Source organism: Streptomyces sp. NPDC002580, assembly GCF_042889485.1.
GTDB lineage: Bacteria > Actinomycetota > Actinomycetes > Streptomycetales > Streptomycetaceae > Streptomyces.
The window spans coordinates 692,059-748,840 of record NZ_JBIAQZ010000001.1 but is presented as its reverse complement, the minus strand read 5'-3'; the positions used below and the strand labels follow the sequence as shown (position 1 = coordinate 748,840).

Here is a 56,782-nt window from a genome sequence, read left to right as displayed (position 1 = left end):
GCCCCCCGGTTGGGGGGGGCGGGCGGGGCGGGCCCCCGCCGGGGGGGGGGGGGGGGCCGCGGCGCACCCGGGGGGGGGGGGGGGGGGGGGGGGGGGCCCCGGCCCCCCCCGCCCCTCACCCCGTTCGCTCCTACGATGCGGGGCATGAAGGAAGAATCGGCGCAGGTCCGCTGGGAACTGCGCACCCAGCGGCCCCTGCTCGTCCTCGCGGTGGCGTTCGCCCTCGCATACGCCGTGCCGATCGTGGACAGCACCGCCGGCCGTTCGCTGACGACCGCCTGTACGGCCGTGGAGTGGGTGGTGTGGGGGGCCTTCGCCGTCGACTACCTCGTCCGGCTCGCGCTGGCCCGGCGGCGGAAGGACTTCGTCCGCACCCACTGGCTGGACCTGTGCGCCGTCGTCCTGCCGGTCCTCCAGCCGCTGCGGCTGCTGCGGCTCGTCTCCACGCTGCTGCTGGTGGGCCGGCGCGCGCGGATGGCCTCGCAGATCCGGCTGACGACGTACGTCGGGGGCGCGGTGGTCGGGCTGCTGATGTTCGGCTCGCTGGCCGTGCTGTCGGTGGAGCGGGACTCGCCGAACGGGAACATCAAGACGCTGGGTGACGCGGTGTGGTGGTCGTTCACGACGATGACCACCGTGGGGTACGGCGACCACGCCCCGACGACGGGGATGGGGCGCGTCCTCGCGGTCGGCCTGATGCTCTCCGGGATCGCCCTCCTCGGTGTGGTCACCGCGAACATCGCCGCCTGGTTCATCTCCCGGTTCGAGAAGGACGACGTGGAGGAGCGGCGTCAGACGGCGGCCATCGAGGCGCTCGCGCAGGAGGTGCGGGCGCTGCGGGCGGAGATCGCGGCTCTGACGGGCGGCCCGGGAACGCTGCCGCATCCGCTCTCGGCGGGGGCGGGCACGGTTACCGGCGCGAGCTCGGAGGCGGGGGCGAGCGCCGGGGCGGGGGCGGAGGAACACTCCCCGGCCTAGGCCCTGTCGTCACCTTCCCGTCGTCGCCCGGCGGGCTGCCCCGCGGCGTCGGGTGCGTGCTCCCGGTGTGCCGGGCGGAGTCCCCCGTACGGGACGTACCCGGGCTTTCGCCCGGTGCGGCGAGCGGGGGTGCCCCCTGCCCGCAGAGCTCGGGGGAGCGTGCAGGGCGTCGCGGGGCGGGCGGGAAGGTGACGACAGGACCTTGGCCGCCCGGGCCCGGCACGCCGATGGGCCCGCGCGCCGCTCGGGGCGGTGCGCGGGCCCATCGGCGGTACGAGGCGGCCGGTGCGTCTCAGAGCAGGCCGCCGCCCGCGCCGCCGGCCAGCCAGATGACCGCCAGGAGCGTGTCGATCGCTCCCAGTACCAGGGCTATGAGCGCCGGTGCCGGCCCCGATCCGGTCCAGCGGCGGCCCATCGCGAGCCACCCGCAGACCATCGCGGCAGGCCCGAGGACGATCCCCAGCGTGAAGAAGCCGGCCACCGCGCACACGACACCGACGATCCCCAGGGTCGCGCTGTCCGGCCCGGTCCGTGAGCCTGTGCGGCCACGTGACCGGGGGTACCTGCGCGTACCGTTTCCGAAGCCCGTCATCATCAACTCCCCAACTCCCGTGACCTATCGGTCGGTTCGGGTCGATGAATCGGGTACCCCCGTTCCGCGCCGGCAGACCCGGACATGCGCGGCCTCCCGCGGCGGCGCGCCGCGGATCCTGTCGCCGTCCCGCCCTGCGGGAGGGCTCGACCGACGGTGACCTGCGGCGCGCCCGGGTCGGGGAGCCTCCGGCCGGTCACTCCGGCGGGCGGGAGAACGCCCGGGGAGGACCGGCCGGCCCGGCCCGTCAGATGTGTCCGGCGCCCGCTCCCGCGGCCTCCGCGTTCTCGCCCCGCTTGGTGAGCAGCGCGACGAGGACGGCCACGACGGCCACGCCCGCGGCCACGAGGCACGCGAGGCTCATGCCGGAGATGAAGGTGTTGTGGGCGACGTCGGTGATCCGCGCGGCGATCTCCGGCGGAGTGTCCTTGGTGACCGGCGCGATGCCGACCCGGACCGCCTCGGACGCCTGGTCCAGCTGGGCCGGGGTGAGCGGCGGCAGCTCGGCGTCCGTCCAGTTGCCCGGGAGGTCGTTGTCGACCTTGGAGGCCATGACGGCGCCCAGGACGGCGGTGCCGAGGCTGCCGCCGATCTGCATGGCGGCCTGCTGGAGACCGCCGGCGACGCCGGAGAGCTCCATCGGGGCGTTGCCGACGATGACCTCGGTGGCGCCGACCATGACCGGCGCGAGGCCGAGGCCGAGGCCCGCGAACCAGATCGACATGACCAGGCTGCTCGTGTCCGTGGCCAGCGTGGACATGCCGTACATGGAGATCGCGGTGAGCGCCATGCCGCCCGCGAGCGGGATGCGCGGGCCCGTCTTCGTGATCAGGAAGCCGGCCAGCGGCGAGCCCACGATCATCATTCCGGTCAGCGGCAGCAGGTGCAGACCGGCCTCGACCGGCTTCATGCCGTGCACGGTCTGCAGGTAGAAGGTGACGAAGAACAGTCCGCCGAGGAAGGCGATGGCCATCAGGACCATCAGGACCACACCGGCCGACAGCGGCACCGAGCGGAACAGCGCGAGCGGGATCAGCGGCTCCTTGACGCGCTTCTCCCAGAGCGCGAAGAGCGCGAAGCCGAGGATCGAGGCGGCCAGGAAGGACCAGGTCTGGAGCGAGCCCCAGCCCCAGGCCGGAGCCTTGATGAGCGCCCAGACCAGGCAGAACATGGCGCCGGAGAGCAGCGCGATGCCGAGGAGGTCGAACGAGCGCGGGGCGTTCGCGGCGCGGTGGTCGGTGAGGATCAGCACGCCGAGGACCAGCGCGATGACGCCGACGGGCACGTTGATGAAGAACACCGACTGCCAGCTGACGTGCTGGACCAGCAGGCCGCCGAGGATCGGGCCGCCGGCGGTGGAGGCGCCGATGACCATGCCCCAGATGCCGATCGCCATGTTCAGCTTCTCGGCCGGGAAGGTGGCGCGGAGCAGGCCGAGCGCGGCCGGCATCAGCAGGGCTCCGAAGAGGCCCTGGAAGACGCGGAAGGTGACCACGAAGGCGATGCTGTGGGACAGCCCGATGGCGCCCGAGGCGGCGGCGAAGCCGACGACGCCGATGAGGAAGGTCTGCCGGTGGCCGAACCGGTCGCCGAGCTTGCCCGCGGTGATCAGGGTGACCGCGAGGGCGAGGAAGTAGCCGTTGGTGATCCACTGGACGTCGGCGAAGCTGGCGCCGAGGTCCTGCTGGATGGCGGGGTTGGCGATGGCCACGATGGTGCCGTCCAGGGCCACCATCATGACCCCGACGGCCACGGTGATGAGGGTGAACCACGGATGGCCACGCAGGCCCTTGGGCGGGGCCTGGTCCAAGGGGGAGACCGGAGTCTTGTCCTCCGGGCCCGTCTTGTCGATGGTGGTCTGACTAGTCATTTTTCGAGGCTAGTGACAGCCGCTGACAATTGACAAACTGATTCACAAGTCGGTAACTGTCACGTTACTCACAGATAGGCTGAACTGGGTGAACAGTTCGGAGAGGAGAGATCGCGACACCATGACGGACACGGTCGGCACGGTGGACACCGTCGGGACCGCGGAGCCGGCGGCGCCACGCCCCGGCCTGCGCGAGCGCAAGAAGCAGCGCACCCGGGACGCCCTGCTGCGGGCCGCCCTCGAACTGTTCACCACCCAGGGGTACGAGCGGACCACGGTCGACGAGATCACCGAGGCCGTCGACGTCTCCCAGCGCACCTTCTTCCGCTACTTCGCGGGCAAGGAGGACGCCGCCCTCTTCCTGCAGCGTCTCGCGGAGTCGCACTTCATCGCCGCGGTGCGTGAACGCCCCTCCCACGAGGCCCCGTTGGAGGCGCTGCGACGGGCGGTCCTGGAGAGCTGGGACACCATCGGCGAGGCGATCGAGGCCGTGGTCCCGATCGAACTGCACATGCGCACCTACCGGTTGATCGAGTCGACGCCCGCGCTGCTCGCCGTCCACCTGCGCCGCTCGGAGGAGGTCGAGGAGGAGATCGCCCGGCTGATCGCCGAGCGTGAGGGCCTGGACATGGACACCGACCCCCGCCCGCGCATCGCGGTCGCCGTGTTCGGCGGGGTGATGCGGGTGACGGGCCGCCTGTGGGGCGCCGGCGAGGACACCAGCGTGGCGGCGATCCGCGAGCTGACCGCCGCCTACCTCGACCATGTGGGGCCCGCGTTGGCGCAGAAGTGGGGACCCGGCCCCGAGTGACGACCCGATGACACATCGTCACCGTCACCCTTCGACGCTTCCGGCGCACGCCCCGTCGCGCGTGCCGTGTCACACCCGCGGCCGGAACCCGGCGCGCACCCCCGCACGTTGTACGGATGAGCTGCGCGCGAGACCTCGGCGCCCTGCCCGGGGACCCGCAACACCCCTACGCGGAGCGTCACATATAGGACACGCGTCGCAGACAACTGCGCACAGAGCGTCAGTATTTATCTCAAACTGAACCCGGTTTGCCCCAATCGCCCCACGAGAAACGTGATCCCAGTCACTCGTTTAACGGGAGGCTCCTCACTTCTCCTAGGGTGTCCTCTCAGTGACTTCCTTCGACACATCCCCCCAACTCGGCGTCTGGCGCGCGACTCTCGCGCTGGCCGTGGTGTTCGTGATGCTGGCCACCAGTGGCTGGACCGCGCTCCATGGCCACCGGGCCGCCACGCCTCTCCAGGCGTCCCGCTCCGCGTGGGAGCACGCGAGCGTCGCCGGTCAGCGCCTTCCCGACGCGGACTCCGCCCCGGACCGGCTGGCCAGGTTCTTCGGCACGCTCGACGCCGCGCAGCGCTCCCGGCTCGTCCATCGCTTCCCGCTCGCGGTCGGCAACATGAACGGGGCGCCGGTGACGCTGCGCTACGAGGCGAACCGTCTCGCGCTGGAGCACGAGCGCAAGGTCGAGCACAAGCGCATGCGCGACGGCGGGCTGTCGACGCTCGGCCGGCACGACGCGGACCGCCGGATGCACCGCTACGAGGCGCTGCTGCACGGGAACCGCAAGATCCTCGCCTTCGACCCCAACGGCTCCGGGCGGGTCGCCGAGGTCTTCGGCGACCTCGACAGGGCCGACCACGTCTCGGTCGTGGTGCCCGGCGTCGACACCGACCTGCTCTCCTTCCAGCGCACCTACAAGCGGTACTCCGCGCCCGTCGGCATGGCGACTTCGCTGTACCGGGCGGAGCGCGCGGCGGACCCGGGCAAGCGGACCGCCGTGATCGCGTGGGCCGACTACACCACCCCCAGCGGGCTGGGCATCGACGCGGCCACCGCCATGCGCGCCGAGGACGGCGGGGTGCGGCTGAACGCGCTGGTGCGGGCGCTGCCGGGAGACTCCCGGGTCGCCCTGTACTGCCACAGCTACGGCTCGGTCCTGTGCGGGGTGGCCGCCCACTCGCTGCCCTCCCGGGTCTCCGACATAGCGGTCGCCGGCAGCCCCGGCATGCGGACGGCGAAGGCGGCGAACCTGGGCACCACCGCCCGGGTCTGGGCGATGCGCGACGCGGACGACTGGATCCAGGACGTGCCCTATCTGGAGGTCGGCGGCCTCGGCCACGGGGCGGACCCGGTGTCGAAGGGGTTCGGGGCGCGCGTCCTGTCGGCCGACGGGGCGAAGGGACACACCGGCTACTTCGAGCCGGGCACGGAAAGTCTCCGCAACTTCGCGGAGATCGGCATTGGCGCGTACCGCGCGGTCCAGTGCGCGAACGACAACGACGCATGCCGGACGGGTTTGTCCGCCGACACGTCGGTCTGACGCGCGTAGAGGACGAAGAACCGCGGTCCGCCCGGAGAGGCGACGGAGGCTCGCGTGCCGCATACGATGGCCCGCATGGGTGACGTACTGGCCGGATTTCATGCCGCCTGGGAGTTCGAGTCCGACTCCGTGCTCATCCGCTTCGAACGGGGGATCCGTACGCCGAAGCTGTTCCAGGCACTCGGCGAACGCCGTATCCCCCTGGCGGCGATCGCGGCGGTGACGCTGACGCCCGGGAAGCGAGGCACGGTCGTTCTGCGCGCGGTGCCGAGACCCGGCGCCGATCCGCTCGTGGAAGCGGCCGCGGGACAGCTCAAGGAAGGGTGCGACCCCTACCGTCTGGTGCTGCCCTCCGAGCGCGAGACACTCGCCGAGTACTACGCGGACGAGCTGCGCGCCCGTCTCACCGCGGACGGGGAACCCGCCGAGCGCTATCTCGTGAGCCCGCCCGAGGGGCCTCTGCACTTCAAGGCGTACGACGGGAAGGCCTCCTTCGACGGCAAGGCGGTGTCCTTCCGGTGGTTCTGGACGGGCGCGTCCTCGGCGAAGTGGAAGGCCGGCGACCAGACCTTCCCGGTCTCCGCGCTGAGCGGGGTCGAGTGGCGTTCCCCGGAACTGTTCGAGGGGCATCTGCGACTGCTGCGGCGGGAGCCCACGCCGGTCCAGCCCACCCAGGCCGATCAGGATCCGGCGGCGGTCGTCTTCGGGCTCGGGTACGGGCCCGTCCACGAGTCGCTGCCGTTCGCGGCGGCCGTGCTCGCCGCCGCGCGCTCCGCGAGTCCGTCGCCGTCGGCCGTGCCCCCGGCACCGCGCCGGGATCCGGCCGACATCGCCGACCGGATCCGGCATCTCGGGGAGCTGCACGAGGCGGGGCTCGTCACCGACGAGGAGTTCTCCGTCAAGAAGGCGGAACTGCTCTCCCAGCTGTGATTCCGGGGCGCGTCATCGGATCCGCCCCGGGTCAGGACCTCTCCGACGCCAGGGCGCGCCCCGCGTCCCCGTAGAAGCCGATCTTCCGGTCGAGCACGGCGAGGGTGTCCTGGAGTTCCGCGATCCGGGCCTTGACGTCCCGGCGGGTCGCCTCCAGGAGTTCGTAGCGGTCCATGTACGTGTGGTCGCCGGCGCGCACCATCTCCGCGTAGCGGACCATGTCGGCGACCGGCATCCCGGTGAGCCGGAGCTTGCCGACGAGCCCCAGCCAGTCCAGGTCACGGTTGTTGTAGCGGCGCTGGCCGGTGTGCGAGCGGTCGATGTGCGGCATCAGCCCGATGCGCTCGTACCAGCGCAGGGTGTGCGCGCTGAGGCCGGTGAAGGCGACGACCTCGCTGATCGTGTAGTTGTCCCGGCCGTCCGGACGCCGGACCCCTTCGGGAGGGCCCGCGCAGGCGTCGGTCGCGGTGGCCTCGGCTGTGGTCTCCATCACCGTCATGGCTCCCACGCTAAAACGTTGGAGTGCACTCGAAGCAAGCCGGACCCGTCGAAAATGCGAGGACACGGCAGAGGGCGGTGGCTACCGTGCCGGTCATGGGTCTCGTACGCCGCGCCACGCCCGAGGACGCCCGGGAAGTACTGCGCCTGCGCCAGGTGATGATCGACTCGGTCTTCGCCGTGGACGGCTCCACCGGGTGGCACGCCGCCTCGCTGCCCACCGTACGGGGGAAACTGGCCGATCCCGAAGGGCCCTTCGCCGCCTTCGTGGTGGACCACCCGGACCGCCCGGGGGCTCTCGCGGCCCTCGTCGCCGGGACGATCGACTACCGGATCGGGCGGGCCGACAATCCGCACGGCGCGGTCGGGTGCGTGTTCAGCGTGGCCACCAACCCGGACACCCGGCGGCGCGGTTACGCCCGCGCGTGCATGGAGTCGCTCCTCGGCTGGTTCCGCGAGCGGGGTGTCGCGCACATCGACCTCAACGCGTCCGCCGAGGCCGAGCCGCTGTACGCGTCCCTCGGCTTCGTCCGCAAGCCGGACCCCTCGATGCGGCTGACCCTGTGAGCGGGCTTAGGGTCGTGAGCATGTCTTTGCAGAGCCTGGCGCTGATCTCGAACTGGCCCGTTCCCACCGCCGCCGCCGCGGTCGTCCGCGCGGACGGCTCGGTGACCGGCTCGTACGGGCCCGGCGGACACCGCTTCGCGCTCGCCTCCGTCACCAAGCCGCTCACCGCGTACGCCGCGCTCGTCGCGTACGAGGAGGGGGCGATCGAGTTCGACGAGCCGGCCGGGCCCACCGGTTCGACGGTCCGGCACCTGCTCGCGCACACCTCCGGCCTGGCCTTCGACGAGCACCGGGCGACGTTCACGCCCGGGGAGCGCCGGCTGTACTCCAACGCCGGGTTCGAGGTCCTCGGGGACCACATCGCCAAGGCGGCGGACATGCCCTTCGCCGAGTATCTGCGCCAGGCGGTGCTCGAACCGCTCGGCATGACCTCGACGACGCTGGACGGTTCGCCCGCGAAGGACGGCGTCTCGACGGTGGACGACCTCGTCCGGTTCGCCGCCGAGCTCCAGGCCCCGCGACTGCTGGACCCGCGCACCGTCGCGGAGGCGATGACCGTCCAGTACCCGGGGACCAAGGGCGTCCTGCCCGGGTACGGCCACCAGAACCCCAACGACTGGGGGCTCGGCTTCGAGATCCGCGACTCCAAGTCACCTCACTGGACGGGGACTTCGTCCTCGCCACGGACCTTCGGCCACTTCGGGCAGGCAGGTACGTTCCTGTGGGTCGACCCGGTCCTGGGCGCCGCCTGCGTCGCGCTGACCGACCGGCCCTTCGGCCCCTGGGCGATCGAGGCGTGGACCCCGTTCACCGACGCGGTGCTGGCGGAGCTGCGGGGCTGAGGGACGTCCCGCGGGCCGACGGCGCTCCCGGCCCGGTCAGCGGAAGGCCGCCGCGTTGCGCCGGGCCCAGGCCGCGAAGCCGGCCGGCGCGCGGCCGAGGACGCGTTCCACGTCGGAGGTGGCCCGGCGTTCCTCGTCGGTCGGATCGCCCAGGATGGCGAGGGTGCCCTCGACCACGGGCAGCGGCATGAAGGCCGCCATCCGGGCGTGCGCCTCCTCGCGGGTCTGCTCGGTGAAGCGCACCGGCTCGCCCAGGGCCGCTCCGATCGCGGCGACCCGTTCGCGCGGAGTGGTCGGCGCGGGGCCGGTCAGGGTGTAGGTGGCCCCGGCGTGCGCGCCCTCCCGCAGGACCGCCGCCGCGACGGCCGCGACGTCGTCGGGGTCGACACAGGGAAGGCCGACGTCGCCGAAGGGCGCGGCGGCCTCCCGCCGGGCGCGGATCGCGTCGGCCCAGGCGAAGGCGTTGGAGTCCAGCCCGCCCGACCGCAGGACCGTCCAGTCGAGGCCGGACTCCCGGACAGCCTCCTCGAAGCGGGCCGGGTGCCCGTAGGCCTCCGGGCGCGTCGCCACGCCCTGCGAGGACAGCAGCACCACCCGGCGGATCCCGGCGGTCTTCGCCGCGTCCAGGACTCCCCGCGGATCCTCCCCCGCGACCAGCAGGAACAGCGCCTCCGCGCCCTCGAACGCGGGCCCCAGACCGGCCGGGTCGGCCAGGTCGGCGGCGACCGCCCGGACTCCCCCGGGGACGTCGGAACCGGTGATCCGGCGGGCCACCGCCGTGACCGGCAGCCCGGCTCCCGCGAGCATCCGCACCAGCACGCGTCCGACGTTCCCGGTCGCACCCGTCACCACGTACATGTCGATCTCCTCGGCCCAGAAGTTAGTTAGTCGACTGACTGACTCGATGGGCGGGACGCTAGCAAGGCGGGCGGCGGGCTGTCTATAGTCAGTCGGGTGACTGACTCAAAGAAGTCCCCGGGGCCTCGGGCCGGAGCGTCCGGCAAGCGGCGCCGGCTGACGGCGGCCGCGGCCCGGGTGCTGCACGAGCAGGGCGTGGAACGCACGACGATCGCGGACATCGCCCGGGCCGCCGAGGTCCCGGCGGGCAACGTGTACTACTACTTCAAGACCAAGGACGAACTGGTCGAGGCGGCCCTCACCGAGCACGCCGACCGGCTCCGGGAACTCACCGACGAACTCGACCGGCTCCCCGACCCGCGGGCCCGACTCAAGGCGCTCGTCACGGGGTGGGTCTCCGGGCGGGACACCGCGGCGCGCTACGGCTGCCCCACCGGCACGCTCGCCGCGGAGCTCGGCAAGCGGGAGGAGGGCGGCCTCGACCTCACCATCGGCCGGGTCGTCCGGCAGCTGCTGGGCTGGGTCGAACAGCAGTACCGGGAGATCGGTGTCACCGGCCCCGAGGACCGGGCGCTCGCGCTCGTCGGCGCCTACCAGGGCATGTCCCTGCTCTCGCACGCCCTGCGCGACCCGGAGATCATGACCCGCGAGGGAGACCGGCTGATCCGCGAGCTGGACGCGCCGGAGTAGGCCCCGGCACGGGCGGGCCGCGCGGGGGACGAACCGGGCGGCACCCGGACAGCCCGGCACTCCGGCTCCATGGCGGCTCGGGACCCCGGGCTCCGTGGCGGACCGGGAAGTCCGGGCTCCGTGGCGGACCGGGAAGTCCGGACGGCGGCACCGGCACCCGTCAGCCGACCGCCATCTCCCACACCAGCAGCTCGGCGGGGGCGCCCGCGACGGCCTCCAGGTCCTTGGCGTCCGTGATGCGGACCGCGTCGCCCTCCCCCAGCTCCTCGCCGTCCAGCCGGATCTCGCCGCGCACGACGTGGACGTAGACGAAGGGCGCGTCGGGGACCGCCGTGCGCTCGCCCGCCGTCAGCCGGCGCACATGGAGCATGGCGCCCGCCTCCGGGACCGCGTACGGGGTGGAGTCGGCGATGCCGTGGACGACCTCGTACGCGGGGTCGCCGCCCGGTTCCAGCGGGGCCAGCCACATCTGGACGAAGGCCAGCGGCAGCTCGCCGTCGTTGCGCTCCACGTGGCGGACGCCGCCCGCGGAACTCAGCCGCTGGACGTCTCCGTGCCGCAGCACCGACTCGTGGCCGTTCGCGTCGCGATGGGTCAGCTCCCCTTCGACCACCCAGGTGACGATCTCGGTGTGGCTGTGCGGGTGCTCGTCGAAACCCGCTCCGGGAACGAGCCGCTCCTCGTTGCAGGCGATGACCGCGCCGAAGCGGAGGTTGTCGGGGTCGTAGTGCGGGCCGAAGGAGAAGGCGTGGAACGAGGAGATCCCGGCCGCCGGATCCCCTCCGCTGTAGCGCTCGTCGGCGCGGCGGACGTCCATCACATCCACCACGGTAGCCGGGGCGCGGCGACCGCTCCGTCCTTACTTGCGACCCGCCGCCGCACGGCTCCGTCCTGATAAGGCAGTCTTGTCCCGTGCCCGAACCCGAAGCCCGCAAGACCGAGCGCCCAGCGCACGACGTCGACTCGCACACCGCGACCCTGAGGCGGCTGGAGAAATCGGCCGGCAGTCTCGCCGCCCAGGCCATCACGCGGATGGACGAGACGCTGCCGTGGTACCGGGCCATGCCCCCGGAGAACCGGTCGTGGATCGGTCTTGTCGCCCAGGCCGGTATCGCCGCCTTCACCGAGTGGTTCCGGCACCCGGACGCGCCGCAGGCCATCTCCACCGATGTCTTCGGGACCGCGCCACGCGAGCTGACCAGGGCGATCACGCTGCGCCAGACGGTGGAGATGGTGCGGACCACAATCGAGGTCATGGAATCGGCCATCGACGAGGTGGCGGCTCCCGGCGACGAGTCCGTGCTGCGCGAGGCGCTGCTGGTCTACGCCCGTGAGATCGCCTTCGCCACCGCCCAGGTGTACGCGCAGGCGGCGGAGGCACGCGGCGCCTGGGACGCCCGGCTCGAATCGCTCGTCGTGAACGCGGTGCTCTCCGGCGAGGCGGACGAGGGCGCCGTCTCCCGGGCCGCCGCGCTCGGCTGGAACTCCCCCGACCATGTCTGTGTGGTGCTGGGCACGGCACCCGACGGTGACAGCGAGCTGACGGTCGAGGCGATCCGGCGGGCCGCGCGGCACGCCAAGCTGCAGGTGCTGACCGGGGTGCTCGGGGACCGGCTGGTCGTCATCGCGGGCGGCAGCGACAACCCGCTCGCCGTGGCGAAGTCGCTGATCGGCCCGTACGCCGCCGGATCCGTCGTCGCCGGTCCGATCGTGCCCGATCTGCTCGCCGCGACCCGGTCCGCGCAGGCCGCGGCGGCCGGACTGAAGGCGTGTTTCGCCTGGCAGGACGCCCCGCGCCCGGTCCTGGCCGACGACCTGCTGCCGGAGCGCGCGATCGCCTCGGACCCTGCCGCCCGCGAACAGTTGGTGGAGGAGATCTACAGACCGCTGGAGGAGGCGGGCTCCGCGCTTCTGGAGACGCTCAGCGTCTATCTGGAACAGGCGAGCAGCCTCGAAGGCGCCGCCCGGATGCTCTTCGTCCATCCCAACACCGTGCGCTACCGGCTCCGACGTGTGACTGACGTCACCGGCTGGTCGCCGTCGGATGTACGCTCCGCGTTCACGCTGCGGATCGCGCTGATCCTGGGGCGTCTCGCCGATGGAGATCCCCAGACCTAGCCTTTTGTCGGGGGCCTACAATTCCCCCTCGTGTTCTTCGTCCCTGTCCCCACGGGCGGTCGTGGCCGTCCACAAGAGAGAGTGTGAGAGTGCTCGTACTCGTCGCTCCCGGCCAGGGCGCTCAGACGCCCGGCTTCCTGACTCCTTGGCTCGACCTCCCCGGCGCCGCCGAACGCCTCGCCGCGTGGTCGGACGCCATCGGGCTCGACCTTGCCCACTACGGCACCCAGGCCGACGCGGACGCGATCCGGGACACGGCTGTCGCCCAGCCGCTCCTGGTCGCCGCCGGTCTCCTGTCCGCCGCGGCACTCGGTGACGTGAACCCCGGCGCGGTCGCCGGTCACAGCGTCGGCGAGATCACGGCCGCCGCGTTCGCCGGAGTGCTCGGCGACACCGCCGCGCTGACCCTCGTGCGCAAGCGGGGCCTCGCGATGGCCGACGCCGCCGCGATCACGCGGACCGGCATGTCGGCACTGCTCGGCGGAGACCCCGACACGACGGTCGCGCACCTGGAGAAGCTCGGGCTGACCCCGGCGAACGTGAACGGCGCGGGCCAGATCGTGGCCGCCGGCACCCTGGAGCAGTTGGCCGCCCTGGAGGCGGACAAGCCCGAGGGCGTCCGGCGTGTCGTGGCCCTGAAGGTGGCGGGCGCGTTCCACACCGCGCACATGGCCCCCGCGGTCGAGTCGCTGGAGAAGGCCGCCGCGGACCTGACTCCGGCGGACCCGCGGATCACGTACGTCTCGAACCGGGACGGACAGGCCGTCGCCTCCGGTGCCGAGGTCGTCTCGCGCCTGGTCGGCCAGGTCGCCAACCCGGTCCGCTGGGACCTGTGCATGGAGACGTTCAAGGAGCTCGGCGCGACCGCGCTGGTCGAGGTGTGCCCCGGCGGCACGCTGACCGGTCTCGCCAAGCGCGCGCTGCCCGGCGTCGCGACGCTGGCCCTGAAGACACCCGACGACCTCGACGCCGCTCGCGCGCTCATCGCCGAGCACAGCGCAGCGTAAGGAGCCCGAGAGCATGTCGAAGATCAAGGCACCCAAGGGCGCCCCGTTCGCGCGCATCCTGGGCGTGGGCGGCTACCGTCCCGTCCGGGTGGTGCCCAACGAGGTGATCCTGGAGACGATCGACTCGTCCGACGAGTGGATCCGCTCGCGCTCCGGCATCGAGACCCGGCACTGGGCCTCCGACGAGGAGACCGTCGCCGCGATGTCGATCGAGGCGTCCGGCAAGGCCATCGCCGACGCCGGGATCAGGGCCGAGCAGATCGGCGCCGTGGTGGTCTCCACCGTGTCGCACTTCAGCCAGACCCCGGCCATCGCCACCGAGATCGCCGACAAGCTCGGCACGAACAAGGCCGCGGCCTTCGACATCTCGGCCGGCTGCGCGGGCTTCGGCTACGGCCTGACGCTGGCCAAGGGCATGATCGTCGAGGGTTCGGCCGAGTACGTCCTCGTCATCGGCGTGGAGCGGCTGTCCGACCTCACCGACCTGGAGGACCGCGCGACGGCCTTCCTGTTCGGCGACGGCGCGGGCGCGGTCGTCGTGGGCCCCTCGGACGAGCCGCACATCGGCCCCACCGTCTGGGGCAGCGAGGGCGACAAGGCCGGCACGATCAAGCAGACCGTCCCCTGGGACCAGTTCCGGACCGGCGACGTCTCGCAGCTCCCGCTCGACTCCAAGGGCGATGTCAAGTTCCCTGCCATCACGCAGGAGGGCCAGGCGGTTTTCCGCTGGGCCGTGTTCGAGATGGCGAAGGTCGCCACGGAGGCCCTGGAAGCCGCCGGGCTCTCGCCGGACGACCTGGATGTCTTCATTCCCCACCAGGCCAACGAGCGGATCATCGACTCGATGGTGAAGACGCTGAAACTGCCGGCACACGTCACGGTCGCGCGTGACGTGCGCACCACCGGCAACACCTCGGCCGCCTCGATCCCGCTCGCGATGGAGCGGCTCCTGGCGACCGGTGCGGCGAAGAGCGGCGACACCGCGCTCGTCATCGGCTTCGGGGCGGGTCTCGTGTACGCCGCGACGGTCGTTACCCTCCCCTAGGCACTCCGTACCGGATCATCCGGTCCGTACGGAATCCGCCACCCCTCTGGAAACACACCGAAGGAGCGCCTGACATGGCCGCCACTCAGGAAGAGATCGTCGAAGGTCTCGCCGAGATCGTCAACGAGATCGCCGGGATCCCCACCGAGGACGTCCAGCTGGACAAGTCCTTCACCGACGACCTGGACGTCGACTCGCTGTCCATGGTCGAGGTCGTCGTCGCCGCCGAAGAGCGCTTCGACGTCAAGATCCCGGACGACGACGTCAAGAACCTCAAGACGGTCGGCGACGCGACGTCCTACATCCTCAAGCACCAGGCCTGATCCTCAGAGCACCTGGGCCTACCGTCCGGGTTCACCGGGGCCGCGCGCCCTGGTTCGCCCTGGCTGATGCCCCGCCACCCGGCGGTGGCGCCGCTGAATCCTCGTATCCGTTGGAGAAAGAATTCCCGTGAGCCCGACCAATCGCACCGTGGTCGTCACCGGTATCGGCGCAACCACACCGCTGGGTGGCGACGCAGCCTCTACCTGGGAGGGCCTGATCGCCGGACGTTCCGGCGTACGCCCCCTGGAGCAGGAATGGGCCGCCGACCAGGCGGTCCGTATCGCGGCACAGATCGCCGTGGAGCCGAGCGAGGTCATTCCCCGCCCGCAGGCCCGCCGCCTGGACCGCTCGGCGCAGTTCGCGCTGATCGCGGCCAAGGAGGCCTGGGCGGACGCCGGTTTCACCGACAGGGCGGGCGAGGACAAGAACGTCGACCCCGACCGGCTCGGCGCTGTCATCGCCTCCGGCATCGGCGGCGTGACGACCCTGCTCGACCAGTACGACGTGCTGAAGGAGAAGGGCGTACGCCGCGTCTCCCCGCACACCGTTCCGATGCTGATGCCGAACGGCCCGTCCGCCAACGTGGGACTCACCGTGGGCGCCCGTGCCGGTGTGCACACCCCGGTCTCCGCCTGCGCGTCCGGCGCCGAGGCCATCGGCTACGCCATCGAGATGATCCGCACGGGCCGCGCCGACGTCGTCGTCGCCGGTGGCACCGAGGCGGCCATCCACCCGCTTCCCATCGCCGCGTTCGGCAACATGATGGCGATGTCCAAGAACAACGACGACCCCGAGGGCGCCTCGCGTCCCTACGACGTCGCCCGTGACGGCTTCGTCCTCGGCGAGGGCGCCGGTGTCATCGTCCTGGAGTCCGCCGAGCACGCCGCCCAGCGCGGTGCCCGGGTGTACGCCGAGGCGGTCGGCCAGGGCATCTCCGCCGACGCGCACGACATCGTGCAGCCGGAGCCCGAGGGCCGCGGCATCTCGCACGCCCTGCAGAACCTGCTCGACAGCACCGACCTGGACCCCGCGGAGATCGTGCACGTGAACGCGCACGCCACCTCGACGCCGGCCGGTGACGTCGCCGAGCTGAAGGCGCTGCGCAAGGTGTTCGGCGACGAGGCCGACCACTTCGCGGTCTCGGCGACCAAGTCGATGACCGGTCACCTCCTCGGTGGCGCCGGTGGCGTCGAGTCGGTCGCGGCCGTCCTCGCGCTGTACCACCGGCTCGCTCCGCCGACCATCAACGTGGAGAACCTCGACCCCGAGGCCGAGGCCGCCGCCGACATCGTCCGCGGTGAGCCGCGCAAGCTGCGCGCCGAGGGCCGGATCGCCGCGCTGAACGACTCGTTCGGCTTCGGCGGACACAACGTGGTGCTGGCGTTCCGTACCGTCTGACGCCGCCTGCTCCGCTCTGAACGGCGTGTGGCCCGTACCCCTGGCAAAGGGGGTACGGGCCACACGCCGTTCGTCGTCGGTCGGGCGCCCTGCGCGGGCGGGTCAGACCACTTGGTGCAGCCAGCGGACCGGGGCGCCCTCGCCGGCGTAGCGGAAGGGCTCCAGCTCGTCGTCCCAGGGCTTGCCGAGGAGTTTGGCGAGGTCGGCCTCCAGGTCGCTCTCGCCGTGCTGGGAGCGCAGGAGGGCCGCGCGCAGCCGGTCCTCGGGGATGAGGATGTCGCCGTGGATCCCGGTGACCGCGTGGAAGATGCCGAGCTCGGGGGTGCAGCTGTAGCGCTCGCCCTCGGCGGTGGGGCAGGGCTCGGCGGTGACCTCGAAGCGCAGCAGGTGCCAGCCGCGCAGCGCGGAGGCCAGCTTGGAGGCGGTGCCGACCTCGCCCTTGAAGGAGAACTCGGATCTCCAGGTGCCCGGCGCGGCGGGCTGCCGGATCCAGTCGAGGTTGACGCGCGTGCCGAGCACCCCCGCGACCGCCCACTCGACATGCGGACACAACGCGCGGGGCGCGGAGTGCACGTAGAGAACTCCACGTGTCGTCACTGGGGCCTCCGGACAGAGCGAGACATCTTGTAACTTAGCGGAACGGCAGTGGCAGGGCGGCCACGGGGCGAGGCTACCGTGCGGCGGCGCAAGGAGTGTGACGTACCGTCGGTCCAAGCGCCCGGAACCTCCGAGGTTTCACCCGGCGGGACGCGTCCGGACCCGCCTGCCGGGGGTCCGGGGTCGCCCCCCGGGCAACGGCGGCCACCCAGGGAAACGCGGTGCGACCGGCCGTTCACTACGTGGTGCGACCGACCGCGCGGAGCGGGTGCCGACCAACCCTGTACAACGAACGAGGAGACCAGGGGATGCGGAATCGCAGCCACCGTTCTAGGGCCGTCCTCGCCTTCGCGGCGGCGGCCCTCCTCGGCGTCGCCGCCTGCGACGCCGCCGGTGGTGATTCCGCCACGTCGAGAGGGACCGCGGCGGCGCGGCCGTCCCCGAAGCCGACACCGGTCTGGGACCGCAGCCCGAGGTCCATGGCGGCGGTCGGCGACTCCATCACCCGCGGGTTCGACGCGTGCAGTGTGCTGTCCGACTGTCCCGAGGTGTCGTGGGCGACCGGCAGCGACCCGGGGGTGAACAGCCTCGCCGTACGTCTGCTCGGCACGGCCGGGGCGGCCGAGCGCAGCTGGAACTACGCGGTGACCGGGGCGCGGATGGCCGATCTGCCCGGGCAGATGGCGCGGGCGGTGACCCGGAAGCCGGAACTGGTCACGGTGATGGCCGGGGCCAACGACGCGTGCCGCTCGTCCACCTCGGCGATGACCTCGGTCGCCGACTTCCGCACCGGGTTCCAGGACGCGCTGCGCACGCTGCGCCGCTCGCTGCCCAAGGCCCAGGTGTACGTGTCGAGCGTGCCGGATCTGAAGCGGCTGTGGTCCGAGGGGCGTGGCAATCCGCTGGGCAAGCAGGTCTGGAAGCTGGGGATCTGCCCGTCGATGCTCGGTGACGCGGACGCGCTGGACACGGCGGCGACCCTGCGGCGCGGGAAGGTGCAGGGCCGGGTGGAGGCGTACAACGAGGTGCTCCGGGAGGTGTGCGCCAAGGACCGGCGCTGCCGCTTCGACGGGGGCGCGGTGTTCGACTACCGCTTCGGCACGGACCAGTTGAGCCACTGGGACTGGTTCCACCCGAGCGTCGACGGACAGGCGCGACTCGCGGAGATCGCCTACCGGACCGTCACCGCGCGCGAACCGGTGACCTAGGGTTTCCCTCATGAGTGAACTTTTCGGCACACTTTCCGACGGCACCCCGGTTCATCGCTGGACTCTGGAGCGGTCCGGGGTCAGAGTGCGCGTGCTCACGTACGGCGGGATCGTGCAGTCGGCCGAGGTGCCGGACCGCGACGGGCGGGCCGGGGGCGTGACGCTGGGCTTCCCCGACCTCGCGGGGTACACGGCGAATCCAGGCCCGTACCTGGGGGCGCTGGTGGGGCGGTACGCGAACCGGATCGGAGGCGCCCGCTTCACCCTGGACGGCGTGACCCACCGCCTCGGCCCGAACAACGGGCCCAACTCGCTGCACGGCGGCGACGGCGGCTTCGACAAGCGCGTGTGGGACGCGGAGCCGCTCGAACACGGGCTCCGGCTCTCCCGGGTCAGCCCGGACGGCGAGGAGCGCTTCCCGGGCCGCCTGGAGGTCTCGGCGACGTACACCCTCGACGAGCGGGGCGCGCTGCGGATCGCCTACGAGGCGGTCACGGACGCGCCGACCGTGGTGAACCTGACGAACCACACGTACTGGAACCTGGGCGGCTCGGGCAGCGCGCACGGGCACGAACTGCGGCTCGACGCCTCGCGGTTGACGCGGGTGGACGGGGACCTCATCCCGACCGGGGAGCTCGACCCCGTCGAGGGCACCCGCTTCGACTTCCGGGAGCCCCGCAAGACCGGCTCGGGGTACGACCACAACTACGTGCTCGACAAGGGGCTCACGAGCACGCCCGTGGAGGTCGCCGAGCTGTACGACCCGGCGTCCGGGCGGGTGCTGACCGTGGCGACCACCGAACCCGGCCTCCAGCTCTACACCGCCGACCACCTGGACGCCCCCTTCACCCCGGGCGACGGCATCGCGCTGGAGACGCAGCACTTCCCCGACTCCCCGAACCGGCCGGACTTCCCGAGCACCGTGCTGCGGCCGGGTGAGGTGTTCACCTCGGAGACGGTGTACGGGTTCTCCGTGCGCGACTGAGGGCTGTCCGGCCGTTCGCTGCGGGGTCCTGGTGCCGCCCGCCCGCAACGAGGGAACGGCAAGCTCCGGTCCGGGTGTCAGGTACCGGACCGGAGCTGGTCGAGGGGGCGTCGCTCACGCCTCCACGATCGTGCTCAGACGGTAGTCCAAAAGGCTACGGCCTGCCCGGATCTCGTACGAACCCTTCACAAACGCCCACATGTCCGCCGCGGTGTCCCAGACCTCGAACGCGCGGCGCGGAAGTTCCACGACGGCCTCGGCGCTCTCCCCGGGCCCGGCCTCCACCCCCGCGAATCCGGCGAGTGCCCGGACGGGCCGCTCGGCGTCGGGTCCCACCGGCGCGAGGTAGACCTGGACGACCTCGCGCCCGGCGCGCTCACCGCGGTTGCGGACGCGGACACGGACACGGACGGTGTCGTTGGTGGTGCCGTCCTCGCCCTCGACCTCGATCGACTCGTACGTCCAGTCGGTGTAGCCGAGACCGTGCCCGAAGGGGTACGAGGGGGTCCTGCCCGCCCTGTCCCAGGCGCGGTAGCCGATGAAGACGTCCTCGGCGTAAGGGAGTTCGCCGTCGGCCGGACGGACCCGGGTGACCGGGGCGTCGGCGAGGGGGCCCCAGGTGGTGGGGAGGCGGCCGCCCGGCTCGTGGACACCCGTGAGGACGTCGGCGAGGGCCGCGCCGCCCTCCTGGCCCGGGAACCAGCCGAGGAGCACCGCCGCGACCTCGTCGCGCCACGGGAGTTCCACCGGTGAGCCGGAGTTGACGACCACGACGGTGTTCGGGTTGGCGGCGGCGACGGCGTGCACCAGCGCGTCCTGCCGGCCCGGGAGCCTCAGGTCCGCCCGGTCGAAGCCCTCCGACTCGACGCGGTCGGTGGTGGCGACCACGACGACGACGGTGTCGGCGGCGCGGGCCGCCTCGACGGCCTCGGCGATCAGCTCGTCCGGGTCACGCACGGGCTCCCGGTGGGCGAGCGAGAAACCGACGACCGTCGTCGCGGCGCCCTCGGGGAACACGACGGCGTGGGTGAGGGAGACCTCGACCGGTTCGCCCGCGGTGAGTTCGGCCTCGCCGCGGGGCACCGGGGCGCCGAAGAAGGTCACGAAGGGGTCGTCCCGGTCGGCGCTCTGGACGTCGTCGAAGTACGTCGTGCCGTCGACGGTGAGGGTGAACGCGCCGAGGCCCTTGATGCCGAAGGTGTGCCGGCCGCTGTCACGCGGGGTGAAGGTGCCGGTGAGTTCGACGGTGTGGAGGATGTCGGGGGTGACGCCCTCGGGCAGGTCGTCGCCCATCCATTTGATGGTGCCGTTCGGGGCCGAGCCGCTGCCGATGATCTCGCCGGCCGCGTCGCGGCAGACCGCGCGCAGGACGAACCCCTTGTCGGCTACGGGGAGTTCCACGTCCGGGTCTGCGCCGACGGCGTACGTGAGGGAGCCCTCCGGCAGGGCCGCGGCGAGACCGTCGAGGGGCGAGACGATCCGGGCGGGGAAGACGGTGGCGGAGCCGCCCCCCTGGACGCGGGCGTCACGGGCGGCGGCTCCGACGAGGGCCACCCGGTGGCCGGCGGCGAGCGGCAGGGCGCCCTCGTTGCGGACGAGCACGAAGGAGCGGCGGGCGATCTCGCGGGCCAGCGCCCGGCCGTCCACGGTCCTGGGCGGCTCGGTCACGACCGGCTCGGCGCCCGCCAGGACGCCGACGCGGGCGGCGAGGCGGAGCACGTTGCGCACGGCCGCGTCGACCGCGGCCTCCGCCACCTCGCCGGCCCGTACGGCGGCGGCGAGCGGTGCGCCGTAGACGGTCCGGGGGCCGGGCATGGCGACGTCGAGTCCGCCCTCGATCGCGGCGCGGGTGGAGCGGGCGGCCGACCAGTCGGAGACGTTGAAGCCGTCGAACCCCCACGCGCCGCGCAGGACCTCGTTCACCAGGTGGTGGTGCTCGGTCATGGTCGTGCCGTTGACCGAGTTGTAGGCGGTCATGACACCCCAGGGACGGGCGTTCTCGACGATGGCCTCGAAGGGGGCCAAGTACAGCTCGCGCAGGGCCCGTTCGGAGACGAGGTTGTTCGCGGTGAAGCGGTCGGTCTCGGCGTCGTTCGCCACGAAGTGCTTGACGGTGGTGCCGACTCCGCCGGACTGCACGCCCCGGACGTAGCCGCCGCCGATCGCGCCGGTGAGGAGCGGGTCCTCGCTGTAGGCCTCGAAGTGACGGCCGCCGAGCGGTGAGCGGTGCAGGTTGACGGTGGGGGCCAGCAGGACGTGGACGCCCTTGCGGCGGGCCTCCTGGGCGAGCAGGACCCCGGCGCGGCGTGCCAGGTCCGGGTCCCAGGTGGCGGCGAGCGCGGTGGGCGAGGGGAGCGCGACGGAGGGGTCGTCGGAGGTCCAGCGGACGCCCCGGACGCCGATCGGGCCGTCGGACATGACCAGGGACTCCAGCCCGATCTCGGGGAGCGCGGGCAGGGTCCACATGTCCTGGCCGGACAGCAGCCGGGCCTTCGCGTCCAGGTCGAGCGCGGCGAGGGCCGCCTCGACGACCGCCTCACGGGCCGTCTCGGCCTCGGCCCGGGCCGCCGCGTTCTTCCGGCCGCTCGCTGTGTCCGCCATACCGGCACCTCCTCGTAGAAAGCCGTCGGGCTGCGCCCCTCCATCCTGCATCGGTTGCCCCCCGAACGGTCGGCGCCGTGAGCCGGGCGCGGGGAACCGCGCGGCGGGCGACGGTCGTTCCCGGCCGTCTGGGCGGGCGCCGGAGGCCGGGACCGGCCGGCGCCGGAGGCCGGGACCGGCAGGTGCCGGGAGGCGACGGGTGGCGTCCCCGGCCCGTCCAACAGCCGTCGTCCTTCGGCCACTTCCGTCACGCGCCGTGGCGTGGGCCCCCTTCGTCACGGGATACTGCCGCGGCCCGGCAGCCCTCACTCGACGGAAGGCCCGAACTCCCTTGACTTGGTTACCCGTTCGGATCTGCGTTCTCGGACTCGCCCTGCTGGCGGGGCTCTCCGCGACACCGGCCCAGGCGGCGACCGTCGCCGAGACGCCCACGGTCGAGGAGCGGCGGCTGGACGGGGCGGCGCCCCGGGAGATCCTGCGGCGCTCCGGATTCGACGCGGTCGCACCGGAGTTCCTGCGCGCGCTGGACAGGGCCCGGTCGTACGCGCAGGCCGAGCGGATCGTGACACGGCAGGGCGCGCGGCTCTGGCGGCGGGCGGTCGACCGGGCGCAGGGCCGGGGCCCGGCGGGCGGGGATCTGAGCCGGGACGACGACCGGCCGCTGTACTGGGCACGGCTCGGCATGACCCGCGAAGTACGCCTGTGGGAACCCGGGTTCGGGCTGACCGCGGCCGGACGCGCCCGCCTGATCGACGACTTGGAGCGGAACTCGCGCGGCCAGACCTCCGTGCGCTTTCCGCCGCGCGAGGCGATGCGGCGCGTTCTGGTCACCGGGTTCGACCCGTTCACGCTCGACCGCGACATCCGGACCTCCAACCCGTCCGGGGCGACCGCGCTCGCCCTCGACGGCACCACGATCCGGACGGCGGACGGTCCGGCCCGCGTGGAGACCGTCGTCTTCCCGGTCCGCTGGCGGGACTTCACCGGTGGCGCCGCCGGGACGTCCGGCACCGGGGAGGGCACGGTGGAACGGACCCTGCGGCCCCTCCTCCCGCGGGTGGACCTGTTCGCGACGGTCAGCCAGGGGCGCGTGGGCCGGTTCGACGTGGAGCGGACCAACGGGGCCTGGCGGGGCGGCTTCCCGGACAACGAGAACGTCTCCGTGACCGGGACCGTCCCGGTCAGCGACCCGGCCTCGCAGCCCCAGTGGACGTCGACGACCCTGCCGTACGCGGAGATCGCCGCCGCGCGGACGGGCCGTTTCCCGGTCTACGACCACACCTCGGTGACCGAGATCCCGGCGGGCTCGGCCGATCCCGTCGTACGTCCCGACGGACCGACCCCGGGTTCGCGGGCCCGGGCGGGCGGTGGCGGGGACTACCTGTCGAACGAGATCGCCTACCGGGCGACGCTGCTGCGCGACCGTCTCGGCCTGGGTGTCGGCCTGCCCGGCGGCCATGTCCACACACCGGTACTGCAGTTCGGTCCGGGCAACACGGACCCGGCCACCGGGACGGTGACGGACTCCGAGTTCGTGCGCAACCGTCTCGACATCATCGCCCAGGTACGGGAGATCCTGATCGTGGCGGCGGACACGGCCTCCCCGGCCGGCGGAGGGACGGGGCCGACGCGAGGGTGACGCCGGGCCCCGCGGGGAGGGGCCGATCACCCCGTTCGGAGCCTTCCCGCCGCGCGATCGTCCGTGCGGGACGGCCGGGAGCGTGACGGCAGCGGCAGCGGCAGCGGCAGCAACGGTCGGGCCTCGGTCAGGAGGTGGCCCGCCGGCGCTCACCGGCGACCGGCTCGGGATCCGTTCCGAGGTCCACGCCGGAGGTCGTTCCGGGGTCCTCGGCGTCGCCGCCCTCGCCGATCTCCTCGCCGAGCAGGTCGCGGGCCATCAGCGTGGCGCCCGCGACGGCTCCCGGCATCAGGAAGACCGCGACGAACGGGACGAGGAAGGCGAGGCCCAGCGGGGTGCCGAAGCCCCACACCAGCGTCTTGCGGGAGCGGAGCAGGGCGAGGCGCTCCCGGAGGTCGACACGGCGGCGCTGGAGGGCGACGGCGACGAGTTCCTCGGTGAGGAAGAAGCCGGTGACGAAGAAGCCGAGCACCGGGACGACGGTCTGGCCGACGAGCGGGACGAAGCCGAGCGCGAAGAGGAGGATTCCCCACACGAGGGCCCGCGCGAGGATCCGGAGGCTGTCCCGCCCGGAGATCCACAGCTCGCGCCAGAGCGGCAGTCCCGACTCGGGGGCCGTGCCGTCCGGGGAGACGTCGCGGTCGACCCGTTCGGAGAGGCTCTCGTAGAAGGGCTGGCCTATGAGCAGGGTGACGGCCGTGAAGGTGAGGACGGCCAGGAGAAGGGCGAGCGCGAAGAGCACGGCGGTGAGGAAGCCGCGGAAGAGGCCGGACCAGGGACGGGACCAGTCGTCCGCGAAGGGCGTCGCCCAGGTGACGAAGCCCTCCCCGTACACGCCGAGGGCGACCAGGGCCGCCGCGTAGAGCACGAGCGTGATGAGCCCGGGCAGCAAACCGAACCCGTAGCTCTTCCCGTGCCGGGCCACCCATCGCTGGCCCCGCAACAAGTAGCCGAAACCCACCCCAAGATCGCGCATGGGGGAACCATATCGGGGCCCCGCGGCGGTCCGCATCGGACCGGACGTCGGCGGTGACGTACGGGGGGGGCGGAGACGGTGGCGAGGAGGGTCAGGGTGAGGGGGCGGTGACACCGGGGGCGGTGACACCGGGGGCCGTGGCACCGGAGGGCGTGGCGGTGGCGGCCCGGTGGGAACCGGCCCGCGACCCGGCCTCGTGGGACCGTCCGCCCGGACGCGGCGGGCGGCCCCACGAGGCCGGAGATCGACCGGGCGTCAGAGCTTGACGATCATCTTTCCGATGTTGTCGCCGCGCAGGACGCCGAAGAACGCCTCCACGTTGTTCTCGATGCCCTCGACGACCGTCTCGGCGTACTTCAGCTCACCGGAGCGGACCCAGGCGCCGACCTCCTGGACGAACTCCGGCTGGAGGTCGTACTGGTCGCCGACCAGGAAGCCCTGGATGCGGCCGCGGGTCTGGATCAGCCGGGCCAGGTTCCTGGGGCCGGCAACGGGCTCGGTGCTGTTGTAGACGGAGATCATGCCGCAGACGGCGATGCGGCCGTCCCGGTTCAGCGAGCCGATGGCCGCCTCCAGGTGGTCACCGCCCACGTTGTCGAAGTAGACGTCGATACCGTCCGGCGCGGCCTCACGGAGCTGCTGGCTCACCGGGCCGTTCTTGTAGTTGAAGGCCGCGTCGAAGCCGTACTCCTCGACCAGCAGCTTCACCTTCTCGTCGGACCCGGCGGAGCCGATCACCCGCGAGGCGCCCTTGAGCTTGGCGATCTGGCCCACCTGGCTGCCGACGGCACCCGCGGCGCCGGAGACGAAGACGGAGTCGCCCTCCTTGAAGGAGGCGGTGCGCAGGAGCCCGGCGTAGGCGGTGAGGCCGGTCATCCCGAGGACGCCGAGGTACGTCGACAGCGGGGCGGCCTGCGGGTCCACCTTGACGGCCTGCTTGGCGTCCACGACGGCGTACTCGCGCCAGCCGAGGAAGTGCAGGACGTGGTCGCCGACGGCGATGCCCTCGGCGTTCGAGGCGACGACCTCGCCGACCGCGCCGCCCTGCATGGTCTTGCCCAGCTCGAAGGGCGCGACGTACGACTTGGCGGCGCTCATGCGGCCGCGCATGTACGGGTCGACGGACACGTACGCGTTCCGCACCAGGACCTCGCCCGGCCCCGGCTGCCGGATCTCCTCCTCCACGAGGGCGAAGTCCTCGGCCTTCGGCCAGCCGACCGGACGGGCGGCCAGGTGCCATGCGCGGTTGACGGCGGGGAGCTGGGGGGTCTCGGACATGAGGGTGCGCCTTTCACGGTGACGGGCGAGCGGCTCTGGTGTTGAGCATCGGAAGCAAGTACTTCACTACCTGAAACAACCATGCGCCTGAATATTTCATGATGTCAAGTAACGCGGTAGGCTCGGAGGCATGGCCACCCACAAGAGACCACGGATCGACCCTCTGACCATGGAGGTCGTCGAGCTGATCGGCACGGTCGTGGCCCGCTACCACGACGAGTACGAGGACGCCGCCGCCGAGCACGCCCTCACCGGCGCGCAGGCGCGCCTGCTGAGCCTGCTCTCGCTGGAGCCGCTTCCGATGCGGCGCCTGGCGCAGCAGCTGAAGTGCGAGCCGTCGAACGTCACGGGCATCGTGGACCGGCTGGAGGTGCGGGGGCTGGTCGAACGGCGCCCCGACCCGGCGGACCGCCGGGTGAAACTGGCCGCGGCGACCACGGAGGGCCGCAGGGTCGCCGGGGGGCTGCGCGACTCGCTGGACTTCGCCCGCGAACCCCTCGCGGAGCTCTCGGACGAGGAGCGGCTGACCCTGCGCGACCTGCTGCGCCGCATGCTGGGCACGGAGTCCGGCGGCACCTGAGGGCACCCGCCGGGGGCGGAGCCACGCCGGCACCGGGCGCCGCCGCCGACACCCGACGGCGCGCCGCGCCGGGCACGCGGGGCGTGGTGTCCGGCAGGCGGGCCGGCACTCCCGGGCGGCGGCCGACCCGGTCCGCGGCTCCTCGCCGCGCGGGACCGGCGCGGCGTGTCGCGGACCGGCATCGCGGACGGGAACGTATCGGGAACGGGAACCGGAACGTCTCAGGGCGCGGGAGCGGAGCGCCGCCTCACGGGCGTAGGGGCCATGGTGCGTCGGCCCGTCGCGTTCACGGCAGGGCAGATCCGGGGTCGGTTCCGGCGCCGTGCCGAGGCGGCGTGCGTCAGCTGCACCACCACAGGATGCGACTGCACGTCTCCGAGGGCGAGGGGCCAGGCGCGGAGGCCGAGCTCGTCGGTGCCGTCGTGGCGGTCGGAGAGGTCCTGGGGGACGAGGAGGTGGCCGGCGCCGAGGCGTTCCGCCCCGGGAGCGTCTTCGAGGTCGCCGGCCGATCGTCGTCGGCGCCCTTCCCGCTCGTCGCCGAGGCGGAAGCGGAGGCCGAGCCGGAGGCGGAGGCGGAGACCGACGCCGACGGGTCGGACGTACCCGTGGCCGAGGCGCTTGCCGCGCCGGAGGGACTGCTCCTCGGATGCGAGGCCTTCCCCGTCTCCGAGGCGGAACCGTCCGCCGACTCGTCCGCGACCGAGGTGGGCCGGGGGCTCAACCCCGGTGCGTCGATGCCGAGTTCGGCGAGACTCAGACCGGCGGCCGCGAGCACGAAGCCCACGGCGACGAACAGGGTGCGGCGGCGCCGGCGACGGTGCGCGGCGGCCTTGCGGTCGCGACGGCTGGAACCGCCGGGGGTTTCGGCGCCCTGCGGTCCGCCCGGACTCCCGGCACCCCGGCCCCGCCCACGACCGCGGGCGGCCCGCCCGGCGCGCCCCTCGGCGCCGTCCTCGCCGTCGTCCGGCTCCGAGCGCGCTTCGGCGTCCTCCGGGCCCACGTCGAGTTCGTCGACCGGAGTGCCGCACCCAGGACAGGCGAGGGCGCCGTTGAGGTGCCGTCGGCACGCTTGGCAGTAGTCCATGACGCGGGAAGACTAGGGTCACCGCCGGTAACGTTCCTAGGGGTAGTTGTGAAAGTTGTGTGCGGAATCCAGGATTCCGCTACGTCGGACCCCGACACCCCGGACCATTCCGCACCATCTCGCGCCCATCGCGCCGAAACCGTTATGCGTCCGACCCATTGACACCCCCGGGGAAGCGTCCTTACTGTCACGCCAGCATTTCGAACGTATGACGAAATTTCGAACAGAGCCGAAAGCACAGGGGGCATCTGCCGTGCGCATCACGGGAATCACCACACACGTGGTCGGGACACCCTGGAGGAACCTGACCTACGTCCAGGTGCACACCGACGAGGGCATCACCGGGGTCGGCGAGACCCGCATGCTGGGCCACACCGACGCGCTGGTCGGCTATCTGCGCGAGGCCGAGGCCAACCACATTCTCGGCTCCGACCCGTTCGCCGTCGAGGACCTGGTCCGCCGGATGAAGTACGGCGACTACGGGCGGGCCGGCGAGATCGTGATGTCCGGTATCGCCGTCGTCGAGATGGCCTGCTGGGACATCAAGGGCAAGGCCCTCGGGGTGCCGGTCTGGCAGCTGCTCGGCGGCAAGGTCACCGACAAGGTCAAGGCGTACGCCAACGGCTGGTACACCACCGAACGGACCCCGGAGGCCTACCACAAGGCCGCCCAGGAGGTCGTCGCGCGGGGCTACAAGGCCCTCAAGATCGACCCCTTCGGCACCGGGCACTTCGAGCTGGACCACGAGGCCACGCTCTACTCGGTGTCGCTCATCGAGGCGGTGCGCGACGCGATCGGGCCCGAGACCGAGCTGATGCTGGAGATGCACGGCCGCTTCTCGCCGTCCACCGCCGTCCGCCTCGCCCGCGAGCTCGCGCCCTTCAAGCCCGCGTGGCTGGAGGAGCCGGTGCCGCCGGAGAACCTCAAGGCGCTGGAGAAGGTGGCGGCCAAGGTCGACATCCCGGTCGCCACGGGTGAGCGGATCCACGACCGCGTCGAGTTCCGCGAACTCTTCGAGAGCCAGGCCGTCGACATCATCCAGCCCGACGTCGGTCACATCGGCGGCATCTGGGAGACCCGGAAGCTCGCCGCGACCGCCGAGGCCCACTACGTCCTGGTCGCGCCGCACAACGTCGGCGGCCCGGTCCTGACCGCCGCCTCCCTCCAGGTCGGCTTCACCTCGCCGAACTTCAAGATCCTGGAGCACTTCAACGACTTCGCGGACGCGGAGATCAAGAAGATCGTGAAGGGCGCCCCGCAGGTCGTGGACGGCTACTTCGAGCTGTCCCACGAGCCCGGTCTCGGCGTCGAGCTGGACGTCGAGGCGGCGGCCGAGTTCCCGCAGCAGCAGGCCCGGTTCGACCTGTGGGCCGACGGCTGGGAGCAGCGCAAGCCCAAGGGGGCCAAGTGAGCAGCGCGGTCGTCGTCGAGGGACCGGGCGAACACCGGCTGGTCCCGCACGAGCCGCGGCGGCCCGCGGCGGGCGAGGCCCTCGTGCGGGTGCACGCGGTCGGCATCTGCGGCAGCGACCGCGAGGTGTACCAGGGCAACCGGCCCGAGGGGTACGTCCGCTACCCGCTGACCCCGGGGCACGAGTGGTCCGGGACCGTCGAGGAGGTCGGCGCCGGTGTCCCCCAGGCGCTGGTCGGCCGCAAGGTCGTCGGAGAGGGCTTCCGCAACTGCCAGGTCTGCGACCGTTGCCACGCGGGCGAGACGACGTTGTGCACGGCCGGGTACGAGGAGACCGGTTTCACCGAGCCCGGCGCGATGGCGAGCACGCTGACGCTCCCGGCACGGCTGCTCCACGTCCTGCCCGACGACGCCGATCTGACCGCCGCCGCCCTGCTGGAGCCGGCCGCCTGCATCGCGGCCGCCGCCCTCAAGGCGAACGCGCGGCCCGGTGAGCGCGTGGCCGTGGTGGGCACCGGAACGCTCGGGATGTTCGCCGTGCAGTTCCTGAGGGCGGGTTCCCCGGCCGAGCTGCTCGTGGTGGGCACCCGCCCGGACCGGGCGGCGCTGTCGAAGGAGTTCGGCGCCACCGGCTTCCGGACCAGGGACCAGGAACTGCCCGACGACTTCGACGTCGTCATCGAGACCGCCGGGTCCGCGTCCGCCGCGCGCACCGCCGCCTCCCTGCTGCGGCGCGGCGGGCGCCTGGTCCTCACGGGGATCCCGGCGCCGGGCGCCGAGGGTCTCGACCCGACCGATCTCGTCGTACGGCAGCTGGAGGTGCACACCGTGTTCGGGGCGCCCCCGGAGGCCTGGGCGCACACGGTGCGGGTGTTCGGCGCCGGTCTGCTGAACCCGTCGCCGCTGGTGACGCACGAGCTGCCGCTCGCCGCGTTCCCGGAGGCCATCGAGCTGGTGGGGTCCGGTGACCCCAAGGTCGGAAAGGTCCTGCTGAAGCCGTGACCGCGCGAGCCGTACGCCGGTCCGGGGTCTCCTGACGGCCCCCCGACCGGCGTACACCCGGCCCTCGCACACCCAAGGCCGCGAACCCCGCCCGAAATATCGAACATGAAGGACAGCTCGTGACCGACGCCTCCCCTAAGGCAGCCCGACGACCCGGTGAGCAGGCACTCGCCACGCTCGGCCTGGGCGCGCCCGCCCTCTCCCCCGCCGACGCCTCGCCGCACACCTTCCCCGGAGGCGGCCGCTGGCGCACCGAGGTCCCCTCCGTGGAGGGGCCCGAGGCGCTCGCCGTGGTCCTCAAGGAGTCCTCGCGGCTCGACGTGCCGATCCACCGCATCAGTCAGGGCAGCGGTGTCTGGATGCTGACCGACGCCGAGATCACCGAGATGGTCGAGGCCACCGCTGAACGCGACATCGAGCTCTGCCTGTTCACCGGCCCGCGCGGCACCTGGGACATCGGCGCCTCGGTCCGTACGGACTCGCGCGGCGGCGGGCTGCGCGCCCGCGGCCACGACGCGGTGGCCGGCTGCGTCGAGGACGCCGTCCGGGCGACCGCACTGGGCGTCAAGTGCCTGCTCGTCGCCGACGAGGGCGTGCTGTGGACGCTGCACCGGGCCCGGACGGCCGGGATCATCCCGGCCGACACCACCCTCAAGGTCTCGGCGCTGATCGGTCCGGTCAACCCGGCCTCGTACGCCGTGTACGAGAACCTCGGCGCCGACTCGGTGAACGTGCCGAGCGACATGACGCTCGGTCACCTCACCGAGATCCGGCGGGTCTCCGCCGCCCCCATGGACATGTACATCGAGGCCCCCGACGATCTCGGCGGGTACGTGCGGATGTACGAGGTCGCCGAGCTGATCCGGCGCGGCGCACCGCTCTATCTCAAGTTCGGGCTGTCCAAGACCCCCGGGATCTACCCGTACGGACACCACCTGCGGGACCTGACGCTGAGCACGGCCCGGGAGCGGGTGCGGCGCGGCCGGCTCGCCCTTGACCTGCTCGCACGGCACGGAGCGGACGGTGACATGGCGCCGCTGGGCACCCGTCTGCCCGGCGCTCTGAACCGGTTCGACACTCCCTCATAACGTTCGGACAAACCCCCTTCACAGAAGCCGACACAGTCGCGCACAATCCAACACACCTTCTCGGCCTTCCTCTCCACCCTCACGGAGCGTTCGAGTTCCGCGAGACCGAGCCCGGTCCAAGACATCAAGGATGATGATCATGCGTAACCGCAGAGCCGCCCTCACCGCCATAGCCGGAGCAGCCTCCCTCGCCCTCACCCTGTCCGCCTGCGGCCAGAACAGCGACGGCGGCAGCAAGGACAAGTCGGGGGACACCAAGGGCGCCACGATCGGCATCTCGATGCCGACGAAGTCCTCCGAGCGCTGGATCGGCGACGGCAACAACGTGGTCAAGGACCTTGAGGCCAAGGGCTACAAGACCAAGCTGGCCTTCGGTGAGGACGACCCCGACCAGCAGGTCTCGCAGATCGAGAACATGATCACGCAGGGTGTGAAGGCCCTGATCATCGCGGCCATCGACAACAAGTCGATGAACAACGTGCTCCAGCAGGCCGCCGACGCCAAGATCCCGGTGATCTCCTACGACCGCCTGATCCTCGGCACGAAGAACGTCGACTACTACGCGTCCTTCGACAACTCGAAGGTCGGCGAGCTCCAGGGCAACTACATCCTGCAGAAGCTCGGCCTCGCGGACGGCTCCAAGAAGGGCCCGTTCAACATCGAGCTCTTCGCCGGCTCGAACGACGACAACAACACGAAGTACTTCTTCGGCGGCGCGATGAAGGTCCTGCAGCCGTACATCGACAAGAAGCAGCTCGTCGTCAAGTCCGGCCAGACCGCGCTGAACCAGGTCACCACCCTGCGCTGGGACGGCGGCACCGCCCAGAAGCGCATGGACGACATCCTCACCTCGTCGTACAAGAGCGCCAAGGTCGACGCGGTGCTCTCGCCCTACGACGGCATCTCCATCGGCATCCTCTCCGCGCTGAAGTCGGACGACTACGGCTCCAAGAACAAGCCGCTGCCGATCGTCACCGGCCAGGACGCCGAACTCGCCTCGGTGAAGTCGATCATCGCGGACGAGCAGACGATGACCGTCTACAAGGACACCCGCGAGCTCGCGAAGGTCGCCGGGAGCATGGTCGACGCGGCGCTCAAGGGCAAGAAGCCCGAGCTCAACGACGAGAAGACGTACGACAACGGCACCAAGGTCGTCCCCGCCTACCTGCTCCAGCCGGTCGGCGTCGACAAGACCAACTACGAGAAGGAGCTCGTCACCACGGGCTACTACAAGGAAAGCGACCTCAAGTAACCGCCACCCCCTAGTGATTGGAAGGCACGACCATGGCGGGACCCGTCCTGGAAATGCGCTCGATCGTCAAGACCTTTCCCGGCGTCAAGGCGCTCTCGGACGTCACTCTGACCGTCCGGCAGGGCGAGGTCCACGCCATCTGCGGAGAGAACGGGGCCGGCAAGTCGACCCTGATGAAGGTGCTCTCCGGCGTTCACCCGAACGGCAGTTACGAAGGGGACATCCTCTTCGAGGGGGAGGTCTGCTCCTTCAAGGGCATCAGGGCCAGTGAGAACCACGGCATCGTGATCATCCACCAGGAACTGGCCCTGGTGCCCTACCTCTCCATCGCGGAGAACATCTTCCTCGGCAACGAGCACTCCACGCGCGGAATCATCAGCTGGACCGAGACGCTGCGGCACGCCTCCGAGCTGCTGCGGCGGGTCGGGCTCGACGAGAACCCGCAGACCCGCGTCGCCGACATCGGCGTGGGAAAGCAGCAGCTCGTCGAGATCGCGAAGGCGCTGTCGAAGAAGGTGAAACTGCTCATCCTGGATGAGCCGACGGCCGCCCTGAACGACGAGGACAGCGGCAAACTCCTTGACCTCATCCTGGAGTTGAAGGCTCAGGGCATCACCTCGATCATCATCTCGCACAAGCTGAACGAGATCGAGCGGGTCGCGGACTCGGTGACGATCCTGCGCGACGGGCGGACGATCGAGACTCTCGACGTGAAGGCCCCGGAGACCACCGAGGACCGGATCATCAGCGGCATGGTCGGCCGCGACCTCGAGCACCGCTTCCCGGAGCGGACACCGCACGAGCCCGAGGCGGGCGCGGCGCCCGCCCTGGAGATCCGCGACTGGACCGTGTTCCACCCGATCGACCAGCAGCGCAAGGTGGTCGACGACGTGTCGATCTCCGTGCGGCGCGGCGAGATCGTCGGGATCGCCGGACTCATGGGCGCCGGCCGCACCGAACTGGCGATGAGCGTCTTCGGGCGTTCCTACGGCCGGTACGCGGACGGCACGGTGCTCAGGGACGGCGAGGAGGTCCGTACGAAGACCGTGTCCGAAGCGGTGAAGCGCGGGATCGCGTACGTCACCGAGGACCGCAAGCACTACGGGCTCAACCTCATCGACACCATCAACCGCAACATCACGCTCAGCTCCCTGAACAAGGTGGCGAAGCGCGGTGTGGTCGACGAGCACGAGGAGCGGCAGGTCTCCGAGGGCTTCCGCACCTCCATGAACATCAAGGCTCCGACCGTCTTCGAGCCGGTGGGAAAGCTGTCCGGCGGCAACCAGCAGAAGGTCGTCCTCAGCAAGTGGATCTTCGCGGAGCCCGAGGTGCTGATCCTCGACGAGCCGACCCGCGGGATCGACGTAGGGGCCAAGTTCGAGATCTACACGGTCATCGACAGGCTGGCGGCCGAGGGCAAGGCGGTCGTCTTCATCTCCTCCGAGCTGCCGGAGCTGCTCGGAATGTGCGACCGCATCTACACGATGGCCGCGGGGCGGCTGACGGGTGAGTTCTCGCGGGCGGAAGCCTCGCAGGAAACGCTGATGCGCCAGATGACGAAGGACAAAGAGGTAACCCGATGAGCACGGATGTGACCGCCAAGACGCCGGCCCCGGCGCCGGCCGGCAAGAGCGGCTCGGACCCGGACGAGAGCCTGCTTCGGCTGCTGCTGGACGGCATGCGCCGCAACATGCGGCAGTACGGCATGCTGTTCGCCCTCGGTCTGATCGTGGTGCTGTTCGCCGTGTGGACCGGCGGGGACCTGCTGCTGCCGCGCAACGTCTCCAACCTGGTGCTGCAGAACAGCTACATCCTGATCCTCGCGATCGGCATGATGCTCGTCATCATCGCGGGCCACATCGACCTGTCGGTCGGCTCGCTCACGGCGTTCGTGGGCGCGGTGGGAGCCGTGCTGATGGTCAACCACGACATCCCCTGGCCCATAGCCCTGGTGTTGTGTCTGGCCATCGGCGCCGCGTCGGGCGCCGCGCAGGGCTTCCTCATCGCGTATCTCGGCATGCCGTCGTTCATCGTGACCCTGTCGGGCATGATGATCTTCCGCGGTATGACCGAGATCTTCCTCGAGGGGCAGACGATCGGCCCGTTCCCCGAGGGCCTGCAGAAGGTCGCCAACAGCTTCCTGCCCGAGGTCGGACCCACCACCAACTACCACAACCTCACGCTGCTGCTCGGCCTCGGCCTGATCGCGTTCGTGGTGCTCCAGGAGCTCCGCGACCGCAAGCGGCAGCAGGAGTACTCGCTCGAGGTCCTGCCGAAGAACCTCTTCCTGCTCAAGCTCGTCGCGCTGGTCGCCGCCGTGCTCACCGTCACCATGCTGCTCGCCAGCTACAAGGGTGCCCCGGTGGTCCTGCTGGTCCTCGGCGTCCTGGTCGCCGGTTTCGGCTACCTGATGCGCAACGCGGTCATCGGCCGGCACATCTACGCGATCGGCGGCAACCTTCCGGCGGCCAAGCTGTCGGGTGTGAAGGACAAGAAGGTCACCTTCCTGGTCTTCCTCAACATGGGCATGCTCGCCGCTCTCGCGGGCCTGGTCTTCGCGGCCCGCTTCAACGCGGCCTCGCCGAAGGCGGGTCTGAACTTCGAACTCGAAGCCATCGCGGCCTCGTTCATCGGCGGCGCGTCGATGAGTGGCGGCGTGGGCACGATCCTCGGCGCGATCATCGGTGGTCTCGTCCTGGGCGTGCTGAACAACGGTATGAACCTCGTCGGCATCGGCAGCGACTACCAGCTGGTCATCAAGGGATTCGTCCTGCTGGCCGCGGTCGGGTTCGACGTGTGGAACAAGCGCAAGGTCGGTTCGTAAGTCAGCCGGGGCCCCGCCGAACGGCGGGGCCCCCTCCATCTGGGCAGGAGCCGCATGGAAACGAGCAGACGTACGGTCATCGCAGCGGCGGCGGCAGCGGGATTAACCGCCGCCACCATCGGCACGGCGCACGCCTCGGGAGGCAGGAAGCCCGAGAGAGAGCTCTTCGGCAGGCTCGCCGACGGGACGAAGATCCACCGGTGGTCGCTGGAGAACGGCGGGACACGGCTCAAGGTCCTGTCGTACGGCGGAATCGTCCAGTCCCTGGAGACACCCGACCGGCACGGCCGGTACCGGAACGTCTCCCTGGGCTTCGACAACATCGAGGACTACGTCGCGAAGACGCCGTACTTCGGCGCCCTCATCGGCAGGTACGGCAACCGCATCGCCAAGGGACAGTTCACGCTCGACGGCAAGAGCCACCAGCTCTCCGTCAACGACGGCGTCAACAGCCTCCACGGCGGCACCAAGGGCTTCGACAAGAACGTCTGGGACGTGGAGGGCTTCACCTCCGGCTCCGACGTCGGACTCGTCCTGCACTACACGAGCATCGACGGCGAGATGGGTTATCCGGGCACGCTCCGGGCGAAGGTCACCTACACCCTGACCCGGCACGGCGACTGGCGCATCGACTACGAGGCCACCACCGACAAGGCCACCGTCGTCAACCTCACCAGCCACGTCTACTGGAACCTCGCCGGTGAGGGCAGCGGCTCGATCTACGACCACGAGCTGGAGATCGCGGCCGCCCGCTACACCCCCGTCGACTCGGGCCTGATCCCGACGGGCGAACTGGCCAAGGTGGCCGGCACCCCCTTCGACTTCCGCCGGACCAAGACCGTCGGCAGGGACATCCGGGTGGCGAACCAGCAGCTCCTGTACGGCAAGGGCATCGACCACAACTGGGCCCTCGACAAGGGCATCACGGCGAAGCCCCAGCACGTCGCGACGCTCCGCGACCCCTCCTCGGGCCGCACCCTGAGCATCGCGACGACCGAGCCGGGGCTCCAGTTCTACTCCGGCAACTTCCTCGACGGCACCCTGGTCGGCACCGGCGGGCACATCTACCGCCAGGGCGACGCGCTGTGCCTGGAGACCCAGCACTTCCCGGACTCCCCGAACCAGCCGTCGTTCCCCTCGACGGTGCTGCGTCCGGGGCAGACCTACCGGACCACCACGGTGCACTCGTTCGGCCCGTGACCGGGTGACCCGGTGACCGGACGACCGGCATTTCACAGCCGGTTCACAAAGTCGGCACGGTTTCTCATCGATTGAACAGCGCCACATCCGTATCCGTATGAGAAGGCGGCCCGTGCTCCCCCGCACGGGCCACCCAAAGACGGAGGGCCCGTCCTCCCCAGCGGGCTCGCCCATACGGAGGTTCCATGGCCGGCAACGTCACCTCGCTCTTTCGCGGCACCGCGGCGCACAGTCCGTCGATGGCCGCACTGACGCGGGAGGGCGACGGAGCGGGGCCCGTGGACTTCTGCATCCCGTGCAATCCGTATTTCCCCACCCCCGCGATGTTCGACGAACTCGCGGGCAGGTTGCGCGAGATCATCACCTATTACCCGAGCAGCGCCGACACGATCACCAGTGAGCTGTGTTCGCTGCTCCAACTTCCGCCGCAGTGCGTCGCGATGGGCAACGGTTCGACCGAACTCATCACATGGATCGATCACTTGCTGGTCCGTGAGTCCCTCGCGATACCCGTCCCCACGTTCGGCCGCTGGACCGACCAGCCGATGGAGACCGGCAAGCGGGTCGACATGTTCCCGCTCCAGGAGTCCACCGGTTTCGCGCTCGACCTCGCCGCGTACGCCAAGTTCATCCGCTCGCGCGGCACCAAGGTCGCCGTCATCTGCAACCCGAACAACCCCGACGGCGGCTTCCTGCCGCGCCAGTCCCTCATCCAGTTCATGGACGCGATGGCCGACCTGGACCTGATCGTCATCGACGAGTCGTTCCTGGAGTTCGCCGACGCCGAGTCCGAGCCGAGCGTGGTCGAGGACGCCGTGATGCGGCCGAACGTCATCGTGCTGCGCAGCCTCGGCAAGAACTTCGGCCTGCACGGCATCCGCTTCGGCTACATGGTCGCCAACCCCTCCCTGGCGGGCAAGGTCCGCTCGATGCTGCCGAAGTGGAACCTCAACTCCTTCGCGGAGACCGTGGTGTTCATGCTCAAGAACCACGGCAAGGAGTACATGGAGAGCCTGCACATGGTCCGCCGCGACCGGCTCGACATGGCCCGCCAGCTCTCCGCGCTGCCCGGTCTGACGATCTACCCCTCGCAGGGCAACTTCCTCTTCGTGCGCCTGCCCGTCGGCGCCGAGGGGACGGTGGTCCGGGACCGGCTGCTCACCGAGCACCGCATCCTGGTCCGCGAGTGCGGCAACAAGGTCGGTTCGTCCAGCCGCTTCCTGAGACTCGTGGTGCGTCCCCAGTCGGATGTGATCCGCCTGGTGTCCGGCCTGGAGCAGGTGCTCTACGGGTCCAGGAAGCAGGCGCCCGTCCCCGAGCTGAGCAACGGGGCCGGCTACGGCTCGGGCACCGCGATGGTGGACCGGCTCGTCGGCGGGACCAACGGGGCGGGGATGCCCGGGCTGGGCGCCCAGGCCAACGCCTGGCCCGGACAGCCCGCCCCGGCCCAGCCCGTCCCGCAGCCCGTCCTGCCGCCCGCTCAGCCCGCCCCGGCCGCGAGCTACCAGCAGCCCGTGGCGGCCGCGAACTACTCCGCCCCGCAGCCCGCGCCGGCCCCGGGCTACGCCACCCCGCAGCCCACTTCCTGGCCCGCCGCGGCCCCGGGCGCGATGCCCGCCCAGATGCCTCCCCTGGCCATGTCCGCCCCCGCCCAGCCCGTCCCGGCCCAGTCCGGCCCCGCCCAGCCCGCCGGACTTCAGCCGGCCGCCCAGACGGGCATGCCCGGCATGGCCGGCGCCGCCTCCATGGGCGCCCAGGGCGGCCTGACGGCGGCCCAGGTCAGGGGCAGGACCCAGCCCGAACCGCCGCCCCCTCCCCCGGCGGACAGCGGCTGGGGAGCCGTGGGCGCGATGCTGTACAACCAGGCCGGATAACAGGCCACCCACCTCGCCGGGCGGACACCCGGCGACAGGCCACGGGCCGGTCGCCGGGAACCACCCGTGCCCGGCGGCCGGAGCGCGGCGAACGCACGCCCGCGCCCGGCGCCGGACGTCACGGTCACCGAAGGACTGCCGCGCCACCGCCGGCACCCCGCCGGGACCGGGCACCACCTTGACGGCGCCGTCCGCCGTCCGCCTTCGCGGCACTGTTCGCCGCCCGCCCCCGCGATCCGCCCGCGCGCCTTCGCCCCGCCTCGCCCTCGTCCTCGCCCCCGCGCGTCGGGACGACCCGGCCGCGGGCCCGGGCACGTGCGGGACGCGGGACGCGGGCGACGGTCCGGCAGTCGCACCCCGTCCGTGCCCCGGTCGCCGGTCACCGCGCCCGTCGCGGCACGTCCGTCGCGGCACGCGGCGACCCGGCCCGATGTCCGCCGCCGGCCACCGGCACGGGCCCACCGGACCGCAGGCGGAACACCGGCCCGGGGACGGGCGTGCGACCTGTCCAGCAACGACCTTGACGGATCGTCATTTTGCGGAACTGACAGCCGGGGGACAGCATCCCCTCCTACGGTGCCGTGTTCATGACAGATTCCCCCTCGAAAGACACGTCAGAGGCGCCTGTCGGGCGCCGCACCGTACTGATCGCCACGGGCGCCACGGCCGCGGCACTGGCCGTGGGCGCAGCGGCGCCCACAACCCCCACAGCCCCCGCCGGCGACGACGCGGCCCCCGCCGCGGCCGCCGTCTGCACCCTCACCAAGGAGATGACCGAAGGCCCCTACTACCTCGACGGGCAACTCGTCCGCGCCGACGTCACCGAAGGCAAGGCGGGAGCCCCGCTCAAGCTGGCGCTCACCGTCGTCGACGACGACACCTGCGCGACGATCCCGGGCGCCCTCGTGGAGATCTGGCACTGCGACGCGCTCGGCGAGTACTCCGGCTTCGTCGGCAACAACGGCCACAGCGAACCGGACGACGGTACGTTCCTGCGCGGCGGCGTCCTGACGAACGCCTCCGGCGTCGCGAACATCACCACGATCTACCCGGGCTGGTACCGGGGCCGCTGCGTGCACATCCACGTCAAGGTGCACACCGGCGTCACCCTGACCTCCGACGGCTCCTTCACCGGCGGCAGGGAACTCCACACCGGTCAGCTCTTCTTCAACGAGACGATCACCGTGGCGATGGCCAAGGTGTCCCCGTACTCCACCAACAAGGTCACCCGCACCACGCTCGCCCAGGACTCCATCTACGACGACGCCGGCGCCTCTTCCGGCCTCCTCACGCTGACGGCCCTCGGCAGCACCGCCTCGGCCGGATACACCGGCACCCTGACCCTCGGCGTCGAGACGAGCTGACCCGCCCTTTCCCCCCCACGGAGACCGGGGGCGACCCGCGACCACGCGGGCCGTCCCCGGCCGCGTCCGACCCCCGCACACGGCCGACGGCCACAACGGGGGCCTGCGCCCCGCCGTTTCACCCTCCGGCCGTGACGCCGCCCCGCCGTCCCGCCGCCGAGCCCCGCAGCGGTCTTCGGCGGCTCCAGGACCCCCGGTACCGCCCATACCGCGTAATCCGTCCGCGCCGAGCCCGTTATATGACCATCAAATGACCTGGTCCTGTGGACAATGGCCGCACCTTCCCCACGGTTCCCGGGCTCGGCCCGGACAGCGGGGAAGCTCCATCGCCGTCCCCGGAAGGACCCGCATGGTGTTGAGCAGACGAACCTTCAGCGCACTCGCCGGCACCGCCGCGCTCGGATTCTCCCTGAGCGGCAGCGGAAGCTACGAAGCAGGCGCGGCCGGAAGGGCGCCGCTCGCACCCACCGGGCCCGCGCCCGCACCGCCCGCCGCCGACGGCAGGGCCCACACGGTCGGCTTCGACCGCTACTCGATGCTGATCGACGGCCGGCGTCTGGTGGTCTGGTCCGGGGAGGTCCACCCGTTCCGGCTGCCGAGCCCGTCGCTGTGGCGGGACGTCCTGCAGAAGCTGCGCGCCCACGGCTACAACGCGGTCAGCATCTACGTCGCCTGGAACTACCACTCCCCGGCGCCCGGGCAGTACGACTTCACCGGCGTGCGCGACCTCGACCTGTTCCTGCGGACGGCCGCCGAGACCGGGCTGTACGTCATCCTGCGCCCCGGCCCGTACATCAACGCCGAGGTCGACGCGGGCGGCTTCCCCGGCTGGCTGACCGCCACCGACGGCGTGGCCCGCACCTCCGACCCGACCTATCTGTCGCACGTCGACGCGTGGCTGACCGCCGTCGACCGTATCGCCGCCCGGCACCTCTACACCGACGGCGGCGGCACGATCGTCCTCTACCAGCTGGAGAACGAGTACGAGGACCACGTGACCGAGCCGACCGGCCGCGACTACATGGCGCACCTCTACGCCAAGGTGCGCGCCGACGGCATCGACGTGCCGCTCTTCCACAACGACAAGCACAGGAACGGCCACTGGGCGCCCGGCAGCTTCGACACGGGCGGCGAGCGCGGGCGTTACCTCTACGGCTTCGACGGCTACCCGTCCCCCTCCAAGACCCCGCCCGACTGGGGCCTCTTCGGCATCGGCGGCGCGAAGGGCGGCGCCACCGCCAGCCCCGACACCCCGGGGTTCATCCCCGAGATCGGGGGCGGCTGGTTCGACCCGTGGGGCGGAGCGGAGTTCGACGGCCTCGGATACGCGGAGTCGCGCCGCACCCGGGACGCGGCCTACGAGCGGCGCTTCTACCTCACCAACCTGGCCAACGGCATCACGCTCCACAACGTCTACATGACCTTCGGCGGCACCTCCTGGGGCTGGCTGCCCGCGCCGATCGTCTACACGTCGTACGACTACGGGGCCGCCCTCGACGAGGCCCGGCAGCCCACCGAGAAGCTCGTCCCGATGCACCAGATCGGCCAACTGCTGCGCTCGGTGCCCGACTTGGCGAAGCTCGACCGGGCCGAGGCGAACCCCGGCGACGGTACGGGCGCCGGCCCCGGCATCACGGCGTACCACCTGGTCAATCCGGACACGAAGGCGCACTTCCACGTGCTGCGCAACGACTCGGAGGGCGAGGCCGTCGCGTCCGTCCCGCTCGCCGGGACGACCCTCGCCGTGCCGGTGCCCGCCCACGACGCCCGGCTGCTCGCCGCCGGGATCGCCCTCGGGCGGCGGACGCTCCGCTACTCCACCGCCCAGCCGATGCTCCTGCTGACCGCCGGGCGGCAGGACGTCGCGGTGTTCACGGGCCGGGCGGGCGAGCGGACGCGCACCTGCGTGGAGTCCGCGAGCGCGCCGTCGGTCACGGTGCTGGAGGGGGACGCGGCGCACACGTACCAGGACGGGGTCCTGCGGATCGACGCGCGGCTCGGGGGTCTCACCCGGGTCCTGGTGGAGGGCGGGGGCGTCGCCGCGCCCCTCCTGCTGCTGCTCGCGGACGACGAGAGTTCCCGTCTGCTGTGGCGGTACGACACCCCGTCCGGTCCGGTGCTGGTGCGCGGCCCGGCACTGCTGCGCACGGCCACCCTGCGCGGCACCGCCCTCCATCTCACCGGGGACACCGTGCGATCGGCCGACCTGGAGGCGTGGGGGCCTCGCGGAATCAGTGAACTCGTCTGGAACGAGAGCGTGTCGGCCTCCCGCGCCACCCCCTCGGGGAGCCTGCGGGCCGAGCTGCCGCTGGCCGGTGTGACCGAGGTGCGCCTGCCCGCCCTGACCGACTGGCGCCGCTCCGAGGGGAATCCGGAGTCGGAGATCGACCACGACGACTCGACGTGGCAGATCGCGGACAAGAGGTCCTCGTTCAGCGTGACCCCCGTACCCTCCGGGCAGCCCGTGCTGTTCGCCGACGACTACGGCTTCCACTACGGCGACGTCTGGTACCGGGGACACTTCGCGGACGAGGACGCGACCGACGTGGACCTGGTGTCGCTCTCCTATTCCGCGGGCACCCAGGGCCTGTTGATGGCCTGGCTGGACGGTGAGCCGCTGGGCACGCACCGGATGCCGGTGCCGGACCGGAAGACCGTGCGGAAGGGGAGCTGGGCGGCCACCGCCACGTTCCCCGTCCGGCCCCGGCCCGGGCGTCCCCACGTGCTGTCGGTCCTGGTCCGGCGCATGCAGCACGACCAGGACGGCAAGGCGGACGACACGCACAAGGTGGCCCGGGGGCTGACGGCCGTCGCCTTCCCCGGAACCGCTCCCCCGATCCGCTGGCGCGTCCAGGGCTCGGCGGCCCCCGACCCGGTGCGCGGACCGGTCAACACCGGGGGCCTGCACGGGGAACGGCACGGCTGGCACCTGCCGGGGTTCGCGGACGGCGGCTGGAAGGCGGTCGGGTTCCCGCGCGCGGAGCAGCGGCAGGGTGTCACCTGGTACCGCACCGGGTTCCGGCTCGCCGTCGACAGCGGCGTGGACGCCTCGATCGGCCTCACCCTCACCGACGAGCCGTCCCGCGCCTATCGCGTCCAGATCTTCCTGAACGGCTGGAACATGGGCCAGTACATCAACGACGTAGGGCCCCAGCACACCTTCGTCCTCCCGAATGGGGTGCTGCGCACACGGGGGCTCAACACACTGGCGCTCGCCGTGCTGTCCGACGGGACCACCCCCGCGGGTCCCGGCCGGGTGGAGCTGACGCTGCTCGGCAGCGCGGCCGGAGGAGTACCGGTCACCCCGGTGGACTCCCCCGGCCCGGGGACCGCCCAGGCCCCTGTCGCCAAGCCCTAGGCCAGCCTGATCATGTTCCAGGACAGCGGCTCCAGGACGGCGCTCAGGGTTCCGTCCCGGAGCACGGTCCCCTCGACCGGGTGCGGGGTGACCCGCTCCTGGTCGTGCAGGCTGTTGGTGGCGTCCGGGTCGGCGTCGGCGAGCGCGCTGTGCTCGACCACGCTCGTCACTCCGAGGCGGTTCAGGGCGACTTCGAGCGGCAGCGGCTCGGTCCGGCTCCGGTTGACGGCGAAGACGGTGACCGAGCCGTCCGCCCCGCGCACGGCGGTGGCGTGCAGCAGGTCCGCCTCGCCGTACTTGCGGGTCCGGTACGTGGGCGAGTCCACCCGGACGTCCAGGACCCGGCCGCGCCCGTGCGCCGAGGCCTGCGCGAAGGGGTAGAAGGTCGTCTGGCGCCAGGCCGGGCCGCCCGGTTCGGTCATGATCGGCGCGATGACGTTGACGAGCTGCGCGAGGCAGGCGACGGTCACCCGGTCCGCGTGCCGCAGCAGCGCGATCAGCAGCGAGCCGAGGACGACCGCGTCCGTGACGGAGTAGACGTCCTCCAGCAGGCGCGGGGCCTCCTGCCAGTCCTCGACCGGGTGCGGGTTGGGCCGGCTCTGGTACCAGACGTTCCACTCGTCGAAGGAGAGGTCGATCCGCTTCTTCGACTTCAGCCGGGCGCCCACGTGGTCGCAGGTGGCCACCACGTTCTCGATGAACGACTCGGTGTCGACGGCCGAGGCGAGGAAGGAGTCCCGGTCGCCGTCGGTCTCCTCGTAGTAGGCGTGCAGGGAGATGTGGTCGACGAGGTCGTACGTCTCCTCCAGGACCGTCGCCTCCCACGCGGCGAAGGTGGCCATTCCCTGGCCGGAGGAGCCGCAGGCGACGAGTTCGAGGTCCGGGTCGATCTGGCGCATCGCGCGGGCGGTCTCGGCGGCGAGCCGGCCGTACTCCCCGGCGGTCTTGTGGCCGGTCTGCCAGGGTCCGTCCATCTCGTTGCCCAGGCACCACAGCCGGATGCCGAACGGGTCCTTGTCGCCGTGGGCGATCCGCAGGTCGGAACGGGCCGTCCCGGAGGGGTGGTTGGCGTACTCCAGGAGTGCCAGGGCCTCGGCGACACCGCGGGTGCCGAGGTTGACGGCCATCATGGGCTCGGCCTGCGGGCCGATCTTCCTCAGGAAGTCGATGTACTCGCCGAGCCCGAAGCGGTTGGACTCGGTGGAGCGCCAGGCGAGGTCCAGCCGGCGGGGCCGGTCCTCGGCGGGGCCCACCGAGTCCTCCCAGTCGTAGCCGGAGACGAAGTTGCCGCCGGGGTAGCGGACGGTGGTGACACCCAGCTCCCGGACCAGCTCCAGCACGTCCGTGCGCAGGCCTTCGGCGTCCGCGGCCGGGTGACCGGGTTCGAAGACGCCGGTGTAGACGCAGCGGCCGAGGTGTTCGACGAAGGAGCCGAAGAGGCGGGGGCTGACCTCGCCGATGGTGAAGGCGGGGTCGAGGGCGAAGCGGGCGGTGCGCATGGGGTCCTTTCGGGGCGCCTGAGGGTGGGTGGTCGTCTCGTCCATCGCAGGCTCGGGCGGCCGTTCGCGTTCCGGATCAGCCTGTTCAGGCCCGCTTTGGGCGTGCCGCCGTCGTCCGCGTCGCAGTAGTGGTGGGCCAGCCGGTCCTGGCCGCCGTCCCGGAGGGCCGACTCCCCGAAGGCCTTGCCGTGGCCGGTCCAGGTGCCGGGCAGACCGCTCGGGGAGGTGGCGACCCCGATCGCCGAGTGGTTGCTCCCCCAGGAGGAGAGCGGCGGCGAGAACCGTCGCGAGTCCGGAGCGCTTCAACCGCGGTCCTCCTTCGGGGGAGTTACCGGCCGCTGAGGGTGTCACTGGCCCGCGAGGCCGGTGTGCGCGACACCCGCCACGATCTGGCGCTGGAAGAAGACGAAGACGACGATGAGCGGCAGTCCGGCCATCAGACCGCCGGCCATGAGCTGGGCCCACTGGATGCCGTAGGAGTTCATGACGGTCGCGATGCCGTTCGGCATGGTCATCAGGTCGGGGTTGTTGGTCACCATGTACGGCCACAGGAAGTTGTTCCAGGACGCGATGAAGGTGAAGATGCCGACCGCCGCGAGGGAGGGGCGGGAGAGCGGGAGCACGATGGTGAAGAAGACCCGCCAGCGGCCGGCGCCGTCGATGAAGGCGGCCTCCTCCAGTTCGCGCGGGACGCCCTGGAAGAACTTGTAGAGGATGTAGACCATCGCGGCGGGCGCGCACTGCGGCAGGATCATGCCCCAGTAGGTGTCGACCATCCCCATCTGCTGGACCGTCGTGAACAGCGGCACGCCGAGGACGGCGGGCGAGACCATCAGGCCGGTCATGACCAGGCCCAGCAGAGCGTTCTTGCCGCGGAACTCGGTGCGGGCGAAGCCGTATCCGGCGAGCGCGGCGACGCTCAGCACCACGGCCGTGACGCACACCGAGACCACCAGCGAGTTCACGAACCAGTCGGTGATGTTGCCGGTCTCGAAGATGGCCTTCCAGGCCTGGGCCGTCCACACCTTCGGCAGCCAGTGCGGGGGCACCTCGACGGCCTCGGTCTCCGACTTGAGCGAGGTGGACAGCGCCCAGGCGAGCGGCGCGAGGAACACGGCCGAGACGGCGGCGGCGATCAGGGTGAGCACGATCTGGCTGGGCGTCCAGGCCTTGCGGGTCCTGGTTCGCGTCTGTGCGGCGGTGGTCATCGGCCGCCCTCCTCACGGTTGCGCAGCAGCCACATCCGGGCGAGGGCGACGGCCGCGATGATCACGAAGAAGATGATGGAGATCGCGGAGGCGTAGCCGACGCGGTAGCTGGTGAAGCCCTCTTCGAGGGTGTACTGCACGAACGTCCTGGTGGAGCCCTCGGGTCCGGGCTGGAAGTCCATCATCACCACGGCCTGGTCGAAGACCTGGAGCGAGGCGAGGATCTGCAGGGCGACGACGAGGCCCGTGATGTGCCGCAGCATCGGCAGGGTGATGTGCACCGCCCGGTGCCACGCGTTCGCGCCGTCCAGTTCGGCGGCCTCGTAGAGGTGCGCGGGGATGCCCTGGAGGGCGGCGAGGTAGAGCAGGAAGCTGAAGCCGACCGTCCACCACAGGGTGCAGACGACGACGGCGAGCATGGCGTACGACTTGTCGGTCAGCCACGGCGTCTCGATGCCGAGGCCGTGGTTGATCATTCCGGTGCCGGGGTTGAACAGCCACTGCCACAGGTTGGCGGCGACGGTGGACGGCAGCAGGAAGGGGACGAAGAAGCACAGCCGCCACAGCCGCTTTCCGCGTTCGATGTGGTGGGCGAGCATCGCGAGGAGGAAGGCGAGGACCGTGATGCACGGCACGACCAGGAGCGTGAAGTACGCGCTGTGGCCGAGCGATTCCCACACCAGCGGGTCGTCCAGTGCCTCGCGGTAGTTGTCGAGTCCGATGAAGTTCGTCGCGTCGCCGGAGATGTCGGCGTCCGTGAAGCTGAGCCAGAGGCCGCGCAGCAGGGGCCAGATCACGAACAGCGCGAACAGCGCGAGGAACGGGGCGATGAACCAGGCGCCGTGCTGGAAGCCCTGCCTGCGGCGGACGGTCGCGCTCTCCGCGGCGGTCCTCGGGCGAGCCGGGGCGATGACGGTCCGCGCTCCGGTCGTCGTCACGCGGCCGCACCTCCCTGCGCGGCGGTCCTGCCGTCCATGGGGTTCTTCATGGCGAGCAGTTCGGTGAGCGTGCTCCTCATCCGGCGGGCGGCGGCGTCCGGCTCGGCCGAGCCCGTCGTGGAGGAGACGACGATCGGGCCGACGCGCTGGGCCAGGATGCCGGTGGACCCGGCGAACCACACCTTGGGCTCGGTCGCCTGGTGGTCCATCGCCGAGACGTACTCGCTCTGCGGGTCCAGCTTCCTGTAGGCGCCCGTGGACAGGGTGGGCGTGTAGGCGGGGATGTGGCCGCCCGCCGCCCACTGCCGGGCGTGCCGGACGATGTAGGCGGCGAGCCGGTGGGCTCCTTCGTCGGAGGCTCCGCCGCGGTCGGACTGGTGCGGCAGCACGAAGGAGTGCGACTCGGCGTGGGTGGCCCGCTCGCCGAAGACGGGCGGCAGCGGGGTCGCGCCGTAGTCGATCTTCGCACCGTCGAAGACCGGCACCGACCAGTTGCCCTCCCAGACGAAGGGGGCGCCGTTGACGAACTGTTCGGCGCCCGCGCCGCCCCCGAAGGCGGGGTCGGCGTAGCCGTCGGTGATGTGCCGGCGCAGGAACTCCAGGACCTGGACGGCCTTGTCGGTGTCGAAGGTGACCTCGGTGTCGGAGGCGTCGAACCAGGTGCCGCCGAGCTGGGTGTAGAAGGCGACGAAGAACCACCACTGGAAGTTCTGGTCGTTGTGCCACAGGCCGATGGTCTGGAGGCCCTTCTTCGCGGCCTTCTTCGCCTCCTTCAGCACCTCGAACCACTCGTCGGTGGAGGTGACCGGCACCATCCGGCCGTCGTCGCCGAGCAGGCCCGCCTTCTTCAGCACGTCCTTGCGGTAGAAGCAGAGCTGGACGTGGATGTCGAGGGGGAGGGCGTAGAGCTTGCCGTCGACGACGGCGCGCTTCCACAGTTCGGGGTTGAAGTCGGCCTCCCGCACGCCGTGTTCGGCGAGCAGGTCGACGTCCCAGGGGTCCAGGAGCCGCCCCGGGGAGAAGCCGGTGACCCGGCCCAGGTGCATGACGCCGAGGTCCGGGGCGCGGCCGCCCGCCGCCGCCATGGCCAGTTTGGTGTAGAAGGGGCTCCCCCACTGGAGGGTGGAGTCCTTCACGTCGATGCCGGGGTTCGCCCTGCGGAAGGCGTCCAGTATCGCGATCATGTTGTACCCGTCGCCGCCGCTGAAGAGGTTCCAGTAGCGCACCCGGGTGTCCGCACCGGAGACGAGCGCGTCCGCGCCGGTGCCGAGCGCGGCGAATCCGAGACTGCCCGCGACCGTCAACCCGCCCACGGCGGAGAGCAGTTGTCTGCGGTTCAGGCCGGGTCGTCCCATACTCGCTCCCACTGTTCGAGATGTCGGCAGGCGATCGCGACTTCGAACGGGACCGTAGACAGCAAGCGCTTACCCGTCAATGGTTCACGCAAGAATCGGTGTGCGTGCCGGCGAAAGTCCCCGCCCGGTGACCTGCGACCGGACGAGGACTCGGGGAGCCCCCGGGAGACCGGGAAAGACTCGGGCGGGCCGCTTACCCGGCGAACTCCGGCTGCGGCAGGCCCCGTCCGGCGCCCGGGACGACGAGCAGGGAGCCGGACATCGGGTGCGGCGCGGCGAGACCCGTACGGGCGGTGGTGATGTAGAGGTCCGTGAGGTCCGCGCCGCCGAACGCGCAGGAGGTGGGGCGGCGGACCGGCAGGTCGAGGACCCGGTCCAGCGCGCCGTCCGGCGTGTAGCGGTGGACGGCCGCGCCGTCCCAGAGGGCCACCCAGACACAGCCGTCGGCGTCCACGGTCAGACCGTCGGGGAACCCGTCCCGCACGGTCGCGAACGGGCGCCGGCCGACGGGCAGGCCGTCGTCGGCGATGTCGAAGACGTCGACGCGGCGGGTCGGCGAGTCGACGTAGTAGACACGGCGGCCGTCGGGGCTCCAGCCCGTGCCGTTGCTGACGGCGACGTCGTCGAGGATCGGACGGACCGTGCCGTCGGGGGCGATCCGCGCCAGCGTGCCCCCGCCCGGCGCTTCGTCGTAGCGCATCGTTCCGCACCACAGCGAGCCGTCGGGGGCTACGGCCGCGTCATTGGCCCGGCGGCCCGGCACGGGCTCCCGGTGCAGCCACCGGAACGCGACGCCGGCCGCCGTCCCCCCGGCCACTCCCCCGGTCGGCACCGATCCGGCCGGATCAGCGGTTTCGCCGGTCCCGCTCCCACCCGTCGGCCCGTAGAGGCCGACGCCGTCACGGAGGTTGACGACCAGGCCGCCGCCCGCCCGGGGCTTGGCGGCGCCCACGTGCTGCTCGGTCGCCAGCACCGTGCGGCGCCCCGAGGCGGGATCGTAGGTGTGGACCCGGGAACCGAGGACGTCGACCCAGATGAGCCGCCGCGCCCGGGCGTCCCACGTCGGCCCCTCGCCGAGGGCCGCCTGCGCGCGGACCGCGACCTCGACGGCCGTCATCGCGCGTTCCGGTGGCCGAGCCGCTCGGACAGTTCCGCGGCGCCCTTCGCGGCGAGCTGTTCCAGTTCGACGCGGCGCTCGTCGCTCCAGCGGATCATCGGTACGGAGATGGAGAGCGCGGCGACGACCTGTCCCGCGCGGTCGCGCACCGGGGCGGCGACGCAGCTGACGTCCGGGTTGGACTCGCGGCTCTCCACGGCGATCCCGCGGCGGCGGATCTCGTCGAGCGCCTCGCGCAGGGCGCCCGGCTCGGTGATGCTGTTGGGGGTCATCGCCACCAGGTCGGCGTCGTCCGGGACGCGTGAGGTCAGCTCCGGCTCCGAGAGGGAGGCGAGCAGCATCTTGCCGACGGAGGTGCAGTGCGCGGGGAGGCGGCGGCCGGCGGCCGAGACCATGCGCACCGCGTGCGTCGAGTCGACCTTGGCGATGTAGATGACGTCGGTGCCTTCGAGGATCGCGACGTGCACGGTCTCGTCGCAGGTCTCGGCGACGGAGCGGGCGACCTGCTGGCCCTCGGCCGCGAGGTCGAGCTGCTCGGCGTAGCGGCTGCCGAGCTGGTACGGGCGCACGCCGAGCCGGTAGCGTCCCGGCTGGCCGGGCACCTGCACGATGTACGAGCGGGCGGCCAGGGTCGTCACCAGTTCGTGCACGGTCGTGCGCGGGAGCTGGAGCCTGCGCACGATGTCGGGGGCGGAGAGAGTCCCGTCCCCGTCGAGGAAGAGTTCCAGTATGTCCAGAGCTCGGGTCACGGCAGGTACGAGGCGTCCCACAACCGGCCCCCTCCCTTTTGTTCGAAATTTCAACAGACGATCGGGATGACGAACACAGGCTAGTCACACTGGGCTCGGCCGGGCAATGGGTCGGGGGCGTGGTCCCCGGCACGGAGTGCCTCCGGGCTGGCCCGGCGGGCGCTCCCGCGGATGCCTCGCGGATGCCCCCGCGGCGGATCTTCGCACGCCGCGGGCCGGGGCGGCGCCGTGCCCGGGAAACCGGCGGGAAGGACCTCCCTGTTCGCCCCGGCACGCGCGGTTCCTACCGGGGCGGGGGGGCGCCCTCCGGGTCCGGGGACCCGCCACCGTCGGGGTGCGGGATCTTTGCGAGCCGGGCGCGGGCCGGGCGCAGACCGACACTGACCCGGTGCAGGCCGGTACGGGCTGGGTGCTGCTCGGTGCGGACCCTGTGCCGGCCCACCGCGGGCCGAGTACAGGCCCGATACGGACCGAGTACAGGCCCGATACGGACCGAGTACAGGCCGGGTACGGGCCGAGTGCACGCCGGGTACGGGCCGGGTGCACGTCGAGTACAGGCCGGGTACGGGCCGGGTCCTGCCCGGTGCGGGAGCATGGGGCCATGTCGGCCCAACGTCCCGCCGCCCCGTTCACCCCGCTCGACTTCCAGCTCGTGCTGCTGCGCCGCATGGCCGACCACAACCCCGGCCTGGTCGAGGACGCCCGGCACCGGCTGGGCGTGTCCATCGCCGGGATGCGCGAGGCCAACCGCCGCTGGCAGTCGATGCTGCACGCCCCGCGCTCACGGTCCGCCGCCGCCCGCTACCGCTCGGTCCTCGGTGCCCCCGAGTCCGCGCGGGAGCGCCGGATCGGCGACCTGACCTGCGAGGCCCTGTGCTGGCCGGTGCCCCTGTGGCCCGATCTGCGCTTCGAGGTCCTTCTCGCCCCGAACGGTGTCGCCTGGAACGAGTGGCTCGTCCGGGCCCCGGGTTCCCCCGCTCCCGTACTGGAGTCCCTGGAGGATATGACCCCCTGGTCCTGCACGGTCGACGAGGCGGCCCGCGCCTTCGCCCCCGCCAGGCCCCTGGAGGGCACGGCCCCGACCCGCTGGGGACTGGCCTTCACGGCCCCCGACGCGTCGGGCGTCCCCCGGACGTGCGCGGCGGAGTTCACCTGGGGTCTGCTGCAACGGGTGGGCGTCGAGGGGCCCGCCCCAGAGTCCTCCGAGAGGCCCGCCGACAGCCCCGAGGGCGGGCCGGACGGCGGGGTCGACGCCGGGCCCGCCGCGGTGACCGGTGGAGAGACGGCCGGGGAGTCGGCCGAGTAGCGGCCGTGGGCCGCGGCAGGGAACCCCGTGGGGCCCTCGGAAGGGGCTCAGCGGGCGGCCGCCTCCAGGATCTCGTCCACGACGACGGGCAGCGACTCCGGGTGCAGCCACAGGAAGAGGTTCGGCTCGACGAGTTCCAGCTCCATCACCACGGGCTCGCCGTCGTCGCCGTCGACGAGGTCGACGCGCGCGTAGAGCACCTGGTCCGCGCCGCCCGGCACCGCGGCCAACGCCCTCTCCGCGACCGTCCGTTCGGCCGCGGTCGGCTCCCAGACCTCCAGTCGCGGGTGGGGCGTCTTGTCCCCGTCGTAGGGCGTCCCGGGCTCCAGGACCGCTCCCTTGCGGCTGGCGTGCAGCAGCCGCCCGCCGAAGAACTGGAGCGCCCGCTCGCCCGCGGCGTCGATGTTCGCGACGTACGGCTGGACCATCGCGGTCAGCCCCTCGGCGTGCATCCGCGCGAGCTGCCCGAGGGCTGTCTCCCGCTCCTTCGGCGCGTACCGGGCGGCGTAGCGCGCCCCCGCCCCCGCGGTGGGCTTGACGACGAACTCGTGGTCGCCGGGCAGCTCGACGGGGTCCCCCGGCGCGAGATACCGGGTCGGGACGACCGGCACGCCCGCGTCCCCCAGGTCCCCGAGGTACCGCTTGTCCGTGTTCCACCGCACGACGGGCGGCGGATTCAGGAGCCGGGTGAGCCCCGCGCACCGCTCGGCCCACCCGACGAACTCCGCCACGCGCCAGCTGTAGTCCCAGGTCGACCGGATCAGCGCGAGGTCGAACCCCGCCCAGTCGGCCCCGGGGTCGTCCCAGTGCACGATGTCCGCCACGGCCCCGGCGTCCTCCAGCGCCTTGCGCAGGACGGGCAGATCCCGGTCCGCGCCGGGCTCCTCGCCCGGGTCGTAGGTGACGAGCGCGATACGGGCCACGACGGACTCCATCCTCCTGTGAAACCGGCGTACGGCTCCGCCCCACGGCGCAGGCGTACGGCCATGGGGGCGCACCCATCCGGCGCGCCGCCTCGGACAATCCCGCCGCAGGCTAACAACCGTCCGGGCCCCGGGGCCAAGCCGTTGGCTCCGCCGGGGCCGGGCGCCGGTCAGTCCTGGGAGCCCCGGAGCCCCAGGGAGGTCTCGATGGCGCGGCTGACCGGGTCGACGGCGCCGGTGGGTCCCGGGGCGGTCACCCAGGAGCGGAAGACGCTCGCCAGGTGCAGGCCGAAGGCCTCGGCCTGTGCCTCGTCCGCCTGACGTGACCCGTCGCGGGCGGCGACGCCGAGGGCCACCTCGGGTCGGATCGGCGCTCGCGCTCCGGGAGCGCGCCACTCGGAGCGGTCCGAGAGGGCCGCGCGCGCGACGGCCGCCGGTCCGTCCGCGTGGTGGCCGCGGTGGCCTTCGTTCATGTGCCACAACTCGTGCCCGAGGATGACGAGTTGCTGCACCGTCTCGGCACGCTCCTCGACCACGACGAGGTCGAAGTCGTGGAACTCCAGCCACAGGCCGGTCACTTCGATCTCGTCGGGGAAGCGTTCGAAACGCAGCCGGACGGGACGGCCGCCCCGTCGCCTGCTCATCTCCTCGCAGAGCGCCTGCGCCAACTCGCGTATTCCGACGGGCGCGTCGGCCCTTCTTCGGAGTGCCCGCCCGAGCTCCACCGCGAGGGCCCGCATCTCGGAGCGGGCGCCGCGCGGACGCAGCGTCGCGAGGAGCCTCCCGACCGGGCCGGCGGGCTTCGTCGTCATCGCTCGGCCTCCTCGCCGTACGCTCCGTACCGCGCCCGCGGGCGCCCCCGGACAGGGGCGCCGCCCCTGTCGCCGCTCGAGGTCCCGCCCGTGAGCGGTGCCCGGACCAGCTCCCGGGGCGGGGCGCCCCGATACGACGGCGCGCGGGGTACGAGGACGTCGTCCCGGTCCGGACCCCGCTCGGCGACCGTTGCGTCGAGGCGTCCGAGGGTCTCGGGGAGGGGCGGCGGGGACACACTCACCAATGGGCTCCCGGCAGTTGACTCATCAAGTTGTCACGCGTCGCCGACATTACGTGGCCGGGTCCGTCCACGCCACGATTCCCGAACGATCGCCCTCCCTTTCGAAACGATCCTCACGCCGTCCGCGCGCCCCCTCCACGCGCCCCGCGCGAACGGGCCGGCGACCACCCGCCCCAGGAGCGGTCATCGTGTAGGAAGGGCCTTGTCCGTCCCGGTGAAGTCCTCTCGGCAAGGAGTCCCCGTGTTCTCCCTCTTCCCGGCCCTGGTGAGCGGTTCGGTCGCGGACCGGTCCGCGCTGCGCTTCGGCGATCGGTCCCTGACGTACGCGGAACTGGCCGCCACCGCGGGCGCCCTGGCAGCACGGCTCGACGGTGCCGGGAGGGTCGCCGTGTGGGCGACGCCGACCCTGGAGACGGCCGTCGCCGTCGTCGCCGCGCTGCTCGCGGGCGTGCCCGCCGTGCCGCTGAACCCGAAGTCCGGGGAGGCGGAGCTCGGCCACATCCTCGGCGACAGCGCGCCGTCCCTGGTGCTCGCCGCCCCCGGGGACACGCTGCCTCCCCGGGCCGCGGCGCTGGACCGCGTCGATGTCGAGGTGTCCGGACCGGAGCCGGGTGCCGTGACCGGCACGCCCGCCCCGGCGGAGGGCGCCGCGCCCTCCGGGGCGCCCGCGTTCGCCGCGTCCGGCGACGGCGTCACCGACCCCGCCGCTCCCGCCCTCGTCGTCTACACCTCCGGCACCACCGGTCCGCCCAAGGGCGCTGTCGTCCCGCGCCGGGCAATCGCCTCGACCCTGGACGCGCTGGCCGACGCCTGGCAGTGGACGGGTGACGACGTGCTGGTGCACGGCCTGCCCCTGTTCCATGTGCACGGGCTGATCCTCGGCGTACTGGGCCCGTTGCGGCGCGGCGGGTCCGTGCGGCACCTGGGGCGGTTCAGCGCGGAGGGCGTGACGCGGGAGCTGAACGACGGGGCGACGATGCTGTTCGGGGTGCCGACGATGTACCACCGGCTCGCCGAGGCGCTCGGTGAGGACCCGTGGCTCGCCGAGGCGCTGGGCCGGGCGCGGCTGCTCGTCTCGGGCTCCGCCGCGCTGCCCCTGCACGACCACGAGCGGATCACGGCCGCGACCGGACGCGGGGTCGTCGAGCGGTACGGCATGACGGAGACCCTGATGAACACGAGCGTACGGGCGGACGGGGCGGCCCGGCCCGGGACGGTCGGCGTGCCGCTGCCCGGTGTCGGCCTGCGGCTCGTCGAGGAGGACGGGACGGTGATCGCCGGGTACGAGGCCGACGGCGCCCCGACCGGCGCGCACGACGGGGAGAGCGTGGGCGAGATCCAGGTGCGCGGGCCGAACCTGTTCAGCGAGTACCTGAACCGGCCCGACGCGACGGCCGCCGCGTTCACCGGGGACGGCTGGTTCCGCACGGGTGACATGGCGGTCCTCGACCCCGACGGCTGCGTCCGGATCGTCGGCCGCAAGGCCACCGACCTGATCAAGAGCGGTGGTTACAAGATCGGCGCGGGCGAGATCGAGAACGCGCTCCTCGACCACCCCGCCGTGCGCGAGGCCGCCGTCACCGGGGAGCCCGACGCCGACCTCGGTGAGCGGGTGGTGGCCTGGATCGTCCCACTCGATCCCCAGGACCCGCCGCCAGCCGAGGAGTTGGCCGGCCACGTGGCCCGTCGTCTCGCCCCGCACAAGCGGCCCCGCACCGTGCGCTTCCTCGACGAGCTGCCCCGCAACGACATGGGCAAGATCCTGAAGCGGGCGCTGCCGCGTGACTGAACGGATCTCGGCCCGCGAGGCCATCGCCCTGGTCACCGACAGCTTCGCCGAACTCCCTTCGCCCAAGGACGCGTTCGGGACCGACGGTCCGCTCTCCTGGCCGGGGTACGACGCGGCGCGGGAGCGTGCCGCCGCCCGTACCGGCGAGGACGAGTCGGTGGTCTGCGGCACCGCGACCTTCGGTACGGCGAGCTTCGGCACGACGATCGACGGCAGGGCTCCGCTCGGCCCGGTGACCGCCATGCTGGTCGTCTTCGAGTTCGGCTTCCTCGGCGGGTCCCTGGGCGAACGCACGGGTGACCGCCTGGAGTCGGCGTACGAACACGCCAGGGCGCACCGGCTGCCCGTCGTCTCGCTGGTCGCCACGGGCGGCAGCCGTATGCAGGAAGGCATGCTCGCGCTCACCCAACTCCAGCGGGTGGCACGGCAGTCGGCGCTCACCCGGGAGGCGGGGCTCGCCCAGATCGCCGTCCTGCGGGACCCGACGACGGGCGGCGGCTGGGCCACGCTCGGCGCGGGCGCCGATGTGACCCTGGCACTGCCGGGTGCCCAGGTCGCCTTCGCGGGCTCCCGGGTCCGCCCGCCCGACGCGGACCCCGCCGCGTACACGGCCGAGGCGCAGGTGGCGGCCGGTTCCGTCGACGCCCTGGTGACGCCGGACGGTCTGCGGGAGGCGCTCGCCCTGTGGCTGGACCTGCTCACCCGGCCCTCCGCCGGGGCGGCGCCCGTACCGTCCGCGCTGGGCGCGACCGACCTGCCCGCGACGGGGTGGGACGCGGTGCGGCGTGCCCGTGCTCCGGAGCGTCCGCGCGCGGAGAGCTACCTGGACGCGTACTTCAGCCGCCGCGCGGCGATCGCCGGGGACCGCTGCGGGGGCACCGACGACGGGATGTTGTGCGGTTTCGGCCGCGCGCGCGACGGGCGGACCGTGGCGTACGCCGCCCAGTGCGGCACCCCGACCCGTCCCGCCGGATACCGCACCGCCGCCCGGCTGGTCCGGCTGGCGGGCCGGCTCGGCATCCCGGTCCTGACGCTGGTGGACACCCCGGGCGCCGCGAACGACGCGGACGCCGAGCGGTGGGGGGCGGGGTCCGCGATCGCGGACCTGTTCGCGGCGGTCGCGACCGCGCGTACGCCCGCCACCACGCTGGTGATCGGCGAGGGCGGCTCCGGCGGCGCGCTCGCCCTGGCCGCGCCCGGCAACACCTGGGCCACGCCGGACAGCTACTTCTCGGTGATCGCCCCCGAACTGGCGGCCGCCATCCTGAAGCGGCCGCCGGAGGACGCCGAGGCGACGGCGAACGACCTGCGCGTCCGTCCGCAGGACCTGGTGGAGCTGGGCCTGGTCAGGGGTGTCGTGACACCCGAGTAGACGGGTACCCGGCATACGGCGGCGCCGTCCCCCCGGTCGAGGGGGGACGGCGCCGCCCGCCGGTCCGTCAGGCCTTGTCGTCGCCTTCCGCCTGCCCCGCGGGCGACGACGGGAAGGTGACGACAGGACCTGGGCCTACCTCACCCCCACCGCCCGGATGATCTCCTGCTTCACGGAACCGCCCTTGTCGTCGCTCACGGAGGCCCGCAGCGAGACGTACGAGGCGCCGCGCGGCACGTTCAGCGTCCCGCGCCAGTCGGCCCGCCCGGCACCGGTGAGCTTCACCGACCGCCAGGTCGTGCCCTCGTCGTAGGACACCTCGAGCTTCCCGCCGCCGAGGGTCCCGGTGCCCTCGGCGTCCACGACGTACTCACCGCCGATCCCGATCGGCACCCGGCCGCCGCCCCGGACGTCGCCCGCGAGGTCGGTGTCGACGTCGAAGGAGAGGTTGATCAGGGGCAGGAAGGTCCAATGGTCGTCGGGCGTGGCCGCCGAGCGGAAGGTCCACTCGGCGTGGCCCTTCGTCGCGAGCCCCCATCGGGTGGGGTCGAGCGCGGTGTCGGTGACCACCTTGTAGGCGTGTTCGTCGGCGGGCGCCTTGCGCACATAGGCGCCGGAGCTCTTGCGGCGTTCGACGAACACCCCGTCCAGGTAGGTCTCGGTGGACTGGGTCATCCCGCTGTCGTCGTCCCACACGTTGCCGAAGCCGGTGTGGTCGGGGCCCGAGTCGCCCCAGCCGGGGGTGTTGAACTGCAGCGTGCTTCCCGCGCGTTCCTGGCCCCAGCCGAGCCCGGTGCCGAGCCACGGGTGCCAGACCGGCTTGAACCAGTCGAGGGCCGGGTGGCTGCCGCCCTTGTAGGTGACGAGTCCGCTGCGTTCCTCCAGCGCGTTGTCGGAGGAGTACACGGTCTCGTGCCACTTCTGTCCGGGACCGGTGGAGACGTAGTCGGTGCGCTCGAAGGGGTAGTCGATCCGCTGGAGGTAGCCGATCCCGACGGGGAAGGAGTCGGTGATGGAGTAGCGGAACTCCCCGCCGCTCGACGTCGGCTTCCTGCCGTGGAACTTCGCTTCGATGACGGCGAGT

Annotated in this window: 47 protein-coding genes and 1 pseudogene (1 of these 48 cut by a window edge); 29 read left to right on the top strand and 19 right to left on the bottom strand. The window is 72.0% G+C overall.

Annotated features, from left to right (window positions below; translation table 11 throughout):
• The first annotated feature begins 144 nt into the window (after positions 1-144).
• Positions 145-978, top strand: a complete 834-nt coding sequence (locus ACFYW7_RS03150) for a potassium channel family protein (RefSeq protein WP_389497258.1) — start codon at positions 145-147, stop codon at positions 976-978.
• A gap of 292 nt (positions 979-1,270) precedes the next feature.
• Here the strand turns inward: ACFYW7_RS03150 and ACFYW7_RS03145 are convergent, their stop codons facing one another.
• Both ACFYW7_RS03145 and ACFYW7_RS03140 read right to left on the bottom strand, forming a co-directional pair.
• Complete coding sequence (locus tag ACFYW7_RS03145) at positions 1,271-1,573, bottom strand: small hydrophobic protein (RefSeq protein ID WP_389497257.1); 303 nt, start codon at positions 1,571-1,573, stop codon at positions 1,271-1,273.
• Positions 1,574-1,817: 244 nt separating this feature from the next.
• Positions 1,818-3,440, bottom strand: a complete 1,623-nt coding sequence (locus ACFYW7_RS03140) for an MFS transporter (protein ID WP_389497256.1) — start codon at positions 3,438-3,440, stop codon at positions 1,818-1,820.
• Between the two features lie 121 nt (positions 3,441-3,561).
• On the opposite strand from ACFYW7_RS03140, the gene ACFYW7_RS03135 reads away from it, so the two are divergent.
• The 3 genes from ACFYW7_RS03135 (at position 3,562) to ACFYW7_RS03125 (ending at position 6,721) form a co-directional block, all read left to right on the top strand.
• Positions 3,562-4,251, top strand: a complete 690-nt coding sequence (locus ACFYW7_RS03135; RefSeq protein ID WP_389497255.1) for a TetR family transcriptional regulator — start codon at positions 3,562-3,564, stop codon at positions 4,249-4,251.
• Between the two features lie 331 nt (positions 4,252-4,582).
• Positions 4,583-5,791, top strand: a complete 1,209-nt coding sequence (locus tag ACFYW7_RS03130) for an alpha/beta hydrolase (RefSeq protein WP_389497254.1) — start codon at positions 4,583-4,585, stop codon at positions 5,789-5,791.
• Between the two features lie 75 nt (positions 5,792-5,866).
• Positions 5,867-6,721: a DUF4429 domain-containing protein gene (locus ACFYW7_RS03125; protein WP_389497253.1), complete on the top strand. Its 855-nt coding sequence runs from the start codon at positions 5,867-5,869 to the stop codon at positions 6,719-6,721.
• Positions 6,722-6,752: 31 nt separating this feature from the next.
• On the opposite strand, the gene ACFYW7_RS03120 is transcribed toward ACFYW7_RS03125, so the two are convergent.
• Entirely contained in the window at positions 6,753-7,220 is a 468-nt protein-coding gene (locus ACFYW7_RS03120; protein ID WP_389497252.1) for a MerR family transcriptional regulator, read from the bottom strand.
• Positions 7,221-7,315: 95 nt separating this feature from the next.
• Between ACFYW7_RS03120 and ACFYW7_RS03115 the strand changes: the two genes are divergently transcribed.
• Both ACFYW7_RS03115 and ACFYW7_RS03110 read left to right on the top strand, forming a co-directional pair.
• Positions 7,316-7,786, top strand: a complete 471-nt coding sequence (locus tag ACFYW7_RS03115; protein WP_389497251.1) for a GNAT family N-acetyltransferase — start codon at positions 7,316-7,318, stop codon at positions 7,784-7,786.
• Positions 7,787-7,806: 20 nt separating this feature from the next.
• Positions 7,807-8,628, top strand: a complete 822-nt coding sequence (locus tag ACFYW7_RS03110) for a serine hydrolase domain-containing protein (protein ID WP_389497250.1) — start codon at positions 7,807-7,809, stop codon at positions 8,626-8,628.
• A gap of 36 nt (positions 8,629-8,664) precedes the next feature.
• Here ACFYW7_RS03110 and ACFYW7_RS03105 read toward each other — a convergent pair whose 3' ends face one another.
• Complete coding sequence (locus ACFYW7_RS03105) at positions 8,665-9,486, bottom strand: NAD(P)H-binding protein (RefSeq protein ID WP_389497249.1); 822 nt, start codon at positions 9,484-9,486, stop codon at positions 8,665-8,667.
• A gap of 96 nt (positions 9,487-9,582) precedes the next feature.
• On the opposite strand from ACFYW7_RS03105, the gene ACFYW7_RS03100 reads away from it, so the two are divergent.
• Entirely contained in the window at positions 9,583-10,176 is a 594-nt protein-coding gene (locus ACFYW7_RS03100; protein ID WP_389497248.1) for a TetR/AcrR family transcriptional regulator, read from the top strand.
• Between the two features lie 160 nt (positions 10,177-10,336).
• Here the strand turns inward: ACFYW7_RS03100 and ACFYW7_RS03095 are convergent, their stop codons facing one another.
• Complete coding sequence (locus tag ACFYW7_RS03095) at positions 10,337-10,996, bottom strand: pirin family protein (RefSeq protein ID WP_389497247.1); 660 nt, start codon at positions 10,994-10,996, stop codon at positions 10,337-10,339.
• 92 nt (positions 10,997-11,088) lie between these two features.
• On the opposite strand from ACFYW7_RS03095, the gene ACFYW7_RS03090 reads away from it, so the two are divergent.
• The 5 genes from ACFYW7_RS03090 to fabF all read left to right on the top strand — a co-directional run bounded on the left by ACFYW7_RS03090 (position 11,089) and on the right by fabF (position 16,068).
• Positions 11,089-12,294, top strand: a complete 1,206-nt coding sequence (locus ACFYW7_RS03090; protein ID WP_389497246.1) for a PucR family transcriptional regulator — start codon at positions 11,089-11,091, stop codon at positions 12,292-12,294.
• A gap of 89 nt (positions 12,295-12,383) precedes the next feature.
• Entirely contained in the window at positions 12,384-13,301 is a 918-nt protein-coding gene (locus ACFYW7_RS03085; RefSeq protein ID WP_389497245.1) for an ACP S-malonyltransferase, read from the top strand.
• A gap of 13 nt (positions 13,302-13,314) precedes the next feature.
• Positions 13,315-14,346: a ketoacyl-ACP synthase III gene (locus ACFYW7_RS03080; RefSeq protein WP_389497244.1), complete on the top strand. Its 1,032-nt coding sequence runs from the start codon at positions 13,315-13,317 to the stop codon at positions 14,344-14,346.
• A gap of 74 nt (positions 14,347-14,420) precedes the next feature.
• Positions 14,421-14,669 (top strand): acyl carrier protein, encoded by a 249-nt coding sequence (locus ACFYW7_RS03075; RefSeq protein ID WP_355788632.1) that lies wholly within the window; start codon positions 14,421-14,423, stop codon positions 14,667-14,669.
• 127 nt (positions 14,670-14,796) lie between these two features.
• Positions 14,797-16,068 carry a beta-ketoacyl-ACP synthase II gene (fabF, locus tag ACFYW7_RS03070; protein ID WP_389497243.1) on the top strand — a complete coding sequence of 424 codons (1,272 nt, stop codon included), beginning with the start codon at positions 14,797-14,799 and terminating at the stop codon, positions 16,066-16,068.
• Between the two features lie 102 nt (positions 16,069-16,170).
• On the opposite strand, the gene ACFYW7_RS03065 is transcribed toward fabF, so the two are convergent.
• Entirely contained in the window at positions 16,171-16,665 is a 495-nt protein-coding gene (locus tag ACFYW7_RS03065; RefSeq protein ID WP_389497242.1) for a DUF3145 domain-containing protein, read from the bottom strand.
• 308 nt (positions 16,666-16,973) lie between these two features.
• Here ACFYW7_RS03065 and ACFYW7_RS03060 point away from each other — a divergent pair, with 308 nt between their 5' ends.
• Both ACFYW7_RS03060 and ACFYW7_RS03055 read left to right on the top strand, forming a co-directional pair.
• Positions 16,974-17,873 carry an SGNH/GDSL hydrolase family protein gene (locus tag ACFYW7_RS03060; protein WP_389497241.1) on the top strand — a complete coding sequence of 300 codons (900 nt, stop codon included), beginning with the start codon at positions 16,974-16,976 and terminating at the stop codon, positions 17,871-17,873.
• Between the two features lie 10 nt (positions 17,874-17,883).
• Positions 17,884-18,858 (top strand): aldose epimerase family protein, encoded by a 975-nt coding sequence (locus tag ACFYW7_RS03055; protein WP_389497240.1) that lies wholly within the window; start codon positions 17,884-17,886, stop codon positions 18,856-18,858.
• A 114-nt stretch (positions 18,859-18,972) separates the two neighbouring features.
• On the opposite strand, the gene ACFYW7_RS03050 is transcribed toward ACFYW7_RS03055, so the two are convergent.
• A complete protein-coding gene (locus ACFYW7_RS03050; protein ID WP_389497239.1) occupies positions 18,973-21,459 on the bottom strand; it encodes a glycoside hydrolase family 3 protein in 2,487 nt (828 codons plus the stop codon).
• Between the two features lie 331 nt (positions 21,460-21,790).
• Here ACFYW7_RS03050 and ACFYW7_RS03045 point away from each other — a divergent pair, with 331 nt between their 5' ends.
• Positions 21,791-23,098 (top strand): pyroglutamyl peptidase, encoded by a 1,308-nt coding sequence (locus ACFYW7_RS03045; protein ID WP_389497238.1) that lies wholly within the window; start codon positions 21,791-21,793, stop codon positions 23,096-23,098.
• Positions 23,099-23,225: 127 nt separating this feature from the next.
• Here the strand turns inward: ACFYW7_RS03045 and ACFYW7_RS03040 are convergent, their stop codons facing one another.
• A complete protein-coding gene (locus ACFYW7_RS03040) occupies positions 23,226-24,074 on the bottom strand; it encodes an EI24 domain-containing protein (RefSeq protein ID WP_389497237.1) in 849 nt (282 codons plus the stop codon).
• A 255-nt stretch (positions 24,075-24,329) separates the two neighbouring features.
• Positions 24,330-25,352: an NADP-dependent oxidoreductase gene (locus ACFYW7_RS03035; RefSeq protein ID WP_389497236.1), complete on the bottom strand. Its 1,023-nt coding sequence runs from the start codon at positions 25,350-25,352 to the stop codon at positions 24,330-24,332.
• Positions 25,353-25,482: 130 nt separating this feature from the next.
• On the opposite strand from ACFYW7_RS03035, the gene ACFYW7_RS03030 reads away from it, so the two are divergent.
• Complete coding sequence (locus ACFYW7_RS03030; protein ID WP_389497235.1) at positions 25,483-25,932, top strand: MarR family winged helix-turn-helix transcriptional regulator; 450 nt, start codon at positions 25,483-25,485, stop codon at positions 25,930-25,932.
• Between the two features lie 340 nt (positions 25,933-26,272).
• Here ACFYW7_RS03030 and ACFYW7_RS03025 read toward each other — a convergent pair whose 3' ends face one another.
• Complete coding sequence (locus ACFYW7_RS03025) at positions 26,273-27,016, bottom strand: hypothetical protein (RefSeq protein ID WP_389497234.1); 744 nt, start codon at positions 27,014-27,016, stop codon at positions 26,273-26,275.
• Between the two features lie 253 nt (positions 27,017-27,269).
• On the opposite strand from ACFYW7_RS03025, the gene ACFYW7_RS03020 reads away from it, so the two are divergent.
• The 10 genes from ACFYW7_RS03020 (at position 27,270) to ACFYW7_RS02975 (ending at position 42,388) form a co-directional block, all read left to right on the top strand.
• Positions 27,270-28,427 carry a mandelate racemase/muconate lactonizing enzyme family protein gene (locus ACFYW7_RS03020; RefSeq protein ID WP_389497233.1) on the top strand — a complete coding sequence of 386 codons (1,158 nt, stop codon included), beginning with the start codon at positions 27,270-27,272 and terminating at the stop codon, positions 28,425-28,427.
• Complete coding sequence (locus ACFYW7_RS03015; RefSeq protein ID WP_389497232.1) at positions 28,424-29,428, top strand: zinc-binding dehydrogenase; 1,005 nt, start codon at positions 28,424-28,426, stop codon at positions 29,426-29,428. The genes ACFYW7_RS03020 and ACFYW7_RS03015 overlap by 4 nt, the downstream gene beginning before the upstream one ends.
• A 119-nt stretch (positions 29,429-29,547) precedes the next feature.
• Positions 29,548-30,516, top strand: coding sequence for a hypothetical protein (locus tag ACFYW7_RS03010; RefSeq protein ID WP_389497231.1), 969 nt, complete (start codon positions 29,548-29,550; stop codon positions 30,514-30,516).
• 133 nt (positions 30,517-30,649) lie between these two features.
• On the top strand, positions 30,650-31,768 hold the full coding sequence (gene chvE / locus ACFYW7_RS03005; protein WP_389498538.1) for a multiple monosaccharide ABC transporter substrate-binding protein: 1,119 nt from the start codon (positions 30,650-30,652) through the stop codon (positions 31,766-31,768).
• Positions 31,769-31,800: 32 nt separating this feature from the next.
• Positions 31,801-33,351 (top strand): multiple monosaccharide ABC transporter ATP-binding protein, encoded by a 1,551-nt coding sequence (gene mmsA, locus ACFYW7_RS03000; RefSeq protein ID WP_328668873.1) that lies wholly within the window; start codon positions 31,801-31,803, stop codon positions 33,349-33,351.
• Positions 33,348-34,592 (top strand): multiple monosaccharide ABC transporter permease, encoded by a 1,245-nt coding sequence (mmsB, locus tag ACFYW7_RS02995; protein ID WP_389497230.1) that lies wholly within the window; start codon positions 33,348-33,350, stop codon positions 34,590-34,592. Before mmsA ends, mmsB begins: the two co-directional genes overlap by 4 nt.
• A gap of 54 nt (positions 34,593-34,646) precedes the next feature.
• A complete protein-coding gene (locus ACFYW7_RS02990; RefSeq protein WP_389497229.1) occupies positions 34,647-35,792 on the top strand; it encodes an aldose epimerase family protein in 1,146 nt (381 codons plus the stop codon).
• Positions 35,793-35,977: 185 nt separating this feature from the next.
• The gene (locus tag ACFYW7_RS02985; protein WP_389497228.1) at positions 35,978-37,666 is read left to right on the top strand and encodes an aminotransferase class I/II-fold pyridoxal phosphate-dependent enzyme; all 1,689 of its coding nucleotides are present in this window, start codon (positions 35,978-35,980) and stop codon (positions 37,664-37,666) included.
• Between the two features lie 587 nt (positions 37,667-38,253).
• Positions 38,254-39,030 carry an intradiol ring-cleavage dioxygenase gene (locus ACFYW7_RS02980; protein WP_389497227.1) on the top strand — a complete coding sequence of 259 codons (777 nt, stop codon included), beginning with the start codon at positions 38,254-38,256 and terminating at the stop codon, positions 39,028-39,030.
• 349 nt (positions 39,031-39,379) lie between these two features.
• On the top strand, positions 39,380-42,388 hold the full coding sequence (locus ACFYW7_RS02975; protein ID WP_389497226.1) for a beta-galactosidase: 3,009 nt from the start codon (positions 39,380-39,382) through the stop codon (positions 42,386-42,388).
• On the opposite strand, the gene ACFYW7_RS02970 is transcribed toward ACFYW7_RS02975, so the two are convergent.
• The 6 genes from ACFYW7_RS02970 to ACFYW7_RS02945 all read right to left on the bottom strand — a co-directional run bounded on the left by ACFYW7_RS02970 (position 42,385) and on the right by ACFYW7_RS02945 (position 49,275).
• Entirely contained in the window at positions 42,385-43,887 is a 1,503-nt protein-coding gene (locus ACFYW7_RS02970; RefSeq protein ID WP_389497225.1) for an alpha-N-arabinofuranosidase, read from the bottom strand. The two genes, ACFYW7_RS02975 and ACFYW7_RS02970, sit on opposite strands and share 4 nt — an antisense overlap.
• 347 nt (positions 43,888-44,234) lie before the next feature.
• The gene (locus ACFYW7_RS02965) at positions 44,235-45,095 is read right to left on the bottom strand and encodes a carbohydrate ABC transporter permease (protein WP_389497224.1); all 861 of its coding nucleotides are present in this window, start codon (positions 45,093-45,095) and stop codon (positions 44,235-44,237) included.
• Positions 45,092-46,033, bottom strand: a complete 942-nt coding sequence (locus ACFYW7_RS02960) for a carbohydrate ABC transporter permease (RefSeq protein WP_389497223.1) — start codon at positions 46,031-46,033, stop codon at positions 45,092-45,094. The genes ACFYW7_RS02965 and ACFYW7_RS02960 overlap by 4 nt, the downstream gene beginning before the upstream one ends.
• Positions 46,030-47,388, bottom strand: coding sequence for an extracellular solute-binding protein (locus tag ACFYW7_RS02955; protein WP_389497222.1), 1,359 nt, complete (start codon positions 47,386-47,388; stop codon positions 46,030-46,032). The genes ACFYW7_RS02960 and ACFYW7_RS02955 overlap by 4 nt, the downstream gene beginning before the upstream one ends.
• 193 nt (positions 47,389-47,581) lie before the next feature.
• The gene (locus tag ACFYW7_RS02950; RefSeq protein ID WP_389497221.1) at positions 47,582-48,505 is read right to left on the bottom strand and encodes an SMP-30/gluconolactonase/LRE family protein; all 924 of its coding nucleotides are present in this window, start codon (positions 48,503-48,505) and stop codon (positions 47,582-47,584) included.
• The gene (locus tag ACFYW7_RS02945; protein ID WP_389497220.1) at positions 48,502-49,275 is read right to left on the bottom strand and encodes an IclR family transcriptional regulator; all 774 of its coding nucleotides are present in this window, start codon (positions 49,273-49,275) and stop codon (positions 48,502-48,504) included. Before ACFYW7_RS02945 ends, ACFYW7_RS02950 begins: the two co-directional genes overlap by 4 nt.
• Before the next feature lie 580 nt (positions 49,276-49,855).
• Here ACFYW7_RS02945 and ACFYW7_RS02940 point away from each other — a divergent pair.
• Positions 49,856-50,440 (top strand): annotated as a pseudogene (locus ACFYW7_RS02940) (hypothetical protein); the annotation flags it as partial.
• Between the two features lie 167 nt (positions 50,441-50,607).
• Here the strand turns inward: ACFYW7_RS02940 and ACFYW7_RS02935 are convergent.
• On the bottom strand, positions 50,608-51,483 hold the full coding sequence (locus ACFYW7_RS02935) for a RimK family alpha-L-glutamate ligase (RefSeq protein WP_389497219.1): 876 nt from the start codon (positions 51,481-51,483) through the stop codon (positions 50,608-50,610).
• 170 nt (positions 51,484-51,653) lie between these two features.
• Positions 51,654-52,295: a toxin-antitoxin system, toxin component gene (locus tag ACFYW7_RS02930; RefSeq protein WP_389497218.1), complete on the bottom strand. Its 642-nt coding sequence runs from the start codon at positions 52,293-52,295 to the stop codon at positions 51,654-51,656.
• A gap of 483 nt (positions 52,296-52,778) precedes the next feature.
• Here ACFYW7_RS02930 and ACFYW7_RS02925 point away from each other — a divergent pair, with 483 nt between their 5' ends.
• Both ACFYW7_RS02925 and ACFYW7_RS02920 read left to right on the top strand, forming a co-directional pair.
• Entirely contained in the window at positions 52,779-54,326 is a 1,548-nt protein-coding gene (locus ACFYW7_RS02925; RefSeq protein WP_389497217.1) for an acyl-CoA synthetase, read from the top strand.
• Positions 54,319-55,698, top strand: a complete 1,380-nt coding sequence (locus ACFYW7_RS02920; protein WP_389497216.1) for a carboxyl transferase domain-containing protein — start codon at positions 54,319-54,321, stop codon at positions 55,696-55,698. The genes ACFYW7_RS02925 and ACFYW7_RS02920 overlap by 8 nt, the downstream gene beginning before the upstream one ends.
• A 135-nt stretch (positions 55,699-55,833) precedes the next feature.
• On the opposite strand, the gene ACFYW7_RS02915 is transcribed toward ACFYW7_RS02920, so the two are convergent.
• Positions 55,834-56,782 carry the final stretch of a S8 family serine peptidase gene (locus tag ACFYW7_RS02915; protein WP_389497215.1) on the bottom strand. The gene runs 2,699 nt beyond the window's last position, so 949 of the gene's 3,648 nt are visible here — the last part of the coding sequence; the start codon falls outside the window, past its right edge; the stop codon is at positions 55,834-55,836.

Bases quoted from the DNA above. Each gene is read 5' to 3' on its own strand.
- ACFYW7_RS03150 (WP_389497258.1), top strand. From the start codon at position 145: ATGAAGGAAGAATCGGCGCAGGTCCGCTGGGAACTGCGCACCCAGCGG.
- ACFYW7_RS03145 (WP_389497257.1), bottom strand. From the start codon at position 1,573: ATGATGACGGGCTTCGGAAACGGTACGCGCAGGTACCCCCGGTCACGT.
- ACFYW7_RS03140 (WP_389497256.1), bottom strand. From the start codon at position 3,440: ATGACTAGTCAGACCACCATCGACAAGACGGGCCCGGAGGACAAGACT.
- ACFYW7_RS03135 (WP_389497255.1), top strand. From the start codon at position 3,562: ATGACGGACACGGTCGGCACGGTGGACACCGTCGGGACCGCGGAGCCG.
- ACFYW7_RS03125 (WP_389497253.1), top strand. From the start codon at position 5,867: ATGGGTGACGTACTGGCCGGATTTCATGCCGCCTGGGAGTTCGAGTCC.
- ACFYW7_RS03120 (WP_389497252.1), bottom strand. From the start codon at position 7,220: ATGACGGTGATGGAGACCACAGCCGAGGCCACCGCGACCGACGCCTGC.
- ACFYW7_RS03115 (WP_389497251.1), top strand. From the start codon at position 7,316: ATGGGTCTCGTACGCCGCGCCACGCCCGAGGACGCCCGGGAAGTACTG.
- ACFYW7_RS03110 (WP_389497250.1), top strand. From the start codon at position 7,807: ATGTCTTTGCAGAGCCTGGCGCTGATCTCGAACTGGCCCGTTCCCACC.
- ACFYW7_RS03105 (WP_389497249.1), bottom strand. From the start codon at position 9,486: ATGTACGTGGTGACGGGTGCGACCGGGAACGTCGGACGCGTGCTGGTG.
- ACFYW7_RS03080 (WP_389497244.1), top strand. From the start codon at position 13,315: ATGTCGAAGATCAAGGCACCCAAGGGCGCCCCGTTCGCGCGCATCCTG.
- ACFYW7_RS03075 (WP_355788632.1), top strand. From the start codon at position 14,421: ATGGCCGCCACTCAGGAAGAGATCGTCGAAGGTCTCGCCGAGATCGTC.
- ACFYW7_RS03060 (WP_389497241.1), top strand. From the start codon at position 16,974: ATGCGGAATCGCAGCCACCGTTCTAGGGCCGTCCTCGCCTTCGCGGCG.
- ACFYW7_RS03055 (WP_389497240.1), top strand. From the start codon at position 17,884: ATGAGTGAACTTTTCGGCACACTTTCCGACGGCACCCCGGTTCATCGC.
- ACFYW7_RS03050 (WP_389497239.1), bottom strand. From the start codon at position 21,459: ATGGCGGACACAGCGAGCGGCCGGAAGAACGCGGCGGCCCGGGCCGAG.
- ACFYW7_RS03040 (WP_389497237.1), bottom strand. From the start codon at position 24,074: ATGCGCGATCTTGGGGTGGGTTTCGGCTACTTGTTGCGGGGCCAGCGA.
- ACFYW7_RS03035 (WP_389497236.1), bottom strand. From the start codon at position 25,352: ATGTCCGAGACCCCCCAGCTCCCCGCCGTCAACCGCGCATGGCACCTG.
- ACFYW7_RS03030 (WP_389497235.1), top strand. From the start codon at position 25,483: ATGGCCACCCACAAGAGACCACGGATCGACCCTCTGACCATGGAGGTC.
- ACFYW7_RS03025 (WP_389497234.1), bottom strand. From the start codon at position 27,016: ATGGACTACTGCCAAGCGTGCCGACGGCACCTCAACGGCGCCCTCGCC.
- chvE (WP_389498538.1), top strand. From the start codon at position 30,650: ATGATCATGCGTAACCGCAGAGCCGCCCTCACCGCCATAGCCGGAGCA.
- mmsA (WP_328668873.1), top strand. From the start codon at position 31,801: ATGGCGGGACCCGTCCTGGAAATGCGCTCGATCGTCAAGACCTTTCCC.
- mmsB (WP_389497230.1), top strand. From the start codon at position 33,348: ATGAGCACGGATGTGACCGCCAAGACGCCGGCCCCGGCGCCGGCCGGC.
- ACFYW7_RS02990 (WP_389497229.1), top strand. From the start codon at position 34,647: ATGGAAACGAGCAGACGTACGGTCATCGCAGCGGCGGCGGCAGCGGGA.
- ACFYW7_RS02985 (WP_389497228.1), top strand. From the start codon at position 35,978: ATGGCCGGCAACGTCACCTCGCTCTTTCGCGGCACCGCGGCGCACAGT.
- ACFYW7_RS02980 (WP_389497227.1), top strand. From the start codon at position 38,254: ATGACAGATTCCCCCTCGAAAGACACGTCAGAGGCGCCTGTCGGGCGC.
- ACFYW7_RS02975 (WP_389497226.1), top strand. From the start codon at position 39,380: ATGGTGTTGAGCAGACGAACCTTCAGCGCACTCGCCGGCACCGCCGCG.
- ACFYW7_RS02970 (WP_389497225.1), bottom strand. From the start codon at position 43,887: ATGCGCACCGCCCGCTTCGCCCTCGACCCCGCCTTCACCATCGGCGAG.
- ACFYW7_RS02965 (WP_389497224.1), bottom strand. From the start codon at position 45,095: ATGACCACCGCCGCACAGACGCGAACCAGGACCCGCAAGGCCTGGACG.
- ACFYW7_RS02955 (WP_389497222.1), bottom strand. From the start codon at position 47,388: ATGGGACGACCCGGCCTGAACCGCAGACAACTGCTCTCCGCCGTGGGC.
- ACFYW7_RS02950 (WP_389497221.1), bottom strand. From the start codon at position 48,505: ATGACGGCCGTCGAGGTCGCGGTCCGCGCGCAGGCGGCCCTCGGCGAG.
- ACFYW7_RS02930 (WP_389497218.1), bottom strand. From the start codon at position 52,295: ATGACGACGAAGCCCGCCGGCCCGGTCGGGAGGCTCCTCGCGACGCTG.